48 protein-coding genes and 7 pseudogenes (1 of these 55 running past the window's edge) are annotated in these 57,308 nt (G+C 69.9%); 21 read left to right on the forward strand and 34 right to left on the reverse strand.

The window, feature by feature from the left end:
- A partial coding sequence (locus tag H8R17_RS22315) for a hypothetical protein (protein WP_262505415.1) occupies nt 1–1,563 on the forward strand: 1,563 nt, incomplete at its 5' end.
- Here H8R17_RS22315 and H8R17_RS22320 read toward each other — a convergent pair.
- The 3 genes from H8R17_RS22320 to H8R17_RS22330 form a co-directional block, all read right to left on the reverse strand.
- A complete protein-coding gene (locus tag H8R17_RS22320; protein WP_187824989.1) occupies nt 1,494–3,911 on the reverse strand; it encodes an NB-ARC domain-containing protein in 2,418 nt (805 codons plus the stop codon). The genes H8R17_RS22315 and H8R17_RS22320 overlap by 70 nt on opposite strands.
- Before the next feature lie 268 nt (nt 3,912–4,179).
- The gene (locus tag H8R17_RS22325) at nt 4,180–4,905 is read right to left on the reverse strand and encodes a UPF0158 family protein (RefSeq protein WP_316959490.1); all 726 of its coding nucleotides are present in this window, start codon (nt 4,903–4,905) and stop codon (nt 4,180–4,182) included.
- Between the two features lie 113 nt (nt 4,906–5,018).
- Nucleotides 5,019–5,339, reverse strand: a complete 321-nt coding sequence (locus H8R17_RS22330; RefSeq protein WP_187824990.1) for a hypothetical protein — start codon at nt 5,337–5,339, stop codon at nt 5,019–5,021.
- A gap of 894 nt (nt 5,340–6,233) precedes the next feature.
- Here H8R17_RS22330 and H8R17_RS22335 point away from each other — a divergent pair.
- Nucleotides 6,234–7,451 (forward strand): MFS transporter, encoded by a 1,218-nt coding sequence (locus tag H8R17_RS22335; RefSeq protein WP_262505416.1) that lies wholly within the window; start codon nt 6,234–6,236, stop codon nt 7,449–7,451.
- A gap of 226 nt (nt 7,452–7,677) precedes the next feature.
- Nucleotides 7,678–7,821, forward strand: a pseudogene (locus H8R17_RS49355) (site-specific integrase); the annotation flags it as partial.
- Between the two features lie 80 nt (nt 7,822–7,901).
- Here H8R17_RS49355 and H8R17_RS22340 read toward each other — a convergent pair.
- From H8R17_RS22340 to H8R17_RS22355, 4 genes are all read right to left on the reverse strand, one after another.
- Nucleotides 7,902–9,194 (reverse strand): RNA polymerase sigma factor, encoded by a 1,293-nt coding sequence (locus H8R17_RS22340; protein WP_223125356.1) that lies wholly within the window; start codon nt 9,192–9,194, stop codon nt 7,902–7,904.
- Nucleotides 9,176–9,553 carry a YciI family protein gene (locus H8R17_RS22345; RefSeq protein WP_187824992.1) on the reverse strand — a complete coding sequence of 126 codons (378 nt, stop codon included), beginning with the start codon at nt 9,551–9,553 and terminating at the stop codon, nt 9,176–9,178. Before H8R17_RS22345 ends, H8R17_RS22340 begins: the two co-directional genes overlap by 19 nt.
- Nucleotides 9,554–9,590: 37 nt before the next feature.
- Nucleotides 9,591–10,172, reverse strand: a complete 582-nt coding sequence (locus tag H8R17_RS22350; protein ID WP_187824993.1) for a dihydrofolate reductase family protein — start codon at nt 10,170–10,172, stop codon at nt 9,591–9,593.
- A 239-nt stretch (nt 10,173–10,411) separates the two neighbouring features.
- Nucleotides 10,412–10,723 carry a hypothetical protein gene (locus H8R17_RS22355; protein WP_262505417.1) on the reverse strand — a complete coding sequence of 104 codons (312 nt, stop codon included), beginning with the start codon at nt 10,721–10,723 and terminating at the stop codon, nt 10,412–10,414.
- 185 nt (nt 10,724–10,908) lie between these two features.
- Here H8R17_RS22355 and H8R17_RS22360 point away from each other — a divergent pair.
- Together H8R17_RS22360 and H8R17_RS22365 are read left to right on the forward strand one after the other, a co-directional pair.
- Nucleotides 10,909–11,541, forward strand: a pseudogene (locus H8R17_RS22360) (tyrosine-type recombinase/integrase); the annotation flags it as partial.
- Entirely contained in the window at nt 11,541–11,966 is a 426-nt protein-coding gene (locus H8R17_RS22365) for an MFS transporter (protein ID WP_223125357.1), read from the forward strand. The pseudogene H8R17_RS22360 and the gene H8R17_RS22365, both read left to right, overlap by 1 nt.
- A gap of 283 nt (nt 11,967–12,249) precedes the next feature.
- Here H8R17_RS22365 and H8R17_RS22370 read toward each other — a convergent pair whose 3' ends face one another.
- The gene (locus tag H8R17_RS22370) at nt 12,250–12,588 is read right to left on the reverse strand and encodes a VOC family protein (RefSeq protein WP_187824994.1); all 339 of its coding nucleotides are present in this window, start codon (nt 12,586–12,588) and stop codon (nt 12,250–12,252) included.
- 515 nt (nt 12,589–13,103) lie between these two features.
- Here H8R17_RS22370 and H8R17_RS22375 point away from each other — a divergent pair.
- A complete protein-coding gene (locus H8R17_RS22375) occupies nt 13,104–13,601 on the forward strand; it encodes a MarR family winged helix-turn-helix transcriptional regulator (protein ID WP_187824995.1) in 498 nt (165 codons plus the stop codon).
- Here the strand turns inward: H8R17_RS22375 and H8R17_RS49360 are convergent.
- The 15 genes from H8R17_RS49360 to H8R17_RS22450 form a co-directional block, all read right to left on the reverse strand.
- Nucleotides 13,516–14,010, reverse strand: coding sequence for a cation:proton antiporter (locus tag H8R17_RS49360; protein ID WP_399477096.1), 495 nt, complete (start codon nt 14,008–14,010; stop codon nt 13,516–13,518). The genes H8R17_RS22375 and H8R17_RS49360 overlap by 86 nt on opposite strands.
- A gap of 178 nt (nt 14,011–14,188) precedes the next feature.
- The gene (locus tag H8R17_RS22385; RefSeq protein WP_187824996.1) at nt 14,189–14,848 is read right to left on the reverse strand and encodes a class I SAM-dependent methyltransferase; all 660 of its coding nucleotides are present in this window, start codon (nt 14,846–14,848) and stop codon (nt 14,189–14,191) included.
- A gap of 81 nt (nt 14,849–14,929) precedes the next feature.
- Nucleotides 14,930–16,492, reverse strand: coding sequence for an NAD(P)/FAD-dependent oxidoreductase (locus tag H8R17_RS22390; RefSeq protein ID WP_187824997.1), 1,563 nt, complete (start codon nt 16,490–16,492; stop codon nt 14,930–14,932).
- A 90-nt stretch (nt 16,493–16,582) separates the two neighbouring features.
- Nucleotides 16,583–18,583 carry an adenosylmethionine--8-amino-7-oxononanoate transaminase gene (locus H8R17_RS22395; protein WP_223125358.1) on the reverse strand — a complete coding sequence of 667 codons (2,001 nt, stop codon included), beginning with the start codon at nt 18,581–18,583 and terminating at the stop codon, nt 16,583–16,585.
- 151 nt (nt 18,584–18,734) lie between these two features.
- On the reverse strand, nt 18,735–19,502 hold the full coding sequence (locus H8R17_RS22400; protein ID WP_187824998.1) for a cyclase family protein: 768 nt from the start codon (nt 19,500–19,502) through the stop codon (nt 18,735–18,737).
- Nucleotides 19,502–20,008: an aromatase/cyclase gene (locus H8R17_RS22405; protein WP_187824999.1), complete on the reverse strand. Its 507-nt coding sequence runs from the start codon at nt 20,006–20,008 to the stop codon at nt 19,502–19,504. Before H8R17_RS22405 ends, H8R17_RS22400 begins: the two co-directional genes overlap by 1 nt.
- A 29-nt stretch (nt 20,009–20,037) precedes the next feature.
- On the reverse strand, nt 20,038–20,271 hold the full coding sequence (locus tag H8R17_RS22410) for an acyl carrier protein (RefSeq protein WP_187825000.1): 234 nt from the start codon (nt 20,269–20,271) through the stop codon (nt 20,038–20,040).
- A 24-nt stretch (nt 20,272–20,295) separates the two neighbouring features.
- Nucleotides 20,296–21,492, reverse strand: a complete 1,197-nt coding sequence (locus H8R17_RS22415; RefSeq protein ID WP_187825001.1) for a beta-ketoacyl synthase — start codon at nt 21,490–21,492, stop codon at nt 20,296–20,298.
- Nucleotides 21,489–22,763 carry a beta-ketoacyl-[acyl-carrier-protein] synthase family protein gene (locus tag H8R17_RS22420; protein ID WP_316959491.1) on the reverse strand — a complete coding sequence of 425 codons (1,275 nt, stop codon included), beginning with the start codon at nt 22,761–22,763 and terminating at the stop codon, nt 21,489–21,491. Before H8R17_RS22420 ends, H8R17_RS22415 begins: the two co-directional genes overlap by 4 nt.
- On the reverse strand, nt 22,760–23,773 hold the full coding sequence (locus H8R17_RS22425; RefSeq protein WP_187825003.1) for a class I SAM-dependent methyltransferase: 1,014 nt from the start codon (nt 23,771–23,773) through the stop codon (nt 22,760–22,762). The genes H8R17_RS22420 and H8R17_RS22425 overlap by 4 nt, the downstream gene beginning before the upstream one ends.
- A complete protein-coding gene (locus tag H8R17_RS22430) occupies nt 23,766–24,509 on the reverse strand; it encodes an SDR family NAD(P)-dependent oxidoreductase (protein WP_187825004.1) in 744 nt (247 codons plus the stop codon). The genes H8R17_RS22425 and H8R17_RS22430 overlap by 8 nt, the downstream gene beginning before the upstream one ends.
- Nucleotides 24,506–24,835: a Dabb family protein gene (locus H8R17_RS22435; protein ID WP_187825005.1), complete on the reverse strand. Its 330-nt coding sequence runs from the start codon at nt 24,833–24,835 to the stop codon at nt 24,506–24,508. The genes H8R17_RS22430 and H8R17_RS22435 overlap by 4 nt, the downstream gene beginning before the upstream one ends.
- Nucleotides 24,832–25,908, reverse strand: coding sequence for an amidohydrolase family protein (locus H8R17_RS22440; RefSeq protein WP_187825006.1), 1,077 nt, complete (start codon nt 25,906–25,908; stop codon nt 24,832–24,834). The genes H8R17_RS22435 and H8R17_RS22440 overlap by 4 nt, the downstream gene beginning before the upstream one ends.
- Nucleotides 25,905–27,206 (reverse strand): NAD(P)/FAD-dependent oxidoreductase, encoded by a 1,302-nt coding sequence (locus H8R17_RS22445; RefSeq protein WP_187825007.1) that lies wholly within the window; start codon nt 27,204–27,206, stop codon nt 25,905–25,907. The genes H8R17_RS22440 and H8R17_RS22445 overlap by 4 nt, the downstream gene beginning before the upstream one ends.
- A gap of 42 nt (nt 27,207–27,248) precedes the next feature.
- Entirely contained in the window at nt 27,249–28,202 is a 954-nt protein-coding gene (locus H8R17_RS22450; protein ID WP_187825008.1) for an ACP S-malonyltransferase, read from the reverse strand.
- Between the two features lie 418 nt (nt 28,203–28,620).
- Between H8R17_RS22450 and H8R17_RS22455 the strand changes: the two genes are divergently transcribed.
- The 4 genes and pseudogenes from H8R17_RS22455 (at nt 28,621) to H8R17_RS49370 (ending at nt 32,035) form a co-directional block, all read left to right on the forward strand.
- Nucleotides 28,621–29,865, forward strand: coding sequence for a cytochrome P450 (locus H8R17_RS22455; protein ID WP_187825009.1), 1,245 nt, complete (start codon nt 28,621–28,623; stop codon nt 29,863–29,865).
- Nucleotides 29,866–29,980: 115 nt separating this feature from the next.
- Complete coding sequence (locus H8R17_RS22460) at nt 29,981–31,150, forward strand: MFS transporter (RefSeq protein WP_187825010.1); 1,170 nt, start codon at nt 29,981–29,983, stop codon at nt 31,148–31,150.
- An 89-nt stretch (nt 31,151–31,239) separates the two neighbouring features.
- Nucleotides 31,240–31,431 (forward strand): annotated as a pseudogene (locus H8R17_RS49365) (IS3 family transposase); the annotation flags it as partial.
- 118 nt (nt 31,432–31,549) lie between these two features.
- The gene (locus tag H8R17_RS49370) at nt 31,550–32,035 is read left to right on the forward strand and encodes a DDE-type integrase/transposase/recombinase (RefSeq protein ID WP_187825039.1); all 486 of its coding nucleotides are present in this window, start codon (nt 31,550–31,552) and stop codon (nt 32,033–32,035) included.
- Here H8R17_RS49370 and H8R17_RS48765 read toward each other — a convergent pair.
- The 3 genes and pseudogenes from H8R17_RS48765 to H8R17_RS22475 all read right to left on the reverse strand — a co-directional run bounded on the left by H8R17_RS48765 (nt 31,944) and on the right by H8R17_RS22475 (nt 34,522).
- Nucleotides 31,944–32,347: pseudogene (locus H8R17_RS48765) on the reverse strand (transposase). The gene H8R17_RS49370 and the pseudogene H8R17_RS48765 overlap by 92 nt on opposite strands.
- The gene (locus H8R17_RS48770) at nt 32,274–33,578 is read right to left on the reverse strand and encodes a transposase (RefSeq protein ID WP_316959493.1); all 1,305 of its coding nucleotides are present in this window, start codon (nt 33,576–33,578) and stop codon (nt 32,274–32,276) included. Before H8R17_RS48770 ends, H8R17_RS48765 begins: the two are co-directional and overlap by 74 nt.
- Before the next feature lie 314 nt (nt 33,579–33,892).
- Nucleotides 33,893–34,522 (reverse strand): DedA family protein, encoded by a 630-nt coding sequence (locus H8R17_RS22475; protein ID WP_187825011.1) that lies wholly within the window; start codon nt 34,520–34,522, stop codon nt 33,893–33,895.
- A 581-nt stretch (nt 34,523–35,103) separates the two neighbouring features.
- Between H8R17_RS22475 and H8R17_RS22480 the strand changes: the two genes are divergently transcribed.
- The 4 genes from H8R17_RS22480 to H8R17_RS22495 all read left to right on the forward strand — a co-directional run bounded on the left by H8R17_RS22480 (nt 35,104) and on the right by H8R17_RS22495 (nt 39,014).
- Entirely contained in the window at nt 35,104–35,652 is a 549-nt protein-coding gene (locus H8R17_RS22480; protein WP_316959494.1) for a Chromate resistance protein ChrB, read from the forward strand.
- Between the two features lie 73 nt (nt 35,653–35,725).
- Nucleotides 35,726–36,952, forward strand: coding sequence for an MFS transporter (locus tag H8R17_RS22485; protein WP_399477102.1), 1,227 nt, complete (start codon nt 35,726–35,728; stop codon nt 36,950–36,952).
- Between the two features lie 577 nt (nt 36,953–37,529).
- Nucleotides 37,530–38,276 (forward strand): phosphatase PAP2 family protein, encoded by a 747-nt coding sequence (locus tag H8R17_RS22490; RefSeq protein ID WP_187825012.1) that lies wholly within the window; start codon nt 37,530–37,532, stop codon nt 38,274–38,276.
- Between the two features lie 63 nt (nt 38,277–38,339).
- On the forward strand, nt 38,340–39,014 hold the full coding sequence (locus H8R17_RS22495) for a DedA family protein (protein WP_187825013.1): 675 nt from the start codon (nt 38,340–38,342) through the stop codon (nt 39,012–39,014).
- 15 nt (nt 39,015–39,029) lie between these two features.
- Here H8R17_RS22495 and H8R17_RS22500 read toward each other — a convergent pair whose 3' ends face one another.
- Together H8R17_RS22500 and H8R17_RS22505 are read right to left on the reverse strand one after the other, a co-directional pair.
- Nucleotides 39,030–39,365 (reverse strand): hypothetical protein, encoded by a 336-nt coding sequence (locus H8R17_RS22500; protein ID WP_187825014.1) that lies wholly within the window; start codon nt 39,363–39,365, stop codon nt 39,030–39,032.
- A gap of 134 nt (nt 39,366–39,499) precedes the next feature.
- The gene (locus H8R17_RS22505; protein WP_316959495.1) at nt 39,500–39,880 is read right to left on the reverse strand and encodes a BlaI/MecI/CopY family transcriptional regulator; all 381 of its coding nucleotides are present in this window, start codon (nt 39,878–39,880) and stop codon (nt 39,500–39,502) included.
- A 1,484-nt stretch (nt 39,881–41,364) separates the two neighbouring features.
- Here H8R17_RS22505 and H8R17_RS22510 point away from each other — a divergent pair.
- Both H8R17_RS22510 and H8R17_RS22515 read left to right on the forward strand, forming a co-directional pair.
- Nucleotides 41,365–42,336, forward strand: coding sequence for a GNAT family N-acetyltransferase (locus tag H8R17_RS22510; protein ID WP_187825015.1), 972 nt, complete (start codon nt 41,365–41,367; stop codon nt 42,334–42,336).
- Between the two features lie 196 nt (nt 42,337–42,532).
- Nucleotides 42,533–43,276: pseudogene (locus tag H8R17_RS22515) on the forward strand (IS256 family transposase); the annotation flags it as partial.
- Between the two features lie 524 nt (nt 43,277–43,800).
- Here H8R17_RS22515 and H8R17_RS22520 read toward each other — a convergent pair.
- Nucleotides 43,801–44,115, reverse strand: coding sequence for a hypothetical protein (locus H8R17_RS22520; protein ID WP_262505418.1), 315 nt, complete (start codon nt 44,113–44,115; stop codon nt 43,801–43,803).
- A 121-nt stretch (nt 44,116–44,236) separates the two neighbouring features.
- A complete protein-coding gene (locus tag H8R17_RS22525) occupies nt 44,237–46,321 on the reverse strand; it encodes a hypothetical protein (RefSeq protein WP_187825016.1) in 2,085 nt (694 codons plus the stop codon).
- Between the two features lie 579 nt (nt 46,322–46,900).
- Between H8R17_RS22525 and H8R17_RS22530 the strand changes: the two are divergent.
- Nucleotides 46,901–47,125 (forward strand): annotated as a pseudogene (locus tag H8R17_RS22530) (helix-turn-helix domain-containing protein); the annotation flags it as partial.
- 421 nt (nt 47,126–47,546) lie between these two features.
- Complete coding sequence (locus H8R17_RS22535; protein ID WP_187825017.1) at nt 47,547–48,716, forward strand: hypothetical protein; 1,170 nt, start codon at nt 47,547–47,549, stop codon at nt 48,714–48,716.
- A 6-nt stretch (nt 48,717–48,722) separates the two neighbouring features.
- On the opposite strand, the gene H8R17_RS22540 is transcribed toward H8R17_RS22535, so the two are convergent.
- Both H8R17_RS22540 and H8R17_RS22545 read right to left on the reverse strand, forming a co-directional pair.
- Nucleotides 48,723–50,102: a hypothetical protein gene (locus H8R17_RS22540; protein ID WP_187825018.1), complete on the reverse strand. Its 1,380-nt coding sequence runs from the start codon at nt 50,100–50,102 to the stop codon at nt 48,723–48,725.
- A 369-nt stretch (nt 50,103–50,471) separates the two neighbouring features.
- Complete coding sequence (locus H8R17_RS22545) at nt 50,472–51,293, reverse strand: hypothetical protein (protein WP_187825019.1); 822 nt, start codon at nt 51,291–51,293, stop codon at nt 50,472–50,474.
- Nucleotides 51,294–51,399: 106 nt separating this feature from the next.
- On the opposite strand from H8R17_RS22545, the gene H8R17_RS48775 reads away from it, so the two are divergent.
- Both H8R17_RS48775 and H8R17_RS22555 read left to right on the forward strand, forming a co-directional pair.
- Nucleotides 51,400–52,803, forward strand: a complete 1,404-nt coding sequence (locus tag H8R17_RS48775) for a DUF2786 domain-containing protein (RefSeq protein WP_187825020.1) — start codon at nt 51,400–51,402, stop codon at nt 52,801–52,803.
- A gap of 1,241 nt (nt 52,804–54,044) precedes the next feature.
- Entirely contained in the window at nt 54,045–54,281 is a 237-nt protein-coding gene (locus H8R17_RS22555; RefSeq protein WP_187825021.1) for a hypothetical protein, read from the forward strand.
- Nucleotides 54,282–54,524: 243 nt separating this feature from the next.
- Here the strand turns inward: H8R17_RS22555 and H8R17_RS22560 are convergent.
- Nucleotides 54,525–55,174, reverse strand: a pseudogene (locus H8R17_RS22560) (IS110 family transposase); the annotation flags it as partial.
- Between the two features lie 145 nt (nt 55,175–55,319).
- Between H8R17_RS22560 and H8R17_RS22565 the strand changes: the two are divergent.
- The gene (locus tag H8R17_RS22565) at nt 55,320–55,688 is read left to right on the forward strand and encodes a hypothetical protein (protein ID WP_187825022.1); all 369 of its coding nucleotides are present in this window, start codon (nt 55,320–55,322) and stop codon (nt 55,686–55,688) included.
- A gap of 239 nt (nt 55,689–55,927) precedes the next feature.
- Here H8R17_RS22565 and H8R17_RS22570 read toward each other — a convergent pair whose 3' ends face one another.
- Nucleotides 55,928–57,308 carry the 3' portion of a SpoIIE family protein phosphatase gene (locus H8R17_RS22570; protein ID WP_316959496.1) on the reverse strand. Its footprint extends 764 nt past the window's final position, so 1,381 of the gene's 2,145 nt are visible here — the last part of the coding sequence; its start codon lies off the right edge, out of view — the gene reads right to left on this strand; it ends in the stop codon at nt 55,928–55,930.

The following is a 57,308-nucleotide window of genomic DNA, read 5'->3' on the forward strand; positions in this document are numbered from 1 at the left end:
CCGGACGCCGGACGCCGGACGCCGGACGCCGGACGCCGGACGCCGGACGCCGGACGCCGGACGCCGGACGCCGGACGCCGGACGCCGGTCTTCGGATTGTCGCCGGAGTGGCTCCTGGAGGACGGGCGTCCGCTCGCCGCCGCCACTGTCCTGTCGCACCCCGAACAGCTGGAGAGGCTGCGTGCGTCGTGTCCGGAGGCAGCGCCTACCGCGGTGCTTGCCGGGGATCCGTGTTACGACCGCATCCTCGCCGCTCTCCCCCAGCGCGACCGCTTCCGCCGTGCCCTGGGCGTGGCGCCGGGCCAGCGGCTGATCGTCGTCAGCTCGACCTGGTCGTCACGGTCCCTCTTCGGCGGCAGTGCCCTCCCGGGAGAAGCCGAAGAATCGGACCCGGATGACCTGCTTCCCTGGCTGCTGTCACGGCTGGCCACGGAACTGCCGGCCGACGAGTACCGGACCACCGCAGTCCTGCATCCGAACATCTGGCACGGCCACGGCCCCGGACAGGTTCACGCCTGGCTGGACAACGCCCGGCGAGCCGGCCTGGACGCGATCCCGCCGCTGGAGGGATGGAGGCAGTCCCTGATCGCGGCCGACTGCGTCCTGGGCGACCACTCCAGCGTCACCTACTACGCCGCGTCCATCGGCGTCCCCGTCCTCCTCGGGGCGTTTCCCCAGGAGGACCTCGACCCGCTCTCCCCTGTAGCCGCCCTCGGGCGTACGGCTCCCAGGCTTCTGCGCCGCGGCAGTGTGCGGACACAGATCGACCGGGCCATCGCGTCCCACGAGCCCGGCCGGTACAAGGAACTCGCAGAGCAGACCAGCTCGTCACCGGGAGAGTCGGCCGCCCTCCTGCGCCGCCTGTTCTACGGCCTCCTGGGCCTCACGGAACCCGAAGACCACCCGGCTCTGCTCGACCCGCTGCCCCTGCCGCCGTACCAACCCGCCCGCCGTACCGCACCGATTCGCGTGCTCGCCGAGGAGATCAGCCCTGATTCGCCGGAAGTCATGCTCGCCCGGCACGCGGTGGTCGGCGACGCGCCCGACCCGTCGGAAGGCCCGGCGGGACAGATCGACACCGCCCACACGGTGGTCGACGAGGAGACACGCGAGACCGGCGCGCTACGGATCGCGGATGTCGTCGTACGGCGTGCGGCCGAGGACGACCCACGTGTCGGCCCGCCCGCTGCCTGGACGTCGGAGGCGCTCGCGCGGTACCCGTACTGCGGGCTCGTCGCCTATGTCGACGGGCTCGACCGCTGCGTCGTCCGCATCCGCTCGGGAGACCTCGTACGCCTGTCCGCCGCCCCGGATCCAGACGGACGCCCCGACCTGTGCGATCCGGCCGCCTACGCCTCCGCGCTCTACGCCTGGCTCGCGAGCGGGAGGCCCCTGGACGAGGCCCTGACCGGGATCACCGTACGCACCGGCGCCACGGCACACCACGTCACCGTCGAACCGCTCCCGCAGTTCCCACCACCATCGGCCGGCTCTCACGCCTCCAGTTCGGCGAGCCCGGCCCGGACCCGCTCGGCACCAACCCGGTCACCGTTCTCCTCGTAATGCACCGCGGCGGTGCGAAGATCCGCCACCGCCTGCGCCGGACGGTCCGAGAGACGATGACACCGGGCCTTCGACTCGAAGGCGTCGGCGAGCTGCAGCCCCGCGCCTGCCGTTTCCATGGCCTCGACGGCCTTGTCCAGGCACACCCGCGCGAGGTCCGTGTCCCCCGCGTCCAGGTGCAGCTCGCCCAGGCTCATGTAGACCCGGCCCTCGTTGTAGGCGTCGCCACCGTCGGGCAGCCGACGGAACCGCACCAGCGCGTCGTTGAGCCGGGCGAGGGCGGCCTCGAAGTGCCGCTGCTTCGTCAGGGCACGGCCGATGTGATGCTCCAGCAAGGCCGTGGCACGAGGCAGGTCCTCCCACCCGTCGTCGCCCTCCCGGATACGCCCCAGGATCTCCCGTGCCTCCTCGAAGCACCGCTGGGCCTGCGCATACCGCCACTGCTTGAGGCGGAGCAGCCCCAGAGCCTCGACGGCGCTCGCCTGCCCGCGATGGTGGCCGCAAGCCTCGTCCGCGGCCACGGCCTCCGCGAGGGCCTCCTCTGCGTCGGCCGCCCGCCCGGCTCCCATATAGCCGAAGGCGAGTTGCACCAGCATCCGGCCCACCGCACGCCGGTCACCGAACTCCGCAGCGCAGCGCCGGGCGGCCTCGACTCCGAACAGATGCGTGTCGATCCACTGGGCATGGAAGCCGAGCCGCAGATGCAGACCCCACATGGCCTCGCACAACTGCCATACGAGGTCGTCGAAGCCGTGGTGATCGGCCGCCCGGATGACGGCCGCGAGGTTCTCGCGCTCGCGGCGCAGTTCCGCCAGCGCGTGCTTGCCGTCCGCCGGATCACGGTCCTCCGGAAGAACGAGTGCCCGATAGGCGGGGCCGAGCCGCCAGCGCAACGGCAGGACCCGGAAGTCCGCTTCCGCCGCCCAGCGCAGATGCGCGACCGCCACCCGACGGACCCCGGCGGACATGCGGCCATGGCCGTCCTCGGCCACCGCGAGCTGACGTGCGTGCGCCCGCGCCAGATCGTGGAAGCGGTAGCGCTCCTCCCCGACCTCCTCCAGCAGGTGCCCCCTGGCCAACTGCTCCAGCAGTTCCCGGGCTTGGCCCTCCGCCACGCCGGCGGCATGGGCGGCGCACATGACGGTCACGGTCGGCCACGCCCACACCGCGATCGCACGGTAGAAGGCGGCGCACTCGGGCGTCAGCTCGCTGTACGAAACATCCTGCGCGTGGCGGACAGGATCGACGGGACCACCTGAGCCGTCGGTGCTTCCCGATCGCATGGCGTCGCCTCCCTGGCCTTGGCCGTGGATCCGCTCGGACAGCTGTCGCGCCACTCTTTCCCAGGCCAAGTGCTCCCGCACGGCGAGACCGGCACCCGTGGTGCACAACGCGAGAGGAACACCACCAACCGCCTCTGCCACGGCCTGAACGACCGCGTCCGGAGCCGCCGGTCGCTCGCTTCCCGCGACCCGCCGGAGCAGGAGGACTGAATCCGCGGTCGACAGCGGCCGGAGGGTGAGCGGGCGAGCCCCGTGCTCGGCCACGAGGCGGCCCAGCCGGTGCCGGCTCGTCACCAGGACGAGGCACTCGGGCGAGGCCGGGAGCAACGGGACGACCTGGGCGTCGGCATGGGCATTGTCCAGTACGACCATCATGCGGCGGTCGGCTGTGCAGTCGCGGAACAGATCCCGCTGACGGGCTTCATCGCCCGGCACCATGGCGGGCGGAACCCCAAGCCTCTCCAGGAACCGCGCAAGCACGTCGGACGGCGCGAGAGCCGTACCGGAGGACGCACCGGCCAGGTCCACGAACAGGACCCCGTCGGGGAACCGCTCCCGTAGTGCGTACGCGCACTGAACGGCGACAGCCGTCTTTCCGATACCGCCCGGCCCGGTGAGGGCGGCAATCGTCGGCGCGCCCGGTACCGGGTCCGCATCGTCCAGCAGTGCCGTGATCCACTCGATCACGTCCTCGCGGTCCGTGAACACCGCGGTCGCCGGCGGCAGCATCTGCGGACGTGACGCATCGAGAGCCACGGCAGGCACGGCACGCGGCGCCAGCCAGGAGGCCTCACGGACCCACTCCGCGACTTCGCGCGCGAACTCCGGGGATCTGCGGGCGACTTCCATCAGCCGTAACGCGGCTGCCGTCTGCTCGGGCTCGGTGACGGGCAGGGTGGGTTGCTGCTCACCGCCTCCGGAGCCGGTGCCGACGCCCCCGTCGGCGGTACGTGCTCGACTCAGCAAGCCGTAGAGCCGCTCGGAGGTCCGCCTGCCCATCTCGCCGCCCACTCCGGAAAGAGCGCCCGAAGCGACCGTGCTGACAGTCGAGAGCACCATACTCATCAACGGTTCCACCGAGAATCTCCCAACTCGCCGTTCCCGCAATGGTATCGACAAGATCGGAACACGGGAGGGAAGGGCCGATGCGGCGAGGGCCGCAGTGTGCCGGTCTGCACGGGGCCCCGCATCCCGCCCTTTGTGAGATCTCAACCAGGTACTCGGTATACAACGCCCGGCCGCGACGCGGTAGGCGGGCCATCCGGGGCAGGGAAGCAGGGAAGACGTGGCCCTGCGGCGGCACAAGGGCCAGTTCCTCCCGCCCGTGAGCGGGTCAGGGCTTCCCCGTCCGCCGCAACACGGGCAGGCTCGGGAAGTAGCCCTCCTCGGCCAGCCAGGCGCGGGCTCGGCCACGCTGCCGCTCATCACAGAACCGCAGGTACCGGAACCAAGCGCGCTCGTCACGGGCGAGGACGTCCTTGAAGCGCCGGAAGGCGCCCCGTCCACGGACAGCGTTCAGCAGCCGGTCGGCGAGGGCGACATCGCCGAGCCCGTCGACGAACAGCTCCATGTCCCGGTAGCCGGCCCGGGAACCCAGAGCCGGCACGTACAGCCACCGCGCGGGGTCGTCCGCCTCCTCGGCCTCGAGTCCGGCCCCCAGCTCGTCGGTGAACGCCGGCCGACACTCCCCGGTGGACAGATCGATCCGGCCACCCGACTCAGCCGGGTTGCCCTCCAGCAGCATGGCGAGCATCTCCAGATCAACGGCCAACGGGCGCAGTAGGGGGATCGCAGCGTCTCCCGTGGCCGCGCGCAACCGGTCCGCCAGCTCCCCGTCGCCCCGGTAGCCGCGCTCCTGGAGGGCGCCGAGAAACGAGGCCGCCATCTCCGCAGCGCCCGGCAGGCCACGCACCGCTGCCCCGGCCACGCCATCGCCGGCGAGTTGCAGCACCTCACGCGAGGGGCCGCGAAGCAACGCGGTGCGCAACGCCGCCCAGTCCTGAGCGTGGAGCGCCCCGCGCACGGCTCGCAGCCCGTCCTCGTCCCAGCCATCAGCCACGATTCCGACGGTAGCGCGCCACCGAGGACGTACGACACCCACCGGTGCAGCCACCCGACTGTGCAGGCGTCGGTCTCACCCGGACCCTTCGAGATCCGGGGGTGTTGCCCTGATCAGCGGCGGCGCTTGCGGCCGCCGTTGCCGGCGCCGCGGCGACGATTCCGGGCACGGCCCAGGCGGGCCGCCGGAGTTCGCAGAGCCCTGCCCGCCACCTGCCTGAGTTCTTCGAGCCCGGCCCGGCCCGGGTGCGCGGATTCCAACGCTGCGGCGACCGCGTCCCTGGCCTCGCTGCCCTGGGCACGCAACACCTGCCGGCGCTGCCCGGGCCGCCCGCCAACTCCATGAACTGTCAGGTTCTCCGCGGTGGTGCTCACCAGTGCGTCCAGGCCGAATTCACTCGTTCTCCGCTGGAGGCAGTCGTGGTTGACGCGCATTCGATTCGGTTCTCCTCAATTCCTGAATACGGTTTCGGTTCGTTGCATCTCAGCATTACGACCGCCAACCAAAGCGGTCTTGCACATATGCGACACCCTGCGGCCGATCGGCCATGGAGCCGCGACTTTCCGCCATACCCGGCCGGATTGAATCAGTTGATTCATACTGTTTTATCCGTGCCCAAGGTCGCGGGTTTGGTATACCAAACCCGGGACCGGTGACGTCACAGTCATCCCTGCGCGAAATCTACACATAACCCAAAGGGGGCGGAAAAGTCTCTAACCGGGACAGTGATTGCACTTACCGTTCAACCATCCGCTGGTCATTTCGTACACTGGAAATCCGTGACGGAGAGCCCATTCATGGCACCCCGCACAAAGGAGGTGGCGTGGAGGGCATCCAGAATTTCTCCGCATGGTCATGTACTCGGATACCGGGGTTTTCGAGTGGGAGAAGGGCGGACCGGAAGCCGACTGATGACGCCGGACGGGACGGTCAGGCTCGTGTTCGGCTTCGGCGGCCCCCTGCGCGTCGTCGACGCGGTGAACCCGACGCGGCCGGTGACGGCCGCCTCGCTGGCCACGGAACCCACGCCACCGCGGCCCTGGGCGAGTACACCGGGCCGGTGCACGGGGCGACCGTCCTCCTGACCCCGCTCGCCGCGTACCGCCTGACGGCCGCTCCGATGGAGACGTTCGCCCGCCGCACGGTGGACCTGGCCGACGTACTCGGTGCACGCCTGCGGAAACTCGTCGGCCGGCTCACCGACTGCCCCGACTGGGCTCGCGCTTCGCCGCTCCACAGCCCGACACGGGGAGTCCCCGGCACCCGCCCGGACTCCCCGCCCGACCCCCGTCTCCCTCCCCTCCTCCCGGAGCACGACGTTGGCACCCATGGGTCAGCAACAGACATCACCGTCCACCGGAACGGCACCCCCCGTGCCGCCGCACGCGTCCACCCGAGGATGGCTCGCGGTCGTCGCCGTCGCCTTCGGCGTCTTCACCGTGACCGCGACCGAAACGATGCCCGTCGGGCTGCTCCCCGAAATGGCGGCCGGTCTGCGGGTCTCGGAAGGAACCGTCGGGCTGACGGTCACCCTCTACGGCTTGTTCGCCGGCATCCTCGCCCCGGTCCTCACCGCGGCCACCCGCCGTCTCGACCGCGGACGGCTGCTCCTCGTCATCCTCACGGTGTTCGTCGTGGGCAACGTCCTCACCGCCCTGGCCGTGAACTACGTGTGGCTGATGCTCGTCCGACTGCTGATCGGATTCATCCACGGCGTGCTGTGGGCCATCGTCGCGAGCATCGCCGTACGGCTGGTCCCACCGGACCACTCCGTGCGGGCGACAGCCGTCGTGTTCTCCGGCATCTCCCTGGCCACGGTCCTCGGAGTCCCCCTCGGCACCATCGTCGGCCAGTGGCTGGACTGGCGTGCCGCCTTCTGGGCCCTTGCCGCGTGCAGCGCCGTCGCGCTCACCGCCACCGCGGTGCTGATGCCCCCGATGCCCCCGCGCGGCGGCGTCTACCTCTCCGAACTGCCCCGCCTGCTGAGGACCGGCAACCTGCGCACCGCAGTGGGCGTGACCGCCGTCGTCGTCATCGGCCACTACGCCGCCTACACCTACATCACCCCCTTCCTGCTCCGGAACGTCGGCGTGGCCCCGAACATGATCGGCATACTGCTGCTCTCCTTCGGCGCCGCCGGCGTCGCGGGTAACTTCCTGGCAGGAGCGGTCATCGGCCGCGGCCCGGCGCTGCGCACGGTGGTTCACGGCCTCATCGCCGGCACCGGCGGCTCGATGGCCCTGCTGCTCGCCGCCGGCACCTGGAAGCCGGCGGCGATCGCCTTCCTGCTCAGCTGGGGGCTCGCCTACTCCGCACTGCCAGTCGCCCTGCAGACCCTGGTCTTCCGCAGCGCTCCTCAGGCACGGGAAGCGGCGACCTCCCTATACGTCCTGTCCTTCAACGTCTCCATCGCCCTGGGAGCCCTCTTCGGCTCCCTCTCCCTTGACCGCTCGGGCCCGTCGCTGGTGATGGTCACCGGCATGGCCTTCTGCGCTCTCGCCCTCCTCCTGGCCATGCTCCTGCGCCCCGAACGCACGGTGAAGTGACGCATATGAACGATCGACCACGCAGTAACAGGAGGGCTCTCGGCTGTCGGCGGCCACTGCTCGTGGTGGCTGCCGCCATCGTGCAGGAGGAACGTCTCCTGGTCGTGACCAAGATGCGGCTTCGGCGAGGGCGTGGTCCTCACCCTGTTCCAGGTCGGCGGCTTCGGCATCATGACCATGGCCTCGCTCCTGGGGCTGTTGATCTCCGGCAAGCTGCGGCTGCGGATGGGAGCAGACGGGCGAGAAGCCGTCGCCCGTGATGGTCTGGACGCCCCAGCAGACCGGCGTCTTCCTCGACTTCGTCGCCGAGGACCGGCTCTACGCGATGTGGTGTTCAGCGCATGTCGGCGCCGCTCGGCGCGCCAGGCGCTCAGCACTGGCTCGATCAACGCTCAGCGGGCATCGGACAGATACGGACGACATTCGGCCATGACCTGGACGTACCGCCGGTCAGGGGCGTGCGCCCAGGCGTGCAGTACAGAGAAAACGACCTTTCAGCGCCGCGGCGCGTTGTTCGAGGAAGGCGCGGACGGCCGGGTCGTCGCTGAGTGCCACCGCCTCGGCGAACGCTGCGACGGCCTCCACCCTTCGGCCGAGGCGTGCCAGCAGGTCGCCGCGCGCCGCGTGGTAGGGCTGGAACCGCTGACGTTCAGCCGGCAATTCGTCCAGCAGCGATAGTCCGCGTTCCGGGGAGTCCGTGTGTGCCACGACGGCCGCGTGCGCGACGCGGCTTCCCATACTCGGCGCGACCGCGACCAGGGCCACGTAGAGGGTGCGGAGCGCGGCCCAGTCGGTCTGACCGGTCCGGGCCCGGTTGCAGTGCACGGCCTGGATGCCGGCCTCCAGCTGGAACCGGCCCGGTGCCCGGCCGGGGCGTTCGGCCCGCCGCAGGTACTTCTCCCCGCGTGCGATGAGCGCCCGGTCCCACCCGGCCGTGTCCTGCCGGTCCAGCGGTACGTAGGTCCCGGCGGGCGTCACCCGGGCGGCTGCCAGCGCCAGCAGCGCCGCCAGGGACCACGCCTCGGGCTCATCGCCGAGCAGGGTGGCCGTCGTGACGGCGAGGTGCAGGGCCTCACCGGCGAGCGGTTCCCCCTCGCTCCGCCTCGGCCCGGCCAGCGCGAAGCAGCCGTAGATCGCCTCCAGCACCCCCGGAAGGCGCTCGGGCATGGCCTGCCGTCCGGGGACGACGAACGGAATGCGCGCGTCGCGGATGCGCCGCTTGGCACGCACCAGCCGCTGCGACATGGCACCGGCGGGCACCGCGAAAGCCCGGGCGATCTCGGCGGAGTCGAACCCGAGCACGGTCTGCAACATCAGCGGTGTGCGGGCGTTAGCGGCGATCGCCGGGTGAGCGCAGACGAACAGGAGGGCCAGCCGCCGGTCCGGGATCGCGTCCGGGTCGAGATCCTCCAGGGGCGAGACGGCGTCCGCGCCGGTGTCGGTGGCCGCCTCCAGCGGCTGGTTGCGGCGGTGCGCGGCGGATTTCCAGACGTCCCGCTGCCGGTTCCGCGCGACCGTCAGCAGCCAGCCTTCCGGGTTGCGCGGCACGCCGTCCCGTGGCCAGGCGGTCAGGGCCTGCTCGAACGCCTGCGCCAGGGTGTCCTGGGCGAGTTCGAGATCGCCGGTGGGGGCCGCCAGCAGCGCCACCAGCCGGCCGAACGAGGTCCGCGCGGTGCGCTCGGCGACGGACGCGACCTCCGCGGCCGTCCCGGCCGTCTCGCCGGTCATGAGGACGGAACCCATCTCCCGTCGTCGAGATGCACGGCACCGGGCCGGATCTCGACCGTGCCCCACGAAGCGGGGGGCGCCTGCCGCGCCCACTCCAGGGCGGCGTCGAGATCCGGCACGTCGATGACGATCACACCGCCGAGCTGCTCTTTGGTGTCGGCGAACGGCCCGTCCTGTATGCGCGGCTCTCCCTCGACCAGGGTCAGGGTGGTCGACATGGCCGACGGCTGCAACACCTGACCGCTCACCAGCACGCCGGCCTGCTCCAGCGTCCCGGCGTAGGCCGCGAAGGCCCGCATCCCAGCGGCCATCGCCTCCTCGCCGATCGACTCGTCGGTCTCCTCGCCGTAGTGGAACATCAGCATGTACCGCATATCGCCACCCTCACACAGCCGTGCCGGACCGGCCAGGTCACTTGACCCGGTACCGCGCGACCACGACGCCGGTCGTGGATGTGACCGACTCCTCCAGCTCCAGATCGGCGCGTTCCCCTTCGCCGAACAGCCGGGTGCCCGAACCGAGCACGATCGGGTGGATCAGCAGAACGTACTCGTCTACCAGCCCCGCCGCGTGGAGGGAACGCACCAGCTCACCGCTGCCGAGGACGGTGATCACCCCCTCGACGTCCCGCTTCAGCGCGGCCACGGTCTCGCTCGCCTTCCCGGGCAGGAGGGTGGAATGGGGGAAGGCGGGCTCGGTGCCCGCGTCGCGCGAGACGACGTACTTCCGCTGGCCCACCAGAGCCTCGGTGAACGGATTGGGCTCCGGCACCGAGGTCCAGTAGCCCAGCAGGTCCTCGTACGTCCGCCGCCCGAACAGCATGGCGTCGGTCCTGCCGATACTCGAACCGGCGAACTGCCCGATCACCTCATCGGCGTAACCGTCCCCCCACCCGCCGTGGCGAAAGCCAGCACGCGTGTCCTCGTCCGCCCGTCCCACGCCCTGCATGACTCCGTCCAGGGTCACACTCTCGAACACGCTGATCGTGCCCATGACCGATCGCCTCCTCCTCATCGCCTCCCGGACCACGGCATGTGGCCCGGCACAGTGATGACGAGCCGGGAAGAGCCGGACAGACACCCCGCCGAAAAATTTCTCTCCCCGTCCCCGCCGCCCCCGCAGCCGTCAGGACGGCCCGCTTCGGCGCTGCTCCACCACCCGCACCCGACTTCCCGCTGCAGGATCGTCCCGTGGTGCCCAGACCACGACGACCTCGTGCTCCTGTCGCTCGCTCATGCCGGGCTCCCCAGGGCGCCGGGTGTCTCGGTGGCGCGGGTGAGGAACACAGTGAGGTCGGCGGCGGCGAGACGGGCCGCGAATACCAGCTGGTCGCCGGCGGTGTCCGGGGCGAGGCGCGCGAGCTCGGTGAGCAGCGCAGCGTGAGCGAGCGGCGGTGGCGGCAGGAGGCCGCAGTTGCCTCGCGGGCAGCCGAATCCGCGCAGTGCCGAGGTGTGCGGCCAGGGCCCGAACGAGCCAGGCGTCGAGGTCGGCCCGGACGTCGTACGACCCGGCCCGGCGGGCGAGTTCGTCCCGGACGGCTTCATCGCCCTCGCGGGGCTCGGTCTGCTCCGGCGTGCCCAGTTCGCGCAGCGCCTGGAGCTCACCGGCGGGGACACGGCGCGGAGGCCTGCTCGACCTGGTACTTCAGCGGAACACCCCCGCGTCTGCGGGGACGTTCCCATCACACTGGAACGCCTGTTGAGCGATCCCGCCTGCTCCCCACACCCGCAGGGGACGCAGATTCGAGCCGTGCCCGCCGGACTGCACGACGCACAGGGGCTACAAACGCGGCTGCCCGAAGCCGTGCACCAAGCACGCGAGCGCCTGTCCCGACCGCAAGAACGGCGGCCTTGTCTTCACCCGCCCAAAGACCAAGAAGAGCCGGAACACTGTCCCGATCCCGCCCGTCTTCGTTCCGCTGCTGGTCGACCACAAGGCAGCGCAGGACGAGATGCGAACCGCCGCCGGGGAGCTGTGGCGGCAACATCACGTCGTGTCCTCAAGGCCGGACGGCCGCCCGCTCGACCCTTCCGCCGGCTACGAGGAGTTCAAGGAACTGCTCGCGGAAGCGGGCGTCGAAGACCGTCGCCTGTACGACGGGAGCCGCCATACCGCCGGCACGATCCTGAACGAGCTGGGCGCGGACATGCCCACCATCATGGAGATCCTGCGGCATACCCAGATCAACCAGACCCTGCGGTACGTGAAGGGACGGTCCCACCTGTCGAAGGACGCCATGCGGCGCATGGGCGAGTTCTTCGTACCCGCGCCGACACGCCCCGATCCGGGCCCCACTGAGACCAGAACTGAGCATCCCTTGATGCGGAAACGCGCGGTCACCGCCCTGACCACGGCACCGTGATGTCCGCTGACGCCGCGACGTCGAAGGGCACTCCGGGTGCGGGGCGGGGCTCGCTGACGGTGCTGCTGCTTGCCTCCACGCTGGGGGTGATGGGCGGCGCCACCATCGCCCCGGTCATCGAGGTGATCCGCCAGGCCCTCGATGTGGGCGGCACCGAGGCCGGGTTGGTGCTGACCTCCCACAGTCTGGCCATCGCCCTGGGCAGCCCCCTGGTCGGGCGGGCCACCGACCGCTTCGGCGTCCGACTCCCACTCGCCGCGGGGCTCGTGGTGTACGGGCTGAGCGGCGGCGCAGCCTGGTCATCGACTCCTACAGGGTCCTGTTCGCCTCCCGCTTGGTACTGGGCGTGGGTGCAGCGGCGGTGTTCACCTGCTCCACCGCCGCCCTGCTGGGCCTGTACCGGGGAGAGACGCGCGACAAAGTGATGGGCCGGCGCACCACCGCCACCACAGCGGGCGGCTTTGCCAAGGGCAAGGCGAAACCCGAGGCAGGTCAACGACTATCTGACCTGGGGTTCGGTGGAGCCGCCTTCGGGATTCGAACCCGAGACCAACCCATTGGGGCACCCCCCCACAGCCCGTCCTGCCGGGAGAGCACGGCGCCCCGCGCTGGCCCGAGGGCCTGACGGTGGACCGTCCGCGATGGCCTGGTCGCCCACGCGCTGACGGACCCCACCCCTGATTCCGGTGATTCCGGCCGGGATCAGCCCTACTCGCCGGCCGCCTGGAAGAGGCTGAACTCCACTCCCTGGTCATCGACACAGTTGGCGAACATTCCCGAGGGGATGGTCACCGTCTCGCCCGCTGTGCCGCCGAGTTCACGCACCCGCTCGATGGCCGCGTTCAGGTCGTCGACGCCGAAGTAGACGCGCGGGAACTTCGACGTGTCCCCATGCGGGAAGCCGCCCATCGGGCTCGGGCCGTGAATCATCGAGTAACCCGGGAAGTTCCCCTCCCTGAACTCCCACCCGAACAGCGACTCCCAGAACTTCGCCGTTGCCCCGGCGTCCTTCCCGGGCAGGTCGAAGAAGACGATGTCTCCACTCATGGTGCTCTCCTCGTACGTGTGGATGTGGACTGCTGTAGATCGGAGCGTCGATGAACGGCACATGCCCGCGGTGCGGCAGTGTGACCGGACGGGCGGTCGCCATCACACCCTCCCTCGGAGGCTCCGTGCTCGACCTCCGAACAATATACTCATGGGCACTGATGGTCCTGCACTTCCACTATTCATAGTGGATTTGATCAGTCAGCTTGTCAATCCGAGCCATAGACGATGAACACCACCTGCGCGCCAGGTTCTGCGGCTGCATCACTCCCGCTCCCTCAAGCGGCGGGTAAACGGCGATACTCTTGTACGTCGATCCGGGGTGGCCTCGCACAGGGGTGCGACGTCGCCTCCGACCTCGTTCGAGCGGCTCTTCACAGTTGACTTACGAACAGGTCAGAATAAGTGACATGGGACGCCACTCGCTCGTCAAGTCTGGTAGCGCTACGCTCGTCATGGTGGCTGACCATTTTGGCGGACCACAATCCAATAACTGAGCATAGACAGGTCAGACGATGGATGACATCAACCAAACGGATACCAACCCGAACGGATCGCCAACCCTGCCGCCGAACTTCGCGAGCTCCATCGGGTTCCTGCTGAACAAGGCCGGGCAGCTCCTGACTGCGCAGTTCGAGAGCGAGCTCGCTCCGTACGGACTCAGCGCGCGGCACTGGGGAATCCTCCGGTTCATCGACGTCAACGGCAACCGCTCACAGCAGTACATCGGTGAGCACCTGCGTATCGACCGGTCGACGATGGTGACCCTGGTCGACGAGCTGGAGCGGATGGGCTACGTCGTCAGGCTGCGTGACCGGCACGACCGCCGGCGCTACGCCGTGACGCTGACCGAGTACGGGGAGCGCCAGCTCCGCGGCGGCCTCGACTCGGTCGAGGACAAGGTAACGAAACGGTTCCTCGCGCCCATCAGCGAACAGAGCCGCGAGCGCTTGATCTCGATCCTGATTTCGTTGGTTGTACCCGACGACGTCGCATCGCCGAGCGCCGGCTGACGGAAACGCTCTGGGCGGCCGGGGACGGCAGCCCCGTCAGGAGGGCGGGGGCCGTCACCCCGCCTGCGGCCGCTTCGCACCCACGGGCCGGGCGAGCTTGGTGTACTTCGGCTCCCCGATCCGTCCTGTTCCCGCGCAGGAGCCGGTAGTCGAGTTCGAGACCGACCAGGAACATGAAGAGCGCGACCCCGAGGTTGCCGAGCGTGATGAGCATCGGCCGGATGTCGAGAGGTACGAGCGTTTCCGACAGGGCACCGTGAAACAGGGTCGGACCGAGCAGGATGCCGGCCAGGATCTCGCCGATGACCGCGGGCTGGCCGCACCGCCGCGCGAGGCGCCCGAGCACGTGCGCGAGCACGAGTATCAACGCCAGACCGACCATGATCATGGCTGTTTGGTGGGTGGTCACGAGCACTCCTTCTGCACGGGTGCAGTCCTTCGCGCGGGCAAGAAGAACGAGCGGCTCCGCCAGCCGGGCACCGGGTCCTGGCCATCGGTCGCCCGGCAGTCCGACAGGGGCACGAGGACCCTGTGTGAAGGCGGCACCGGCCCACGCCACCCGCGCGGAGCCGGTGCGGGAAGGCGAGCTACCGCTTGTGTGCGACGAGCAGCAGCGCCGGGACCAGCACACGGCCCTTCTCATCGGTCCCGAGAGCCTTGTCGCCGAGCTCCGGGGCCAGCCGCGCCGCGATGGAGGACGGCTCCAGCCGATCGATCTCCCAGTCCTTCTCCACGAGCGTCGCCAGCTCGTCGGCACTGAACAAGGTCGGCCCCTTCGGCATCACCGACCGCGCGTCCCGGGCGAACGTGAGGATCGAGAGCGTCGCGTCGTCGGTGGTGGAGCGGGCGAGGCACGCCAGGTAGTCCGCGCGCTTGTCGTCCGAGACGGCCGGTATCGTCCCCGAGTCGACGACCGCGCGGAAGCGCCCCTCGTAGCCCTGCAACGTGGTCAGGTCGGCCACGTCGAGCGTGACCGGGAGGTCGTGACCCTCCGTCGCCTGTTGCGCGGCCGCGATGGCGGACGGCGCCGAGTCGAGCCCGACGACCGTGTATCCCAGCCGGGCCAGGAAAAGGCTCGTGACCCCGACTCCGCAGCCGGCGTCCAGGACATCGCTGCGGAACACCCCCTGCGGTTCGAGCTCGGCCAGTTTGGGCTGGGGCTCCCCGATGTTCCACGGCACCCAGGGGACGTTCTGGGCGGACTCCCGGCCCTGGTAGACGGCGTCGAAGTCGGTCTCGTGCTGCATGACGGATTCTCCTGTCGGTGGTCGGTGGTCGGTGGTCGGTGCGAGTCGCCTCGGGCGGGTCGGATGCGGATGGAGCGTCGATCAGCTCGGTCGGAGCACCGGGCCCGGATCGATGCCGAGGTCGGTGAGGATCGCCTGGACCCCGGCGCGTGCTCCGCAGTTCGCCCCACCGCCCGGATGGGTCGACGGGCCGACGAGGAAGAACCCGTCGGACGGCAGCCGGTACCCCATGTTCGGCATCGGCCGGTTCCCCAGGTACTGGTGGATCTGCTGACCGAGGTGGCTGGCGTCGCCGCTGGGCCAGGACGCGTTGAACCGGGCCGCGTCGAGCGGTGACTTGATGCTGCGGGACAGCACCTTCGTCGAGTCCATGTTCGTGGTCAGCTTGCAGAACGTCGCGAAGATCTCGTCGAAGATCTCTTCCTTGTGCTCGTCCCAGCTCTGCCCTTCCAACTCCATCGGGGCGTACCCGAGCAGGTACAGGGTGTGTTGGCCCTCGGGCGCGCGTGTCGGGTCCCAGACGCTCGCGACGACGGCGCTGGGCATGCCGACCGCCGTCGTGCCGTACTTCAGCCCGTCGAAAGCCTGGCGCAGTTCCGGCAGCGGCAGCGCGAACTCCTGGATTCCGGCGCGGGTCACCTCGTCGCCCGCGGCGTACACCGGAGCCTCGCTCAGCGCGAGGTGGCCGACCAGGCAGCTGAAGGCGGTCCGTTTGCCACGCAACGCCTTCGCGTCCCACTCGGGTCCGAACCTGTGGTCGACCATCTCGGGGATCTGGCGGATGTTGAGGTCCGCCACGACGGCCCGTGCCGCGGTGACCTCCTCCCCCGTGCCCAGCCGCACGCCGGTCACCCGCTCGCCCTCGAACAGGAAGCGGTCCACCGACGCGCCGGTCCTGATCGTCCCGCTGAGATCGACGAAAGCACTGGCCAGAGCCGCGGAGAGGGCGCCGGACCCGCCGACCGGAAACCCCACGCCGTAACGGTGCATCGTCGGCACCATCGCCAGCAGGAACGCGCCCGTGCCGCCCTCCTCCGGTGCGCAGATGAGCTCGGACACCCACCGCGCGAGCGCGGCCTTGATCTTCGGGTGCTCGAACCACTCGTCGATGACGTCGAGGTAACTCATCATCAGCAGGCGCGTCATCTCCCGCCCGGCCTCAGTCCGGCCCAGCAGGGCGAAGAAGTCGCCCATCGGCAGCGGCGGCGAGAACATCGCGTCGACGAGCATGTCCAGCATGCTGTCGGCGAACTTGTGGAAGCGCAGGTAGTTCTGCGCGTCGGCGGGCGAGATCGCGGCGATGGTCTCCGCGGTCCGGTCGGGGTCCCGGTAGAACTCGATGTGCTCCCCGTCCGGGAAGGCCACGGCGATGGCCGGGTCCGGGAAGACGTACTCCAGTCCGTACCGTGAGAGCAGGCCCAGCTCGTCGTTCCGGATCAGTGGGTTGAGCTGCACGAACACATGGGCGATGGCGTGCAGGTCGTGCCGGAACCCGGGCAGGGTGACCTCCTGGGTCACCACGCCTCCGCCCACCTCGTCGCTCGCCTCCAACACGACGACGTCGAGCCCGGCCTTGGCCATGTAGGCGCCGGCCGTCAGCCCGTTGTGGCCTCCGCCGACGACGATCACATCATGGTCTGGCATCGATCGCTCCTTTTCGAGTGGGGTCGGTCCGGACGGACCGACCGGGCCCCGGTCGAGCACCAGCGGGGGTTGACACATCTGTGGACATACCTAGTGCTGTGGCGGATTCGGGCCCGCCCCGACGCTTGCGGCGGCGACCATCGCGGCGCAGATCCGGGCGATGTCGTCGTCCGTGCAAAGGTAGGGCGGCAGGCAGTAGATCAGGTTCCCGAAGGGACGCAGCCAGACGCCGTCGTCGACCGCCGCCTCGGCCATCCGCTTGTCGACGGGGTGGTCGAGTTCGATCACCCCGATGGCACCGAGAACCCGGACGTCGACGACACCGTCGACATGCACCGCCTCCTGCAGTCCCCGGCGCAGCGCCCTCTCGATCCGCGCCACGTCGCCCTTCCAGTCGCCGTCGACGAGCAGACCCAGCGAGGCGTTGGCCACGGCCGCCGTCAACGCGTTGGCCATGAAGGTCTGTCCGTGCACCAGCACCGGCAGCTCGCCCTGCCGGATCCCGTCGGCGACGCGTGTCGTGCAGAGAGTCGCAGCCATGGACATGTACCCGCCGGTGAGGGTCTTGCCGAGGCACATCACGTCGGGCGTGACACCGACGTGATCGGCGGCGAACAGGGCACCGGTGTGGCCGAATCCGGTGGCCATCTCGTCGAAGATCAGTAGTACGTCGTGCTCGTCGGCGAGCTCACGCAGCACCCGCAGGTATCCGGGGTCGTGGAAGCGCATTCCCCCGGCGCTCTGCACCACCGGTTCCACGATGATTGCCGCCAACTCGTCGGCGTGTTCCGCGATGGTCCGCGCCATGGTGTCGACGTACGCCGGATCGAGCTGCTCGTCGTCGGTCCGTGCCGGGTCGGTGGCGTTGCGCAGGCTGGTGGCCGACGACGCGGGCGGCGCCGGAAGGAACACCTGCTCGGGCAGGAGTCCCTGCCACGACGCGTGTCCCCCGTCGTCCGGGTCGCACACGCTCATCGCGTGGAGAGTGGCGCCGTGGTACCCACGACGCCAGGTCAGTATCCGGCGTTTCTCGCTCCGGCCCGACGAACGCCAGTACTGGAGGCACATCTTCAACGCGACCTCGACCGACACCGCCCCGGAGTCGCAGAAATACACGTGCTCCAGACCGTCGGGCGTCAGGTCCACCAGCGTGCGCGCGAGCCGAATCGCCGGCTCGTGGGTCAGACCGCCGAACATCACGTGCGTGAACCGACTCGCCTGATCGGCCAGTGCCTTGTCCAGTACCGGGTTGCGGTAGCCGTGGACGGCGGCCCAGAACGACGACATTCCGTCGATGAGTTCCCGGCCGTCGGCGAGGGTCAGCCGGACACCTTCGGCTTCGGTGACCAGCAGCTGTTCGTCCACGCCCGGCATGGGCCGAAAGGGATGCCACACATGGGCCCGGTCCAGGGCGAGCAGTTCGGCGGAGTCCGTCGCGGTGGCCCGGCTCGCGGGAGCCCCGGCGTCGTCCGCGGTCGCCCACCGTTCGACATCCCGGCCGAGCCAGGCCATCATCCGCGTGGTGTCGTCGGCTCCGGGCGCCGACGGCCGCGCCTCACCGATCCGCCCCGGGCCGCGCAACGCCGCCTCCGGTACCTGCGCGCAGGTGTGCACGATGTGGGCGAGCAGGGAATCGGGCAGCCGGAGCGGCCGACCGGTCGCCGCCGCGATGTCCCAGGCGTGCACGATGATGTCCGAGACCGGGAACGCCAGCGCTCTGGCCAGGTTCTGGCGCCCGGCCGGCGTGTCGACCTGCAGTGTGGGGTCGGCCTCGGCGACGGCCGTGCGCGCCGCCGCCGCCGCGTCCCGCCAGGCCTTCACCGGGTCGCCGGCGGCGGCCTCGCCGGGCTGCGAAGGCGCGGACTGCGTGGGCTCGCCCCGCGCGATCAGGGCGACCTTGCCGAGGGTGCCGATGACGTGTCCCACGACGTCCCGGGTGGACCAGTCTGAGCACGGGGACGCGGTGTCCCAGGCGCCGTCCTGAACTCCCGTCAGCGTCGCGTCGAACACGTTCACCGCGTCCGCGAGTGCCGTGACGATGTCCGGTGGCGCACCGGTCCTGACGGGCGCGGAAGTTGTGTCGTTGCTCATGGGTACGACTCCTTCTTGTGGTGCGCAGCCCTTACGTGGCGTCGTTACATGGCGTCCTTGATCGGGCGGGCCGGTCGTATCCCCTGGGGGCTCCCGTGCGGGGAACGTGCCCGCCCGGCCACGGCACGTCGCGCGTGCCGTGGCCGGGCCGTCACCCGTCGGACTCGACGAACCTGCCGGTCACCGCCACGACGCGGGTCCATCCGGCCCCGGCGTTCACCACCGGTACCGGGAAGCACATGACGGTGAATCCGGTCGGACCGGGCAGTTGCCCGAGGTTGGCCAGCTTTTCCAGCTGGAGGTACTCGCGTTCCCGCCCGTACACGTGCGCCGGCCAGAGCGTTTCCCGGTCCCCGGTGCGCCGGTAGTCCTCGATCATGCTCGCCATCGGCCGGTCGAGCCCCCACGCGTCGATGCCGATCACGCGGACCCCCCGTTCCACCAGGAACCGGGTGGCGCCACCGGACAGGCCGGGGTACGTGGTCAGGTACTCGGTGCTTCCCCACAGGCGGTCCGCCCCGGTCCACAGGAGCACGATGTCCCCGTCGCCGAGGGTGTGTTCGGCGGCGCACAGTGCCTCGGTCACGTCGTCCTCGCCGATCTCCTCACCGGGTTTGATGTGACGCACGTCGAGCCGGACTCCCGGCCCGATGCACCAGTCCAGGGGAACCTTGTCGATGCTCCGGGCCGGTTCGCCGCCACTGTGCGGGCCGTAGTGCAGCGGCGCGTCCATGTGGGTCCCGGTGTGCGTCGTCAGCGTGATCGTCTCGCTCGAGATGGCCATGCCGTCCGGGAAGTCGGACGTCTTCAGCCCCAGCACCGCCGGCCCTTGCTCGTGCGTGAGGGTGTCGATCTGCACTGGGGTCGCTTCGCCGGCGTTCGGCCCCGTGGGCACGCTGAGGTCGATCAACGTGGCCATTACGCGGCCCTCTTCGCCCTCGCGGCACGGCGCTCGGCCTCGTCGCGGACCGCGGCCAGATGCGCCGTGCTGTTGCGCTCGACGGCCCCCGCGAGCATCTCGTGGGCCTCGGCATGGGTGAACTGGCCGGCCACCTTGCCGTCCGCACCTTCCTGGCGGGCGGCGAAGTCGTGGGTCAGCACGATCTGGGTCCGGTCCGGTCCGTACGGAAGTGCCCGCCATTCCCCGCTCATGTGTTCCACGAGCGGCGCCGTCTCCAGCTGACGGTAGGCGACGACGCCCAGTTCCGGATCCAGGTCGCGGCGGGTGGTCCAGGCCTGCAACTGCCCGCTGACGTCCACCTCGAGCCGGGCGATCTCGTAGCCGTCCCCCCGCTCCGTGACGACGGCGGACTTGGTGGCGTCGAAGAGGTTCGGGTAGTTCTCGATGTCGGTCAGGACCTCCCAGACGACGCTCTGCGGCGCCTGCGCAGTGACCGTGTGCTCGGTGTGCTGCGTGTTCTCCATGGTGGCTCCTCGTGAGAAGTTCGGCTCGTTCAGGCCAGGTTGTCCAGGAAAACGACCAGGTCGGCGACGGTGACCACGGACTTCAGCACTTTTCCGTCCACCTTGCTGCCCGGTGCGAGCTCGGTCACGATCTCGACGAGTTCGGCCGAGTCCACGCCCAGGTCGGCGCGGAGCGCGGCCCCGCTGGTGATCTCCGACGGCTCCAGGCCGACCTCGACGAGGACGTCGTGCACGTGCCCGTATGTGCTCTTGGTGCTGGTCATGACACCTTCTTTCACTGTGGGGGATCAGATGGCCCGCAGCACGCTCGCGGCGATCGTGCCGTCGGCGCCCCTGGCGAGCAGGGCGACGGTGCGTACGGGCGTCTCGCGCGGCGCGCCGACGACGATGTTCGCGTTCCGCGGGCGCTCGCAGCCCGCCACCGGCGGGACCGTGCCGTGCCGCAGGCTCAGCAGGGCGACCGCCGCGTCCACCGCGGGCGCCGCGCCGAGGAGGTTGCCGGTCACCGGCTTGGCCGTGGTGAGGGGGACAGGACCGAGCACCGAGTGGATGGCGGACAGCTCGGACTCGTCGGCTCCGGCGGTTCCCTGTGCGTCGAGGGCGACACAGTCGACGCGATCGGTGCCCGCCTCGTCGAGCGCTGCCGTGAGAACCGCGGCGAGCGCCTGGGTGCCGGACGGCCCGAACACCTCGTCCTCCGGTACGTGCCGGACGGCGAAGCCCGCCAGCCTGGCCAGCGGGACCGCCTCACGCGCCCGGGCCGTCTCCTCGCGCTCCAGGACGAGCATCACGGCACCCTCACCGACGCAGAACCCGTCCGCCGCCTCGTCCCCGGGCCGGTAGGTCCCGGTGGGGGAAAGCCGTCCCGAGGTGGTGCAGAACGTGTAGGTGTACGGCGTCACGGGCGCCTCCGCGCCGCCCGCGAGCAGTACATCGGCGCGTCCTTCGGCCACCGCCCGGGCACCGTAGCCGATGGCCAGCGCGGCACTCGCACTGTCCGCCACGAGGGTCTTGCTGAAACCGGTCAGCCCGTTTCCGATGGTGATCTGCCCCTGAGGCGCGGTGGGGAACCACGCCGACGCGATGTGTGGGCTGACCCCGGTGTAGCCCTGGTCCAACAGGCCGCGCAGGCTCGGCTCGGTGATCTCCCAGCCACCGAACATGTTGCCCACGTACACACCGGTCCGATCGGCGTCCTCGCTCGGTGCGAGGCCGGCGTCGTGCTGGGCGGACCGGGCGGCCGAGAGCGCCAGTTGGCAGAAGCGGTCCATCCGCTTGCGCACCCGTGGGGTGAACGTGCCGATGGTCTCCCGCTCGGTCTCCTCGGCCAGAAAGCCGGCGTTGAGACACGGGTAGGAGTCGGTGTCGAACCGCTCGATGGGCCGCACGGCGCTTCGGCCTCCGGTCACCGAGCGCCAGAGCTGGTCGGTGTCCGAGGCACCGGGCAGGGCGAGCCCGATTCCGGTGATCACGGTGCCGGTCATCGTCCACCCTCCCCGGAGCCGGTCGTGCGGGGGCTGCCGAGTACGACGGTGGAGTGGATTCCGCCGAAGCCGCTGGACAGGCTGGCGATGACCTTCGTCCGCTCTTCCCGTGCCTCGTTCGGTACGTAGTCGAGGTCGCAGGAGTCGCCGGGGGCGTGGTGGTTGACCGTCGGTGGGATCACGCCCTCTTCCAGAGCCAGTACGCACGCCACGAGCTCCAGCGCGTTCGCCGCGGCCAGCGCGTGGCCGACCATCGACTTGATCGAGCTGACCGGAGTCCGGTAGGCGTGCGCCCCGAGCACCGTCTTGATCGCGTTGGTCTCGCACACGTCGTTCTGCGGTGTCGAGCTGCCGTGCGCGTTGACGTAGTCGACGCTCGTGGCGGAACACCGGGCGTCGTCCAGCGCGAGTTGGAAGGAACGGGCGAGATGCTTCCCCTCGCTGTCCAGGTCGGTCATGTGGAACGCGTTCGACGTGCTCCCGAAGCCCAGGACCTCGGCGAGGATCGGCGCCCCCCGGCGGCGGGCGTGTCCCCACTCCTCCAGCACGGCCACACCGGCGCCCTCGCCGAGTACGAAGCCGTCCCGATCGGCGTCGAACGGCCTGGAGGCGGCCTCCGGATCGTCGTTGCGCGTGGACAGAGCGCCGATCACGTCGAAGCAGGCGACGACGAACGGAGTCAGCGGAGCCTCGGCGGCGCCGGTGACCATCACGTCCGCCTCGCCGCGGCGGATCGTATCGAGCGCGAAACCGACCGCGTCGTTGCCGCCGGTGCAGCCGGTGGCCGGGGTCATCACGGGGCCGCGTATCCCGTGCGCATCGGCGATGGCCACCGCGGGCCGGTTGAACGTGGCCGCGACGTGCAGGCGCGGGTGGGCCGCGGCCACGTCGATCGCGGCCGTGCCACCGCCGGTGATCTGCGGGAAGTGCTCGGTCATGAACTTCGTTCCGCCGATCGCGTTCGCCATGACGACGCCCATCCGTTCCGGGGCGATGTCCTCGTCGAGCAGACCGGCCGAGGTGATGGCCTCCCGGGCGGCCCGCAGCGCGATGCGGACGACCCGGTCGTCCCCGGTGCTGTGCTCGACGGAGAGGCCCGGCAGGTCGCACTCCGGCAGCGTCCCGTAGATCCGGGAGGCCAGCCGGGACGTGTCGAACTCACGGCTGGTGATCACCCCGGAGCGGCCCGCGCAGAGTCCGGCCATGAAGTCCTTCGTCCCGATGCCGTTGGGGGCCAGGACTCCGAGCCCGGTCACCGCGACCCGTTTCACGACTGCCTCCCGCGCGTCGCGACCACGAGCGTGCCCGGCCCGGTCGGCGACCTCAGCTGTCGGCACACCGGCAGGCCCGCGTCGGCGAGCCACCGGCCATAGTCGTCGAGTGCGTGGGCCGAACCCGCGCTGGTCATCAGCATCTGGAGGGAGAAGAACGCGCCCACGGGATCGGTCTCCGTGTCGTCCGGGACGATCTCGTCGAGCAGCAGCACACCGTCGTCCGCCAGCGCCGCCGTGCACAGTTCAAGGATCTTGAGCACCTGTGCGGGCGGGTACCCGTGCAGCAGATTGCCCAGCAGTATCACGTCGTACGGTCCGCCCCAGGGCACGGCGAACAGGTCCCCGGCCCAGTACTCGGCCCGGTCCCCCAATCCCGCCTCGCGGGCGAGCCTGCGGGCCTCGGACACCGAGACCTCCCGGTCGATGCCGACGACCGTGCCGTCCCAGCTCTCGGCCAGGGCGCGTCCGGAACCGCCGTACCCGCACCCCACGTCGAGGATCCGCGGCCGCGGCTTGACCAAGTCACCGGCGACGCCGGCGATCCAGCGGCCGGCGCCCACCGCCAGTGCGTCCAGATAGGGCGTGATCTTGGCCCAGACGTCGTCCGCCCGGTCGGCGAAGATCTCCTTGCACGGAGTGTCGGTGCGCACCGCTTCGGTGAGCTGGGGCCAGATCCGGAAGTTCAGCTCCCGGTGGATGTGCCGCATGTCCCCGAGGTAGGCACGCGAGCCGCGGACCAGGTACAGGGCGGTGTCGTCGGCCAGTCGGTAGCGGTCGCCCTCGCGATGCACGAACTCCGAGGCGTGCAACGCGGTGAGCAGCGCACGCAGGCCGCGCATGCTCGCACCGGTGCGGCGGCCCAGGTCCTCCACCGTGTCGTGGCCCTCGGCTATGGCCGTGAAGACGTCCAGGTCGAGTGCCGTGACCAGGGTGGCCGTACGCCCAAGCCCCCAGGCGAAGTCGAGGATCCGGGCCGGTGTGGTCGTGGTTCCCGGCTGCTCAGACAAGGCTCAGCCCTCCGTCGACGACGAGCGTCGCGCCGGTTATGTAGGAAGATGCGTCGGACACCAGGAAGCGGGCGACGTCGGCGACTTCGTGCGCGGTGCCGAGTCGGCGCAGCGGAATGCGTCCCCGCTCCGCCTCGGCCTGCTCCTCGTGTCCCCGGACCAGCTTTCGGGACATCGGGGTGTCGATGAATCCGGGGATGATCGTGTTGACCCGGATGCCCGCCGGCCCGTAGGCGACGGCGAGATCCCGGGTGTGCGCGACGACCCCGGCCTTGGCCGCGGTGTACGGCGCCCTAAGGGGGCTCGGCTTGAGCCCGCCCGCGATGCTCGAGCAGGTCACGATCGATCCGCCCGGGGACATCGAGGGGAGTACCGCGCGGCACACACCGGTGGTCCCCCGCAGGTTGACGTCGAGCACCCTCGTCCACAGCGCGTCGTCGATCTCGGCTGGTGGTCCCCAGTTGGCGACGACGGCGGCGAACGTCAGGCACGCGTGGATCTCGCCGACCCGTGCGACGAGGTCGGAGACCGCGTCGCGCACCGAGTCGGGGTCGGCCACGTCGAGAGGGCTGACGCTGAGCAGGGTGGTCTCCTCGGCGAGGGACTTCAGACCCACCTCGTCCACGTCGACGGCCAGCACCGATGCGCCCGCTTCCGCGAGCACGCGGGCGGTGGCCCGGCCGATTCCCGATGCGGCGCCGGTGATGAGGCAGACCTTGTCGGTCAACTCGGTCATGTCCGGACCTCCTCTTCGTCTGCGGTGTTGGCGAAGGCGACGCCGATGCCTAGCCGACGGACCCAGGCGTCCACCACGCCGCTCATGGCGGGGTGCACGGAGAAGGCGCGCAGCTGCTCAAGATCGGTGAACTCCCAGCGGGCGGCGACCGAGTACAGTGACTCGGTCGCCGCGTCGTCGGCCGGCAGCGGAACGTGCCGGCCCGCCGTGAACCGTTCGACCACACCCGTGCTCCAGGTGGCCTCGGCAAGCTCCTTGCGGAACCGCTCCCGATCCGTCTCGGACATCGTTTCCGGGTACCGGTAGAGAACGACATGCGCGATCATGCTGCTGCTCCCTCGTCGCTGACGGTCAGTGGCTCGCCCAGCCCGAGGAGCGACCGGGCGTTGCCGGATTCGATGGCGTGGACCGTTGCCGCCGGGAGCGACGCTCCCCGCAGCACCTCCAGCGCGTCGGCGCGCCCGAACTCGCCGGGCGTCACCGGGAAGTCGCTGCCGAAGAGGATCCGTTCCTCGCCGAGCGCCTCGAGGGCGCACCGCAGCCCGGCGGCGTCGGCGGAGTGCGTGTCCGCGTAGATGTTGCCCGCGTAGTCACGCAGGTGGCGCAGCGCGCCGGAGGCCCGCGCCGCGTCGGCGTCCGCACCGCCGACGAGCCGGTGGATCAGGTCGAACCGGCCGAGCGCGAGCGGCAGCACACCGCCGAGCTGGCCGAACACGAGTCGCAGCCCGGAGTGCTGCTCCAGCGTGCCGCGCAGCACCAGGCGCATGACGCAGACGGTCGTCTCGACCAGCATGGACAGCGAGCCGGTCAGCAGGTGCTCCGCGCGGCCGGGCAACGGCGGCTCGGACCCGAGCTGGAACTTCGCCGAGGGATGTACGAACAGGACGACGCCGCGCGCCTCGGCGGCGGCCAGTACCGGGGCGAACTCCGGGTCGTCGAGGAACCGTAACCGGCCGGTCGACGGCTCCAGGTACGCGGTGTTCATCGAGATGGCGGGAATGCCGCCGTCCGTGGCCGCCCGCTCGATCTCGGCCTCGGCCGACTCGACGAACCGGGGGTCCACCCAGCGCGCGGCCCGCAGCCGCCCACCGGTCCGCACGGACCACGCCCGCATCTCGTCGTTGACCGTGGCGATGGTCTCGGCCGGCCCTCGCCGCCGCTTTCCGCGCACCGCGGCCGAGTGCAGCGCGGCCACGGCGTTCGAGCTGTGTGTCAGTACGGTGGTCTCGATCCCGTGCAGGTCGGCGTCGGCCAGCTGCCGCTCCGGGCCGTCGAACGCCGGGGACTGCCAGAGACCCGGGGGCCCCTCGGCCGTCGAGCCCGACTCGGCGAGCCACTCCAGGAACGCCGCCTGAACCCACGGCGGCAGGCCGTGCGCGTGCGCGTCGACAACCGTCATCGGGTCACCGACTCGACGTTCGCCCACTCCACGCCCTTGTTGCGGCTGCTGGCAAGGCGGCCCTCGGCGACGCCCTCCGGCGCGGCGTCGTGGTGCGGCTGCATGACGGCCAGCTCGGCGTTGAGGCCGGAGACCATGATGATGAAGTCGTCCCGGGCGGTCATCCAGCCGATCGGGTCGATCAGATCCTTCGCCTTGGCCCAGTACGCCTCGACGTCCTTGCTCGCGTCGTAGAAGAAGCGCACGAAGGACAGCACGTTGCCGAGGAACTCACGCAGGCCCTCGTCGTAGGCCTGCGCGAACTCCTCCTCGCGGTCGGGCTCCTGGAGCATCGCGGAGACGGTCGCCGCGGCCGAGCTGGCGCCCTTCATCGCGAGCGTGACCCCGGTGGAGAACAGCGGGTCGATGAACGCGGCGGCGTCGCCGACCATCAGGTAGCCGGGCCCGAAGAACCGGGAGCAGGTGTAGGACCAGTCCTTCGCCGTGCGACACCCGGCGACCTGGGTGGCATTCCTGAGCAGCTTCTTGGCCTCGCGCGACGTGGCTATCTTGCTTTCGAGCAGCTCCAGACTCGGCCGGGTGTCCTCCGCTATCCGGTCGTTGGGGCCGACGAATCCCACGCTCTGGGTGCCGTCGGACAGCGGGATGACCCAGAGCCAGCCGTCCGGGTGGTTCTCGACGAGGATGTTGCCCGACAGCTCGTCGGGAAGCCGATCGCCACCCTGGTAGTAGGTCCACACGGCCAGGTTCTTGAGGTCGTCGTGCACTTCGACCAGCCCGAACTCCCGGGCGAGAATCTTGGACTGGCCGGAGGCGTCGACGATGCAGCGGGCCTCCGCCCGGATCGGCTCCGTCCCGCGACCGATCGTGTACGTCACGCCGGTGGCCCTGCCGTCGGTGGTCAGCACCTCGCGCACCGACGCGTGCTCGATGACCATGGCTCCGAGCTTGCGGGCGTGCTCGAGCAGGAGGAGGTCGAACTCGGCGCGCTTGACCTGCCACGTGTAGTCGTAGGGGCCACTCTCCCCGAAGGCGATGCTCCAGAGCTTGTGCTCGGCTCCCCAGAGCAGCGAGATGCCTGCCTTGCGGGTGAAGCCGGCGGCGTCGATGGTTTCCCGGACGCCGAGTTCGTCGACGACGGCGTTGAGGCCCGGGATGAGCGACTCACCGATGTGATAGCGGGGGAACTGTTCCTTCTCCAGGACGAGCACGTTGTGTCCGGCCTTGGCCAGCAGGCCGGCCGTGGTGGCGCCGGAGGGGCCTCCACCGATGACGATGGCGTCGTAGGTTGCGGTCATGTCGGACGTCTCCTTCTGTTCCGTGGAACTTCCGGTCGTGCCTCAGCCGCGCGTGCCGGTGACGGCACGCAGCTCGTTCGTGTTGCCGCAGGGATGGATTTCCTGTCCGCGATCGACCTTGCGGATCAGGCTCCGCAGTGTGGTTCCAGGCCCGACCTCGACGATTCGGTGCGGCCGGTGGTCAAGGATCCGACGGGCCGTCCGCGTCCAGTGCACGGGTGCGGTGATCTGGTGGGCGAGGGCGTCGCGGTAGCGCTCGAGGTCGGTGACCAGCCCGCCGGTGACGCTGCTGACCATCGGCGTGTGCCCACGGCGCAACGGCAGGCCTTCGATCGTGGCCATGAGTGTGTCCTGGGCGGGCCGCATGAGCGGTGAGTGGAAGGCGCCTGCGACGGACAGGGGCTGGGCGACGGCGATCGACTCCGCACGGATCGCCTCCCCTATCTCCTCGACGGTCGCGGCGTCGCCGGAGATGACGGTCTGCCGAGGAGAGTTGTAGTTGGCGATGACGGCGGTGCGCGGGCGCCCGTCGTCGCGTCGTCCGGGGTACCGCGCCAGGAACCGGGCGACCTCTTCCGGGTCGGTGCCCATCACCGCCGCCATCGCACCGGCCCGCTCGTGGCAGCAGCGGGCCATGGCGTCGGCGCGCTGGACCACGGTCGCGGCGGCCTCGTCCAAGTCGAGCCAACCGCCCGCGACGAGGGCGGTGAACTCGCCGAGGCTGTGGCCCGCGACCAGTTGGGGTAAGACGCCCTCCGCGGCGAGCGCCCGCGTCATCGCCGCGCCGAACGTGAACAGGACGAGCTGGGCCGTCCTTGTCTCGCGCAGCCGGTCCTCCGGACCGTGCACCATCGGCTCGATCACCGGACGACCCGTGACGGCCTCGACGTGTTTGAACACCTCTGTCAGTTGAGGCCGATCGTGCATCAGGTCGGCCCCCATCCCGACGAACTGACTGCCCTGGCCGGGATAGACGAATGCTGCCTTGATCGACATCTCTGTACTCCCCCGTAAACTCCTGACGCAGTGGTCATACTCCCGGACTGTCAGTTAATGTGTCAATGGACGCCAAAGATGATCAGCTCTCGATACGATTAAGCAGCTCGCCGCCATCGTCGCGCCATCGCGAAACTGCCGCGCCGACGCCTACGCGTCGACCGAAGACGTCCGACCACAAGCCACCGCAGGCCGGGGCCCCCACGAACAGCTGGGGCTTCACCGGGCCGGGCCGATCGGGGCGGATTCAGTCTTGGGGCCCGCGCGCCACAGCCGTAAGGATGTGGCAGGCAAAGCTAACCTTCCGTCTTATAAATCATCACAATAGAGATTGACAGCTATACCAATCCTCAGCTACACTGAGTAAAATTCCCGCGGTGCACGCCCCGAGATGTTCAGATGACCGAGGAGGGAAATGATGAGTCCCTACACCCAGCAGGCGTCGACGGCCGAAGTCGACCGCATACTCGGCGAGTTGTTCTCGAATCCGGCGTGCGCCGCCGACCCGTACCCGACCTACCACCGACTGCGCGAGGTCGCACCGGTGGCTCGCAGCCAAGCCGGCCACTGGGTCCTGAGCGGGCACGCCCAGGTCGTCGAAGTTCTTCGATCGTCCGAGGTCGGGAAAGACGTACAGAGTTTCATCCGCGCACAGGGCGTCGAGAATTGGGCGGACCACCCGTCCTACACGCGCGTACTGGAACACCTCATGTGGGCAAATCCCCCCAAGCACACGCGGCAACGAAAATTGGTGAGCAAGGGTTTCACGGCTCACTCCATCGCCAAGCTGGAACCCAAGATCGAGCAACTGGTCGACGAGCTTCTGACGCCCCTCTGCGAGAAGCCGGGAGAGGTGGACCTTCTCCGTGAGTTCGCCTTCCCGCTTCCGGCTTCGGTGATAAGCGAGATCATCGGAGTACCCCGTGAGGACTGGCCTCGTTTCCAGCAGCTCTTCCGGGACGTGACGCTCTCGATGGAGCCGCGTCCGAGTCCGGCGCAACTGGCCACCGCGGACGGCGCGGCGGTAGAGATAAACGACTACTTCGAAGAGTTGATCACCAAGCGCCGTAAGCACCCGGCGGACGACCTTGTCTCCACGCTTCTCGCGGCGGAGGACGACGGCGAACAGCTGACCCACCGTGAGCTCATGAGCCTGGTTCAGTTTCTTTTCGGTGCCGGGTTCGAAAGCACGACGAACCTGATCGGCAACGGCCTCCTGGCGCTGCTGCGCAACCCCGATCAGATGCTCGCCCTTCGTCGCGAACCTGGCCTCACGTCAGGGGCGGTGGAGGAGCTCCTGAGGTATGACGCCTCCGTGCAGCTCAGCCCCCGGACCGCACGCAACGATCTCCGGCTCGGTGACGTCACGATCCCGGCCGGCGAATCGATCGTGACGTTGCTCGGTGCGGCGAACCGTGATCCGAGCCGGTACCGCGACCCCGATCGGCTGGACGTGCGCCGGACCGACGTCCAGCCGGTTTCCTTCGGCGGAGGCATACATTTCTGTCTGGGAGCAGCACTTGCTCGGCTCGAAGGCCGGTTTGCCCTCCAGGGGCTGATGCGGAAGTTCTCCCGAATCGAACTCGCCGAGGAACCGGCGTGGAAGACGTCCTTGACCCTGCACGGGCTCCAGGGGCTTCGAGTCGACCTGACGCCTGCCTAGCGTGACGCGCCGGACCCCGGCGCACGAAGTTCAGTCTGTTCGCCACACAGGAACGAGGCCAAGATTGAGTCCCACAGAGGTTAGTGAACCCGGGCAGCAGGGTTCCGGCCCATTTATGAAGCCCCTTCTTCCGCTCGCCCTGGCGACCTTCGCGGTCGGCACCGACGCGTTCGTCATCGCCGGGCTGCTGCCCGCCATTGCCTCCGATTTCGAGGTCAGCATCGCGGCCGCCGGCCAGTTAGTCACGGCATTCGCCCTGACGTTCGCCATTGCCGCACCGATTCTTGGCTGGCTGCTGAGCTCGCTGGACCGTCGCACGGCGCTACAGTTGGCGCTGGTCGTGTTCACCGTGGGCAACGCGGTCACCGCGCTGAGTCCCGACTACACGGTGGCGCTGTTCTCCCGTGTCCTCACGGCTGTCGGAGCGGCCACCATCACGGCCACGGCTTCCAGCGCCGCGGTGGCGGTCACGCCGGAGGAACGGCGCGGGCGTGCGATGGCGTTCGTCATCGGCGGACTCACCGTCTCGACAGCGCTGGGCATGCCGTTGGGCAACATGATCGGCAGCGTCGACTGGCGTCTGACGCTCTGGGCGGTGGCTGCTCTCGGTGTCGTCGCGGCGATCGGCACCACGGTGGGGCTGCCCAGGATCACGCTGCCTCCGACGAGCCTCGGCGCACGCCTGGCGCCGCTCCGCAAGCCCGAGATGATCGTCACTCTGCTGGCGACCCTGCTGGTGATGGGCGGGCACTACACGCTCTACACCTACATCGGAGCGGTCACAGCGGATGCCACTGCTGGGTCGTTCGCCCAGGCACTGACCCTGATCCTGTTGGCGTGGGGCATCGGCGCCGTCATCGGCAATGTGCTCGCCGGTTACCTCGTGGACAGCCTTCCCACGGTCCGCGTAGCGGTCACGGCACTCGCTGCCGCAACGCTCCTGCTCGGCATCAGCCCCCTCGCGGTCAACAACCTGGCCGTCGTCATCGTCTGGGCCGGAATCTGGGGCATCACGGACGGAGCCCCCTCGGTAATCCAGCAATACCGGCTGGTCAGCTTTGCTCCCGCCTCGGCTCCGGTCCTGTTCGGCCTCAACTCCTCCGCGGTCTTCCTGGGCGTAGCACTGGGCGGCGGGCTCGGCGGCATCGCGCAGGACTGGCTGCCGGTGACCTCGCTCGGCCTTCCCGCGGCCTTCCTCGCTCTGGTCGCCACCGTGCTCACCGTCGTCCACACGAAGACAGCCAAGACGGAAGCCTCGCTGGTAGCCGTCCAGGTCGGCCGATGACGCAACGCAGGGGAGGCCGGTTGCGGGGCATCGGTTTTCGGCCTTCCCCGTCATGAACAAACTCGTTTGTGCATGGCCGTGCCGGGGGAATGTGCGGCAAGCAGGGGCCTGTTCCGGCCGACGACGACCTGCTCGCGCACGAGATCACGGTGCTGCACATCGCCTCCCGAAAGACCTACGGCGTCCCGCGTATCCACGCTGAACTGCGACGTCGGGGACGGCGGGTGATCCGTAAGCGCGTCGCCAGGCTGATGCGCGAGCGTAGGATCCGCGGCGCCAGCCGTCGCAAGCACCGCTCGCTGACCGGGCCGGAGAAGAAGGCGAAGCCGGCCCCGGACCTGGTCGGCCGCGACTTCCACGCCGAGCGCCCCGGAATCAAGCTGGTCGGCGACATCACCTATCTGCCCACCGGCCGAGGGCTGGCTCTACCTCGCCTGCTGGCTGGACCTGGCCACTCGCGAGGTCGTCGGCTACGCCATGGCCGACCACCATCGCGCCGAACTCGTCGTGGACGCCCTCGACATGGCCCACGGCCGGGCCGGGCTGGAGCCGGGTTGCGTCATACACAGTGATCGCGGCAGCGAGTACACCTCGACTCAATTCCGTGACCGACTACGGGAGTCGGCGCTGCGGCAGAGCTGCGGACGCACCGGATCATGCTTCGACAATGCCGCCGCGGAGAGTTTCTGGGCCCTGCTCAAAGAGGAGATCGGCGCCCGAATCTGGCCCGACCGGGCCACCGCCCGGACGGAGGTCTTCGTCTTCATCGAGAGACCCTGTTGCCCAATTGATCTCATGCTGCGAGGTCGAGGGCGGCCAGTCGCGAAGTACGGGTGCAAGCGAGTGGGATTTCGTTCCACCAGGCATCGAGGCGGATCAGGTTGACAGCAGTAGCTGTGAGCACGTGCGCGAGGTGAGTCTTGGCCAAGCCCACGTAGCGGGTGCGGCGGACTCCGGCAGTCGCGACGGCCTGGTGGATGGTGCCTTCCGCCCCTGCTCGGGCTGCGTAGCGTTGCTTCCACTCGTCCGTGACTGCTCGGCGCGAACGCGTTCGAGCACCGCGTCCTGGTTCTGTGGGCGGACGGTCAACTGCCGTCCGTACTGGGTGGAGCGGGTGCACTGATCACGTACGGGGCAGGGTGCGCAGGTGACGGTCGCGAAGCGGATGCGGATCGCGTCCCGGCCGTTGTTGTCCACGCCTTCTGTCCAGTACCTGCTCGTGGCACCGGTCGGGCAGACGGCTTGCTTGGCCTGCCAGTTGATGGCGAAGGCGGTCTTGCCGAAGCCGCCGCCCCGGGCCGCCTGCCGGGTATTGTTCGACCGCACCGGCCCAGTAACGGTGACACCACGGGAGACCGGTGCGGTCAGCAGCAGCTCGGCGGAGGCGTACCCGGCATCCAGCAGGTGCTCCGCCCGGCAGGAGACCTCTACTGGTGAGACGGTCGTGGACTTCATCGACGACCATCGCGTCGTTGACCGTGGCGTCGGTCGTGACGACGTGGGTGATCAGGTGCGGGCGCTGTGACTGTTTGGGGTCGTCACAGCTCTCGCTGACGTGGATCTTGTAGCCGACCCAGGCGGATCCGCGTTTCTTCGCGTACCGGGCATCGGGGTCATAGGGCGAGGCGATCAGCACTCTGCTCGGCGGGAGATCGTCCTTCCCCCGCCAGGCCACCTCCTCTTCACCGTCGGCGACAGTGCGGGTGAACTGCTGCACCCACACGGTGCGCAGGACTGTCACGGCGGGCACCTGACGCAGCCATGTCGGCGCCTTCGGCGTGAAGACGGCTTCGAGCAGGCGGTAACCGTCGGCGGCGATCTGCCGGGCGGGTTCGCGCCGCTCCTGCTCCTCCGTCGGCAACCGGTAGGCATCGACCCTGGCTCCGTACCGTTCCTGCCAGGCGGGGTCCATCGACGTGCGCATCCAGTCCGGCGCCGCGGCGGCGAGTGCTTCCAGCGCGGCCCGCAGTGTCTCCCCGACGAACTCCAGGCGGTTGAGGGACCGAACTGCGGCCAGGACGTGTGTCGAGTCGGTGCGCTGCCGTCCGCCGGAGGCGACCAGTCCCATCCCGGTGAGCCGCTCCAGCAGCAGGTCCAGGATCTTCTCCTCAAGACCGTGCGCGAGTAGCCGGTCCCGGAATCCGGTCAGCACGGTGTGGTCGAAGCCGGGATCGGTCAACTCCAGGCCCAGCAGGTACTTCACGTCGATCCTGGCCCGTACCGCGTGTGCTGCCTGGCGATCGGTCAGGTTCTCGGCGAACTGCAGGATGCTGACCAGCGCCAGCTGGCCAGGCGAGACGCCAGGGCGCCCTCGGACCCCGAAAGCCTCCTTGAACTCCTCGTCCGCGAACAGCGGGCCGAGGCGTTCACGGATCCTCATCGCCAGACAGCCCTTGGGGAAGGCAGCACGCGCCACGTCCCGCGTCACCGCGGGCACCTCCGCCCTTGAGTCCGGCCGCATAGACACCGCACCACCCCCAGTCCTCGCGGCCGGGCGCCCCGGTTTCACACCCTCGAACCGCTCTGCACCACACAATTCAGGAGGGGCATGTCACGCGACCGATGATTACGTCAGAGTCACCCAATTGGGCAACAGGGTCATCGAGACCTTCTACAACCGCCGCCGCCTGCGCAAGCACAAGGTCTTCGGCTACCTCACCCCGGCCGAGACCAGGCAGCGGCATCAACACGCCCTCGTGGCATAGCCATCGAGTGTCCAAGATCACGGGGAAACTTCACAGGTTACCGGCGTCCGGCCTTGCGCCGTCGCAGCACGGTGCGGGCGATCAGCGCGACGAGAAGCAGGCCCAGGGCTGCGAGCAGGTACGTCGAGTAGCGGTTGACCTGGGTGTAGATGGTGGTGATGTGGTTGCCCGCGGTGTATCCGAGGCCGGCCCACAGGCCGACCCACAAGGCGGCGCCGAGGGTGTTGAAGGCCAGGAAGCGGCGCCAGGGCATCTCGGCGGTGCCGGCGATGATCCCGTTGGCCTGCCGCAGTCCCTCGACGAAGCGGGCGATGGTGACGACCTTGCCGCCATGCCGGGTGAAGAACATCTCGGCCTTCTCGTACCGCTCCGGCGTGAGCAGGATGTACTTGCCGTAGCGCGCGATCAGGGCGTGTCCGCCGGTCCTGCCGATGAGGTAGCCGACGTTGTCGCCCAGGATCGCGGCGATGATGCCGATGGCGATGACAGCGAGAATGTTGAGCTGTCCGGCTCCGGCGTAGAGGGCCGCGGCGATCAGGATGGTCTCCCCCGGGGCGGGGACGCCGAAGTCCTCGACGAAGATGAGTCCCCCGACGGCCCAGTAGCCCCAGTGGTCCAGGACCGGCGCGAGGTCGCCCAGCACTCCGGGAAGCGGTGGTGCGCTCATCGGGACATCGCCCCTTCCGTGACCTGTGCGCGTGCGGTTGCCGGTCTCGGCGGCGGATGCATGACCGGGCCGCGGGCCGGCCGTGAGCCGGTGTGCGATGTCTGGGCGGCGGCTTGCCGGGGCCTTCCGCGACCGGCTCCGCGGACATACGCGCTCGTCTGCTCCACCGCCACCGCGCTCCTCGTATCTGCCGCCCGACCGGGGTATCCGAATGCGCCGGCGTGGAGGGCGCTCCGCACCGGGGGCGGCGGACACCCCAAGCTACTACATGAGGTAGAAGTTCATGGTGTCACTCTGTGCACTCGCGTCTCCGGCACCATCACAGGGACATGCTTCAGCCGAGCAGCGCCGTGAGCCGGAAGCCCACGTATGAGGCGGCCGGCCCTAAGGTCGCCAGGAGGGCGGCTGCGAGATCCGCGAGGGTGGCCGCGCCGAAGGCGACGGCATGCGGAACGAAGAGCTCATCGGGTGCACTCCGGTCGGACTGAGGCAGGCGGGGCAATACCGCAAACTACTACATGTTGTAGAAGCGTAAGCCACTTGCCTCTGCGCCCCATGTAACTGCTGCTACATTCATTCTCGTGACGAATGATTCGCGTGCGCGCTGGGTGCTGATGCTGGTAAAGATCCCAGCGGAGCCGTCCCGGTATCGGGTGGCGGTGTGGCGCGAGCTGCGCAAGGTGGGCGCCCTGTCGCTGGGACAGGGGCTGTGGGCGATGCCGGACGTACCGGTGTTCGCCGCTGGACTCTCCCGCGCCATGGAGCTCGCCGAGCGCGCCGACGGCGAAGCCGTGGTGCTGGAAGCGGCCGGCCGCGACGAGGCGGACGCGGAGCGCCTGAAGGCGATGTTCACCGCGGCCCGACAGGCGGACTGGGCCGAGTTCCTCGCCGACTGCGCCAAGTACCAGGCGGAGTTGGACAAGGAGATCCGCAACGCCAAGTTCACCCTGGCCGAACTGGAAGAGGAAGAGCAGAGCCTGGAGCGGCTGCGGCGCTGGTACCGCGACATCCAGGCCCGCGACGTCTTCGGCGCACCGGACGCCGGACAGGCCGCACAGCGGCTGAAGGAGTGCACCGCCCGCTACGAGGACTACACCGAGCGGGTCTTCGCCGCCCTGCACCAGACCTGAGACCCGAAACCAGCCGGATCTGTGACACACCCGGCCGCCACCGATCGCTCGTGAACGAGAAGGACACCCGGCCATGCCCGAACCCGCCACCGGCGCCACGCCCACCACACCGCGCAGCCACATGTGGCCTCTGTACGCGGCCGGATTCACCACCGCGTTCGGCGCGCACGGCATCGCCGCCAACCTCGGCTCCTTCACCGCCGGCCGGCACGAGTCCCTGCTGGTGCTCGGCGGGCTGCTGGCGCTGTACGACGGCGCGGAAGTGCTGCTCAAGCCGGTCTTCGGCACCCTGTCCGACCGCGTCGGCGCACGCCCCGTCCTGCTCGGCGGCCTGGCCCTGTTCGCCGCCTCCTCGGCCAGCTTCGTCCTGATCCATGACATCGGGCTGCTGTGGCTCGCCCGCATCGGCCAGGGAGCCGGGGCCTCGGCGTTCTCCCCCGCCGCCTCCGCCCTCGTCGTCCGGCTCAACCCCCAGTCCAAACACGGCCGCGCGTTCGGAAGTTACGGCTTCTACAAGAGCATCGGTTACACAACGGGACCGCTACTCGGCGGCACGATCACGGCGCTGGGCAGCCTGCCTTGGCTGTTCGGCGTGATGGCGGTCCTCGCGACCGCGGTCGCCGTCTGGGCGCTGATGGCCGTCCCCGCGGTGGCGCCGCTGCCCAGGTCCCGTCAGACCGTACTCGACCTGGCCCGCCGACTCGCTGACGGCGCGTTCCTCCGGCCGACGACGGCGCTCGCCTTCGCGACCGCCGCACTCTCCGCCGGAGTCGGCTTCCTGCCGGTCCTGGGCCACGCGGCGGGCCTGGGCACCGTGGCCACCGGAGCGGCGGTCTCCGTACTGGCCCTGTGCGCGGCCGTGGTCCAGCCGAAGGCCGGACGAGCACTCGACGAGGGGCGGATCGCCACGGCCCCGAGCCTTGCCGTCGGCCTGCTGATCACCAGCGCCGGTCTCACCCTCGCGGCACTCCCCGGCGCGGTCGGTCTGCTGCCCGCCGCCGTCGCCATCGGCGCCGGAACCGGACTGATCACCCCGATCGGCTTCGCCGCACTGGCCGCCTCCACCCCGGCCGACCGCCTCGGCCAGACCATGGGAGCTGCCGAACTCGGGCGCGAACTCGGCGACGCAGGAGGCCCGTTGGTCGTCGCAGGCACCGCAGTGGTCACGACACTCAGCGGCGGGTTCGTCGCACTCGCGGCCCTCACCGCACTCGCAGCCCCGGCGGTCGCCCGCCGCCGGGCGGGCACGACGGCCGAGGCACCGACCAGCGACCAAACCTCACCGGGCCTCCGCCAGTAGATCCCGGCAGTAAACGGTGGGGCAGCCGACGGGCCGGCGATGCCGCGCGGACGTCTCCGCGACCGCTAGGGCGGCGTCGGCCCATGTACACCTTCGTCTCCTGCAACGCCGGTGGGCAAGGTGGCACGCTGCGCCATCTGCCCGGCGTCCCCGGCCTGACGTTCGGCGCCAGCGCCGCACTCACCGTCGACATGCGGGTGATGCCGCGGAGGTCTGCTCCCGTCGGCCGCCACGGCCGATGCCGCCTGTCCCGGCCCCATTGGTGGGACGGCATCGCACGAGACCGGGGCATGGCGACTGTGTAGATCGCACAGCGGACAAGAGCCGGACAGCCCTGCGAGACGTTCGATGACCACGTCGACCTCTGAGCCCCGCGCCCGGACCCGGCACCGCCTCGTGAGCCGCACGTCACAACAAGCCGCGACAGGCCCGTTGTTTCTACAACATGTAGTAACGTTGCCTGGCGGTCACCTCGCCATCATCGGTGTGCCACCGACAGGAAGCCTTCTGCCCCTGCACCGTCGAGACGCCTGGCCACACCGCGCCCATCGTGCTCTCGCGTAAGGACGTCTCTTCTATGGCAGTTCACCCGGCTATGTCGCTCGCCTTCGACGGCGCGGGCATCGACGGCTCGTGGTTCACCACCGTCACCGACTTCGCCCGCGACACCAAGTGGCTCAACACCCCGATGGAGCTGTGGACCAACCTCGGCCTGGGGGTCTTCGCGGTGCTCATGGTGATGGGCTGGTGGAAGGCCCGCCACCGGGATACCGCCGCCATGACCGTTGCGCTGGCCGCGCCGGTGTGCGTCATCACCGCCTTCGCCGTCGCCGAGGTGATCAAGAAGGTGGTCGCGGAGGCCCGCCCGTGCCGCTCCCTGCCCCACGACTACTTCGTCGCTGCCTGTCCGGCGCCGAGTGACTACGCCTTCCCCAGCGGACACACCACCGTCGCCGCCGCCACGGTCGCGGCCCTCTTCCTTCTCGACCGCCGCCTGAGCGTGATCGCCGCCCTGTTCGCGGTCGTGGAGGGATTCACCCGCGTCTACGTCGGCGACCACTACCCGCACGACGTCCTCGGTTCCTTCGTCATCGCCCTGCCCGTCGCCTTCGCCACCAGCCTGGCGCTGCGCCGCCTGGCGCCTCCGCTGGTCGCCGCCTTGAGCAGCGGGCCGCTGCGGCCCCTGCTCGTCGCCCCGGCCGACAGGCACGTAACGAAGGCTGCGGCCGGTTCCGACACCGCCCCCGTCTACCAGTCAAGCCTCGCCCCCGCCTTCGGCAACGCCGACGAGAGCGACCTGCCCGGACGTCACAGCCGTTACTGAGGCCCGCACGCCCGTGTCGGACCGGCCCACGCCTGTGCGTCCGCGTTTGAGGGAATGGAGAGCATGCAGCATTTCATCGCCACGTTCGGATTCCTGGCTGTCTTCGTCCTGATGGCGGCAGAGTCGGCCTGCATCCCGGTCCCGTCCGAGCTGATCATGCTGTTCGGCGGGGCCCTGGCAGCGGGGGCAGTTCCCGGCAGCCACCCCAGCCTCGCGCTGGTGATCGCCGCTGGCGTCCTCGGCAACCTGGCGGGCAGCTACTTCGCCTGGGCCGTCGGGCGCTCCGGCGGACAGGCTGCCCTGCGCCGGTGGGGGCGCTACATCTGGCTGAAGGACGAGGACATCGACCGCGCCACCGACTGGTTCGAACGCTACGGGACCAAGGCCGTGTTGGTCGGCCGCATGCTGCCGGTCGTACGCACCTTCATCTCCCTGCCCGCCGGTATCGCCGCCATGGCCCCGGTCCGCTTCGGCCTCTACACCGTGGCCGGGTGCATTCCGTGGACGGCCGCCCTGGGCGTGGCCGGCTACGCCGTCGGCGGCAACTGGCACAGCATCGCCGACGACTTCCACGGCCCCACCTACGCCATCGCCGCGATCATCGCGCTGCTCGGCACCGGTGGTCTGATCGCCCTCGCGCGCAAACGCCGGGCCGAGCAGGCGGCAGCCACCCTGCTCCACGACGGGAGCGAGCCGCAGCCAGCCGGACGCCCCCGCGGCCAGCACGCCCGTCGGTGACGGCCGGACCACTTCTTACGAGGCTCTACGAGGGCGGGCGGGTATGTGCGTCAGCGGATGTGCGTATACCCGCCCGCGCTGCTGGCTCATGAGCGGGCTCATCTGCGCAACCTCCTGGCACTCCCGCCAGGCATCCACGAGCACCCGGCCGTGCCGCCAGGACGCCACCATCACACTGACCGCCACCACCAGCACGACCGCGGCGCACACGGCCGCCACCTCCCGGCTGACCGGGTCGTCCGCCGCCAGCACACGTACGGACCACTGGCCCTGGGCCGCGACCAGCGGAACCTGCCCCACAGCGGTGAACGCCAGGATCGCCAGCGCCGTCACCCACGTGCCCGCAGCCACCACCGCCGCACAAACCATCGCCCACGCACCGGTACGCGGCGGCATCCTGCGCCCCGCCGATGGTGCCGCCACCGCCAGCACCACGCCACGCTCACCAAAGGTGGCAGGTAAAAACTGAGACTGACCAGCACCGCTCACCCCCGGCCGTGGTCGGGCCCGTGCAGCAACTGCTCCAGCAGCTGCTCGTCTTCCGACGACAGGTCCGAGACGAACCGCGCGAGCACCGCCGCCCGGTCCCCGCCCTCCTCCAGCAAAGTGTGCATACCCGCCGCCGCGAGCCCCGCCTCATCGTGCACCGGCGCATACAGGTGACTGCGCCCCGCACGCTCGCGGGTGACCAGGCCCTTGTCGCACAACCGCGTCAGGCTCGTCAGCACCGTGGTGTAAGCGGTCTCACCACCCACGTGCTCGTGCACCACCGCCGCCGTCACCGGCCCATCGGCCGCCCACAAAGCCGCCATCACCTCCCCTTCCAGCTCGCCCCGCGCACGCCGACCCGCGCTGCCGCCTCTCACCCGAAACCTCCTTCAGTCACACAGTCACAGCCCCCTATCCGCCTACCCCACGGCACGACCGCCCGACGGACCGGCCGCATGCCGCTCACGCCGGCACCTCACGAGATCAGCACACCCACAAGGCACCGTTCGACCAACCAAACTACTACGAGAAGTAGAATCCGGGCCGCTGGTAGGACACAGGCCAGTCCGTTCCCTGCCCACTGTCCACCCAAGTCCGTGGGAAAGATCATTCACGGGTGAGCGGTTCCTACCTTCCCGGACTCGGCGTGGCATTGGTGCACGGCCCCTGGTTCGCCGGCGACCTGTCGCTATCCATCGCTCCGGGCGGCCTGTGGACTCTGGCACTGGTCCTGGAGCACCGCCGACCTGGTGTGCGGAGTGGCTTCCTCGCGGTCGCACTAGGCGATCCGTTGCTGGCCGTGGCCATCGCCCTCGGAGTGCAGCGGATGCACGGGGCACCGCCGACCGGTATGGCAGCCCCGGGGTTCGGGCTGGCCTCCCTCATCGGATGGTCCGATCACCGGCCACGTCAAAACCGCACAGATCGGCCCATGCTCAGGCGCGAAATCCACTGCCTCCTTCACACGATCCTCAGGCTCGAAGCCGCATGCGTGCAGATCGGCGCAGCCCCTCGGGGAGCGAGAACGAGAGCCAACCCACTGCCCAAGCCCCTCCGATACCACGCGAATCCAACTACTACCGACGCCTTGACCTGCACAACACCAACAGGCAAGTGTCGATCTCGCCCGAACCCTCCGGGCGGTCCAGCGCAGCTCTGTACGGCGGCGGCACCCTCGTCTACCTCACCGCCCGCCCGGCGAGGACGCCAACGAGCTCGGCCGCATCGCGCACGGCCCGGAGAGCGGCAAACTCCTCGGCCATGTCAACGACCTCCTGCGCCGCTGGAGCCAGGAGAGGCCCGCACAGCCCGTCGTCAACGCCTACCCGCCACCGCCCCCGACGACCAACTCGCCCCCGTAGTCAGCGTCACCCGGCCGGAGACCGTCTGGCCATCAGCTGGTGACAACTCGGACGGTCGTAGGCGCCAACGCCACCACACCGACGGGATAGGAACGTTCGGATGACCCCGGTGGTTTTGTTCACGGATCACGACAGCGGTTGTTCAGCACTCTGGGAGGCGCCCGCCCGGGGGGTGAGGTCGATGTTCACGAGAACGGACAGCACTCGTCGGCTGACTCCCCATCCAGGGCAGGGGTGGCCTTCCTGAGCCTCGGCACCTGTAGTAGCCGACCCGGGTCGCTTATAGGTCATCACGTGTGTGATGACTACATCGTGTGGAGTAGGAGAGGACGATCCAGGCGGCCATGGTGGTCGCTGGCGCCGGCTACCCGCTGCGCTTCCCGCGGAAAGGCAAGGTAGACCGGCTTGGTCCTCGATCCTCGGGGGTGTCGCCGGACCGTTCACCTCGCCTGCGGCGCACCTCCGTGGTGCGATGGAACGGGGGTAGGAAGGAGAGAGTGATGGTCCCACCAGCAGCGGAGCGCAAGAGTGGCGCGGCCCCGGTATCAGTCCGCCCGCTGGATGAGGCGGACCTGGATCGGGCCGATGAGATCTGCAGGGTCGCCTTCGGGACCTTCCTGGGGGCACCTGATCCGTTCGGGACCGTCGACTACGTCCGCACCCGCTGGGCGGCCGATCCACAGGCGGCGTTCGCGGCGACGGTCGAGGGCGAAGTGGTTGGATCGAACTTCGCCGCCAACTGGGGCAGCGTCGGGTTTTTCGGACCGCTGACCGTACGTCCGGATCTGTGGGACCAGGGCATCGGCAGGCGTCTGATGGAGCCGGTCATCGACTGCTTCGACGCCTGGGGGAATCGCCACCTCGGCCTGTTCACCTTCGCGCACAGTCCCAAGCATCTTGAGCTCTACCGCCGGTACGGCTTCTGGCCTCGATTCCTCACAGCCATCATGAAGAAGCAGGTCACAGACGGTGCCGCAGTCCCCGGCCGGGTGCTCTATGGCGAACTGCCCGCCGCCGAGCGGCCCGACGCGCTGAGCCTCTGTCGCGCACTGACCGGAGCCGTGTACGAGGGCCTGAGCCTGGAACGCGAGATCGTGGCCGCGCACGCGCAGGGACTCGGTGACACCATCCTGCTCCATGGCGCTGGCTCCGAGCTCGACGGCCTGGCCGTCTGCCACTGCGGAGCCGGGTCGGAGGCTGGCGTGGACGTGTGCTTCGTCAAATTCGGCGCCGTACGTCCTGGTCCGGAGGCCGCCGACCGGTTCGAGCGACTGCTCGACGCGTGCGAGCGGCTGGCCGCCGAGCGCGGGCTGAGGCAACTGGACGCTGGCATGAACCTGGGTCGCCCGGATGCCTACCGGAGCATGATCGACCGCGGATTCCGCACCTGGTTGCAGGGCGTGACCATGCACAGGCCCAACGAACCCGGGTACAGCTACCCCGACGCGTATGTGATCGACGACTGGCGTTGACCAACCACCGCGCTCGGCCCGCTAGGAAGGCCCGGTGCTGTCAGAACCCGTGAATATTCGGTTGCGTCCTGAGAAGTGGTGTACGGGCTCCCACCTGATCCGGGCGTTTACCCCGGCGTCGGAGTGAGTGTCCGGATACAAGAACGGCCACCGGCTGATCTTCGAGATGTCGAAGCCTCGGAAGGAGATCAGCACGATGACCGCACCTGACAGTCTGCCCTTGCACGCCCTCGCGGAGGAGAACCTCGCCGCGGCGAGTCCCGATCTGCTGCGCGCGATGGTCAGGACGTTCGCCGACGCGCTCATGACCGCGGAGGCCGACGCCCTCTGCAATGCCGAATACGGGCAGGTCAGCGAGGAGAGAGTCAACCATCGCAACGGCTACCGGCCGCGCGAGTGGTACACCCGCGCCGGCACGGTGGAACTGGCCATCCCCAAGCTGCGGCAGAGACGTTACTTCCCGCACTGGCTCCTCGAACGCCGCCGCCGGGCCGAGCAGGCCCTCATCTCGGTGGTGGCCACCGCCTACCTGCTGGGCGTCTCCACTCGCCGGGTCGAGAAGCTCGCCGAGTCCCTCGGCGTCACGCAGCTGTCGAAGTCCCAGGTCTCGGCAATGGCCCGGCACCTGGACGAGCAGGTCACCGCGTTCCGCAACCGGCCGCTGGACGCCGGGCCGTATGCGTTCGTCTGGGTCGACGCGCTGACCCAGAAGGTCCGCGAAGGCGGCCACATCATCAACGTCCACGCCCTGATCGCGGTCGGCGTCAACGCCGACGTGCACCGCGAGATCCTGGGCCTGGACGTCGCCACCGCCGAGGACGGCGCCGGCTGGCTCGCCTTCCTGCGCTCGCTGATCGCCCGCGGCCTGTCCGGTGTCCAGCTGGTCATCTCGGACGCCCACGCCGGCCTCGTGGATGCCATCGGTGCGGGGAGCGGGTGGCCCACTGGGAGGCGACAGGTGAGCGCCCCTCCCCGATAAGTGTCCGGTGTCACTCTGGGCGATCGCTCGGGGTGTGGCAGCCGGCCTCCGTCAGCGCGCCGGTCGCCCTGTACAGCCTGGCTCTGCGCGGATCCCTGCGGGGCCTGGACCGGGCTCCGGGTGAGCCTCGTCGAACCGGCCCTCGCCGTCTTCTGATCGCGAGCGCTCCCTCGGCCTGGTGTACCTGCTCGGGACGGCCACGGGGCTGTCGCCCGGCCTGACGCTCCGTACCCGGCGGATGTACCCGACGGTGCTGGAGGACCGGGCCGCCCGCCTGGAGACAGAACGCGCCCAGCGCGTCCGGCTCACCGCGGCGATGGGGCGCTCACGGGGCGCGCGCGAGATGCGCAACATCGTTGGCCTCAACCTCTCGGTCATGGTCGGTCTCGCCGACGGCGCCGCGGCCCTCGCTGCGCACCGCGACGAGCGGTCCGCCGGGGCCCTGCGCGTCATGGGCGATTCCGGCCTCCAGGCCATGGGCGAAACTACGCCGCGTCCTCAGCGGACTGCGCGGGGAGCAGGAGGGAGATCGCCGCATCTCCCATGGCCGTTCGCAACTGGTGCGCCAGTTCCTCGTCGCCCCGGAAGCCGCGCTTTTGGAGTTCGCCGATAAACGAGGCCGCCATCTCCGCAGCCCCCGGCAGGCCCCGCGCCGCGGCCCCGGCCACACAATCGCCGGCCAGCTGCAGCACCTCACGCACGGTTCCACGCTGCAACGCGGCAAGCAGCGCCACCCAGTCCTGAATGTGGAGCGCGCCTCGCACGGCTCGCAGCCCGTCCTCGTCCCATCCCTCGGCCACGGCTCCGACCGTAGCGCGCGCCACCGGGGACGTACGACGCCGGTCCGGTTTCCCGCCGCCCGACGCCGTGGCCGGTTCCGGTCTCACCTGGCGCCTTCATGAGCAGGCGGTCATGCCCTGGTCAGCGGTGCCGCTTGCGGCCACTCTTGCCGGCGGTGCGCCGACGCTTCCGGGCGCGGCCGACGCGGGCGGCGGGAGTACGCAGTGCCCGGGCCGCGAGCTGCCCGAGCTCTTCGAGTCCGGCCCGGTCCGGGTGCGCGGAGTCCAATGCGGCGGCAACCGCGTCCCTGGTATCGCGGCGCTGGGCACGCAGCACCTCCTCGGCGCCGTCCCCGCCGCCCGCCAATTCCACGAGCTGGAGCAGGTTCTCTGCGATCAGCAGCAGATGCTCGGCATCGGTCATGTCCTCGGGGGACAGCAGCTCATGGTGCGCCAGCGCGGTCAGCACGAGCGGCGCCAGCGCTGCGTCGCCGCGCAGCCCGCGCAGCAGCCGCTCGCCCTCGCCGTCCGGCAACGCCGTCAGCAGTACAGCGAGCATCGCCTGCCCACGCACCCGGAAGGGCATGGACCGTACCGCTTCGACGAGTTGCCGCAGCGCGGCATCCCGCTCGCTCAGGGCCGCGATCCAGTCGGCCAGCTCCACGCGGGCGGCATCCGGGTCGTAGTCGTCGGCGAGCACACCCAGCAGGCCGGCCGCCGACGCCTGGGCCAGCTCGCCGACCAGCGGTGCGTCCCGGCCGACCGCCAGCAGCCGCTGCCGTACCGCCCGGGTACCCAGCTCGGTGAGACGGAGGAGCTCCACCGGTCCGGCAGTCAGCTCCTCACGCAGACGGCGGTCACGCTCCTGTGCCGCCGGGTCCGGCGCCACCCCTGCGGCGCCCAGCAGCTCCGCGAGCTCCGGCGGCATGCCCTCGGGCAACTCCGGGTCAGCGGAAAGGTCGACCTCGAGGAACACCGGATCTGCCATCCCCCACTCACGCTCGATCGCGCCCAGGTCCACCAGCGTGTCAAGCACCGTGCGCAGGTCCCGGTCGGCGTGCTCGAACCACATCCGGTGCTGGACGTCCGACCCGCCGTCCAACTGGAAGCGGACCCGGTAGGCCAGGTGAACGGAGTCACGCAGCCGCGGCCAGGGCATCGGGTACGGCAAGCTGTAGAGCGTGTTCAGCACGTCCCCCAGCACGTCCTCGTACGCATCGAAGAGCATCGACTCGACGTGCCAGCCACTGCGCGCCCCGATCAGGGCCTGCCGCAACTCGAAACACGCCTCGACAGCACGCAGCCACAGCTGAAGCGGATCGGCCAGCACCGGCCGGGCCCTGGCCACCGCATACAACCGCCCCTTGGCCACCCGGACCAGCCGCGCCTTCTTCGCCCACTCCACCAGCAGCCCCAGCCGCGGCAGATCGGCCGAGGAGCGCACCCCCTCGGCCTTGTCGCCGGTACCCAGCACGTCCACCAGCTCGCGGGCATCGGCCATCCGCAGCCGCCCCGCCGCCGTCACCGCGCGGCCGTCGCGCCCCGCCCACTCGGCGAGCCCGCGCAACTGCCCCACGATCGTCGAGGCCTCGGCCCGTCGGCGCAGCTCGTCGTCCGGGGGCAGCACCACGGGCAGTTGCGGCTCGGCCCGAGCCACACTGGACAGAGCACGGCCGGTCAACCGCCGTTCCATGACCGTGTCCAGGGCCTGCTGGTCGTAGGCGACCTCTCCGCGCTGAGCACGCTCCGCGAACCGCTGCAACGCCGCCCCGTCCAGGACATCCACGCCCTGCTCGGCGGCTGTCATCGCCCAGAACTTCGCCAAACCCCAGCGGGTACGGTCCGCCATCGCCCCCGGATACAGCTCCGCAACCGCGTCGACCGCGGCGAGGGAGTCCTCAAGTGCGGGGCCCCGCGGATCCGCCAACTGCACGGCGTGAAGAAAGCGCAGCAGCGTACGCAATGTGCCGGGGGCATCGCCGCGTTCCTCCCCGGGAAGCTCGGTGACCTTCTGGGGGAGCCAGGAGAGCAGCAGCTCCTCCACATGCCGCGGCTCCCACAGCCCCAGCCGACCATCCGCAGTCGCCCGGTGGCGGTAGTCCAGCGCCGACTCGGCCATGAACCCGTCCACCGGCAGCCCCTGCTCCCCGGCCCACCGGACCAGCCGGTCGACCAGCAGCCCGCACGCCGCCTCGAACTCCTCCTCGGCACCGGCTTCGAACCGCATCCGCATGAAAACCCGCCAAACTTGTCCTCAGCACTCCCTGCCGCGCCACGCTACCGCCGAACCGCGACGCACAACACGTCCGAGGACGAGCGGCCAGCTACCGCCAGGAGTACGGTCACGTATTGTCGCGGCATGACTACGTCTCGCTAATCCAATCAGTGAGCCGAGGGGGCGACGTCGGCACGCTTCAAGGCAACGGGGCGCGATGGAGGACCGGGTGCGGAGGTATGCGAGGACCCTTTCCCCCGACTGGCGAGAGATCCACCGTCGGATGCCCGACCGCCGAGACTGACCCAAGGGGCCGACAAGTCCTCGCTGATACGACGCCTCACCAGCGTCGGCCTGACAACCCGCTGAGGCACGGGCGGCGGGGCGGAACTCGTCGCCTACGTGGCCCCGGCGGTGCAGAACGAGAACACCGACGGCGAGCGTGCCCACGTCGACCGCTGGCGGGACGTGTGGGAGGGCGCGTACGTCTCGGCGTCGCTCGAATCCTGACCCTCTGACGGCGGATCAAAAGTGACCCACTTGGTGATCTTCGCCTGAACCTGATCTTGATCTGAGGTCAGGAGGGAGAGGGTGATCCGCGTGGAGGACTGGGCAGAGATTCGCAGGCTGCACCGGGCCGAGCAGATGCCGATCCGGGCGATCGCGAGGCATCTGGGCATCTCGAAGAACACAGTCAAGCGGGCGCTGGCGAGTGACCGGCCGCCGAAGTACGAGCGTCTGGCCAAGGGCTCGGTGGTCGACGCCGTTGAGGTGCAGATCCGTGAGCTGCTGCGGGAGACGCCGACGATGCCGGCCAACTCGTGGATCTGCAGCGGATCTGGCGCGGAGAGTGACGCATCTCCTGCGTGCCACCCCGCGCAGGATGCTGCAGCCGCGCCAGCCGTGCCACCGAGATCAGCCGCTTCACCTGGGGCTCCCGCAGCGGAAGGCGCACCGGCCCGTCCCCGGCCACCTCAAGGCCCAGGCCGGCCACCGGCGCCTCCAGCTGGGCGCTGAAAGCCCCCGCCGTCTCCGCCCCGCCGAGCAGCCCAGCCAGCCGTTCCCTCGGTGTCACTGCCACGCGCCTGCCCTCCGACCCCTGCGAACCCGGTTCTCGGCCCGGGCCTACGAACCCGACGGCGCCGCCGGGGCCGTAACCGTGGACGGGCCCCGAAGGAGGGATCACATCCAGGTCCCGTGAGACGAGCCGCAGCGCTTGGCGGTAGTCTGCCCGGACGTGAGCGAGTACCAGTACTACGAGTTCCAGGTCATCGACCGGCCGTTGACCGACGACGAGTTCGAGCAAGTGCGGGCCCTGTCGAGCCGGGCCCGGGTCAGCACGACGCACTTCGTCAACGAGTACCACTACGGCAACTTCCGCGGCGATGAGCGCAAACTGATGGAGCAGGTGTACGACGCCCACCTGTACTTCGCCAACTGGGGCTCGCGGCGCCTTATGCTGCGCCTGCCCACCACAGTGCTGCCCGCCGGCAGTGCCGAACCGTACTGCGCGGAAGACGCCTTGACCTGCTGGACCAGGAAAGGGCACCTGCTGCTCGACTTCTCCTACGAGGCCGAGGACGGCGGCGAGTGGGACTTCGAGACCTCCTTCACCCTCGCGTCCTTCACCGCCCTGCGTACCGAACTCGCCGCGGGCGACCTGCGCCCCCTCTACCTGGCCTGGCTTTCCGCGCTCACCCGCTGGGAGCTGGAGGAGGACGTCGACGAGGACGAGTACACCTCCACCCTCGAGCCGCCCGTACCCGCCGGCCTTGCCCAACTCACCGGCCCACAGCAGGCCTTGGCGGACTTCCTGTGCATCGATCCGCATCTGCTCACCGCGGCTGCCCGCGTCAGCGGTGCCGCCCCGTCCCAGGCGATCGACAAGGACGCACTCGCCGCTTGGATCCGCGCCCTGCCCCTACGCGAGAAGGACACCCTGCTGCTGGACGCAGCCCTGGGCACCGCCCCGCAACCGGGCCCCACTCTGCTGGCCCGCCACCGCGCCGCGTCCCGCGGCATGGCCGAACCGTCCACCGCTGCCCGGCGCCGCTCAGCCGCGGAGCTCCTCGACGCCGCCTACGAGGTGCGCAGCGAGCACACACAGCAGCAAGAACAGGCCCGCGCCCAGGCCCGCCGAGCCGAACAGCGGGCTCGCGAGAGCCACCTGGAACGCCTGGCCGAGAACGCCGAGCAAGCCTGGCAGGACGTCGCCCACCTGATCGGGCAGAAGCAGCCCGGCCCCTACGACGCCGCCGTCACCCTTCTGAAAGATCTCCGCGAGATCCACGACCGGGCGGGCACCCCCGAGGAGTTCACCCGACGCCTGCACGACCTGCGAGAGCAGCACCGCGGCAAGCCCTCGCTGATGCGGCGCTTCACCGACGCCGGGCTGACGGCCCGCTGAGGGCGCTCAGATGTGGTCGCGTGGACCCTCGGCCAGGAGACGGAGGGCGGCGAGGGCAGCCGGGCGGCCGGTGGCGGACAGGGAGATCGGGGCGTCGATGGACCGTTCCCGCTCGAGGTAGCCGAGTTCGCGCCCGGTGTGCCAGAACCTCCACAGCAGTCGCTCGGTGTCCTTCCCCTCCATCGCGGTGCCGTCGCTGTGGGTGCAGCCCGCAGCAAGCACCGGATGGATAGCATCGCGCAGGTCCGCGCGGGGCCGGGGCTCCGCCCACAGCGCGCACAGGGCGGACTCGGCCACCTGCCGCTCAGCCGCGGTGGTGCCGAGCCAGGCCAGCGCGGCCGTGTGCTGGCGCAGCTGGTGGTCCCTCAGCTGGGCGCGGCCGGCAGCCGAGAGCTTGAGCGTACGATGGCGCTTGGTCACCAGTAGGTGGGTGCGGGCGAGTTCGTGCAGGTCGGCCAGCTGGAACAGGTCCGCCTCCGAGCGCGGCCCCTTGCCGATCGGGTACCAGTGCGGGTAGCGGGCGAACGCGGCTGCCACCAGTTCCCGTGGCAGGTAGCCGGCCTGGGTCAGGGTGACGCCGTCACCGATCTGCTCCAGCAGCCACCGCAGCGGCTCAGCCGTGTCCACGGGTGCCGCATCCGACTCCTCCAGGGCAGGCAGGACGGCGGCGAGCAGGGCGCGGCGCTCGGCCGGGGGCGCCGCGGCCCACAACTCGCGCCGTTCGTGGCGGACGGCCTCCAGCGGGGCGCGGCCCTCGAACACGGGCTGCGCGGTGGTGAGCCAGTGCTGGACGAGCCGTCGGCGCGCGGCCGGGAACGTACGCGCGTCCGGGTCGAACTCGCCCTCGTCCAGGGCCTGCTCCAGTCGATGTTCGAGGTTGGCTCGGGCCAGCGCTTCCTGGATGCCCATGACCTGCCCCCAGCTCAGCTCGGGTACGTCCGGCGGGGTCGTGGGCGAGGCGGCCGCGGCCTTGTGGTAGGCCGCGAAGCCCGCCTCCTCGGAGCGCTGCCAGGCCGCCAGCACCTGAGCGGTGGTCGCGCTCGTGCACACCGCGGCGGCCCGAACGCGGCCGGCTCCAGCCAGCAGGGCGGCCAGGACGGCGACGGCCCGCTGCTGCTCAGGTGTGTCCCCGTGCCACTTGCGGGGCAGCTCGTACCAGCAGAAGCGTTCGACCTCGGCCGCCGAGAGCGCGACGAGCGGATCGCCGTCGGGCACCAGCCAGCCCAGCAGGCGCTGTGCCATCGCCTTGTCCGCCGCCAACGCCGACACCTCCGCCGCGCTCTGGTCTACCTGCCGATCGTCCCACGGCCGGGGGTTCCCGTCCCGGCGCGACGCTGCGGCGAGCATGCTGGCGTGGTGCACCAGGATGATGAACTGCTGGAACACGTACGGCCTTCCGGGCGGGCGGCAGCGGCCCCAAGCAGATCGCGCGGGCGCTGGTGCTGCGTCCCGCGCAGGCCACCGCGCTGCTGCGGGGGTCGCGCAGGCCGAGCAGGCCCAGGCCGAGCCGGGGCAGCGGGCGCTGGTCGGCGCCTGGATGGACGCGGGTTGGAGCACCGGGCTCGACCTGACGGCCGCACCGCCGTACCTGTGTCTGTCGTCTGGGGACGTGCGAGCAGTGCGGAGGCCGACGTGCGCATCGAGGAGGCCCAGCGTGCTTTCGACATCCAGTCGTCCTTCAGCAGATAGGCCGGCACGGGCGGTGCCAACTGTATGGTCGCCGAGCATGACGTCGTGCCAGAACCGGGCCCCGGGCTACTCCACAGCCCGTCCTGCGGTGCGCATCAGCTCGCGGATGGTGTACCCGAAGGCCTCGGCGAGGTCCTCCCCCGCATAGCACAGCACCTCGTCGCCGTCGTAGTCGTCTTCGCAGGCGTCCAAGCCGTCGAGTACGCCGAGGGCCACGGCCTCGGCGGCATCCGTCATGCCCAGTTCCAGACGGCGGCGGACGTCGGCCTCGTACTGCTCGATGACCGGCTTGATCAAGCGGCTCGCCGCCTCGTACACGTCGGTGTAGCCGAAGCCGGGGCGGTGACCGGTGCTCAGGTGGTCGATGTCCAGGGTGCGCAGCGCCTGCTCGACCTCGGCCGCCGTCCGCTGCTGAAGGGCGGCCTGTTCGGCACGGGCGCGCGGGGCAAGCAGCCGTGCGGCCAGCCGGTCGGCGTCCGTGCGCAGTTCGGGCCGGGCGGCCAGCATTTGTTCCAGTACGGCGGCCTTCTCCTGGGCGGTGAGTGCGTGCAGGGCTTCACCGAGGACGCGGCGCGTGTCGTCGGCGGGCGCGGCGTGCCACGGCAGGCGCCGTTCGACAGCGTGCAGCGCGAGGGCGACGGCATGCCGGCACAAGCGTCCTGGCCCCGGGGCGCACGGGCCGTCGCACTCGGCCGTCAGGTCCCGCCCCACCACCTGTACCCATACGTCGCAGGCGGTGCCCGAGCCGTCCCGCACCAGGCCGCTGATGCCGCGCGGCTCGCTCTCCGCCTCGACCACCGCACCGTCGGCGAGCAGGATCCGCCCCTCGGTGATCTCGGCTTCGTCGGCGAACGCGTGCACTGTCTCCTCGTCCATAACCACAGCCATGCGGTCATTCAAGCGCACCCGCAGGACAGTGGGTGCCGGCGGGCGACCGGGGCCACTACGCTCGGTGCGGAGACAGCGACGTTGGCAAGAGCACGAGGTACGGCCGGTGGGCAAGCGCAACCAGGAACGGCGGCGCGCCAAGAAGAAGCAGCGCGACGCGCGGCAGCGGGTACGGGCGGAGCAGGAACGGGCCTTCGGGGCCTCGTTCGGGTTCGGTGCCGACGGCTGCGACTGCGGCGATCCGTTCTGCACGGTGGGTGGCGGGGCGTCCGTACCGCGCCCGCGCGGGCCGCGGACCGTCGCCGACCTGCTCGACGAGGCGATGGGCAGGGTGTGCGCCATCCCGCTGGAGGACTCCGCGCGCCGCGAGGCCGCGCTGGGGCGGGCCGCCGCCTTGTTCACCAAGGCGGGCATGGGCAACGCGGTGCTTGCGGCGGGCGGTGCGGTGCTGCACGAGGTGTGGCACCGCGGCTGGCAGCCCGCCGATGTGGTGCGCGCCGCAAGGCGCGAGCTCAAGGCGCGGCACGGGCGGCTCGCGGCCGATCTGGTCGCCGCCGAGCATCGCGCATACCCGGCCGCGGCCCTGGACGAGCGTTGGGCCGGTCAACTCACCTCCGTTTCGGCCGAGTTGTGGTGGGGCGACGACGACGCGTATCTGACCGGTGCCGCCGCCCGCGAGAAGTGCGAGCCGACCGTACTGGGGCGGGCCATGGTGGAATTGCTGGACCTGCTGAGCGGGCTCCCGGAGATTTCGCAGCTGATGCCGCCCCCCTGCAAGACCGGCCCCGGCAATGCCGCTGGTAGCAGCGGTACGGAGGCACCGGTGCTCGCCAAGGTCCGCGGACTGCTAGCGAAGGCCGAGTCCACCGAGTTCCCCGAGGAGGCGGAGGCACTCACCGCCAAAGCGCAGCAGCTGATGGCCCGGCACAGCATCGACGCGGCACTGCTGGACACCGAGCGGGGCACCCGGCAAGTGCCGGGGGGCGTGCGGGTCGGGGTGGACGCCCCGTACGAGGAACCGAAGGTGCACCTGCTGCAGGCTGTGGCGCAGGCCAACCGCTGCCGCGCGGTGTGGTCGCGGAACCTGGGCTTCTCCACCGTGGTCGGCTTCGCCGCCGACGTGCGGGCAGTGGAGCTGCTGTACACCTCCCTGCTGGTGCAGGCGCAGTCCGCGCTCCAGGCGGCCGGGACCCGGACCTACCGTGACGGGGCCTCGCGCACCCGCTCTTATCGGCAGTCCTTCCTGACGGCCTACGCGACCCGGATCTCCCAACGGCTGAGCCGGGCGACCGAACAGGCCATCAAAGCGGCCGGCGAAGACCACGGGCCCGGGCTGCTGCCGGTACTGGCCTCCCGCGCCCAGGCGGTGGACGACCAGGTGGACGAATTGTTCACGGAACTGTCCTACAACCACAGCCAGACGCACGCCCGGGACCGGGAGGGCTGGGCACACGGCACGGCCGCCGCGAACCGCGCGCAGTTGCACGGCCACGCCGACGCACTTGGCTGACGCGCGGCGCGCGCCGTGAGGGCGACCTGGACACGTCCGCACTTCCGGAGACTGGGCCTTGATCGTTCGAAACGGCCCACGCGAGCGCTCCAAATCGGCCCGGAGACCCGAGTCCTCACGCGGGTGGACGGTGTTCGAGTACATCGAGCCCCTCCAAGCCTCGCTTCACGGATATCGGAGGCGAGCGGACTGCATTGCTTGGCACTTCCCGACAACGTGCGATGGCCCTCGCCGTCGACGTCCAGGCCTAGCGTCGGTACGCACTTCCCCCTCCCAGCGCTTCCCCGAATCGCATCTTCGGATGATCCACTTCCGTCTCGACTGCACCGCGCCTGCACTGATGGCCACCCCTTGGCCACCCCTCACATCCGGCCAGTCGACTACCGCACCCCTCCCTTGCCGCAAACATGCAGGTCAGCGGCGCGCGAGCCAGCAACGTAACCAACAGTGGAGAAGTCGCGACCTACGCATTCCAATACGGGTCAGAAGCGGCCTCTGCGAACCATTTCCATGGTCAAGAAAAATAAAAAACCGCAGGTCAGAGGCCTGACCTGCGGTTCACCTTGGAGCCGCCTTCGGGATTCGAACCCGAGACCTACGCATTACGAGACCGTGAGCGTTCGTGCTGCGTGGTGCCTGGTCGTGCTGCTGAGTGACGTTTTACCTGATCAGAGCACGTGCGGGTGGTTGAACTGTGCTACCTCGTGTTATGTCGAAGGCGTCCGGCCACCGGCTGGCCACCGGCTGGCCACCGGGAAGGACACCGCTGGCGGCAAGGAGCGGGTTCACCCAGGTTGTCAGCCTCCCACAGATGTCCTGCGATAACCCTGCGTTCCCAACGGATCGCTCCAGGGGAAGCTGCTCCAGCGTAGCCGGAAGGCTGTTCCCGCGACCGCTGGGTCAACGAACCGGGCGGCTCCGCTCAGATCATCAAGCGACCGTCGCGCCGGCCGATGTTCACGGGACGGCTCGCCGGACCGGCGGCCTGGCTTCCACTCCGCCGGGTCGTGGGAACGCTTACCTCGGGCATCGGACTCCGCCCTCAGCTCTAGCGAGCGGCACAGGCAGCCTCTCGTTGGTCCCTTTCCGCCGGGCATCTCAGCACCATCGCTCCGACGCCTGTCGGCGTACACGTGAACGTGGCCCTGGCAAGATTTCCGTGAAGCTGGGGTGTGCCACCGTGCGCCGGTGACGCTCCGTCACGGATAGCGGCGTCGGAGGCAGGGCCAGAGGATGACGCGGTGGCGGAGCAGCGGGACCCCCGCGCGTCCGGCCATGATCCGTTTCTGGAGTTTCAGATCGGTGATGCGGCCTCGTTGACGCCTGAACGGGGTGGTGATGCCCTGCACGACTGCGGGCCGATCCTCGCGGATGGCTTTGGCCAGGCCGGCCAAGGCCGGGAGGCGGGCGGTCGTGAGTTGCTCGAGCAGTCCGGCAGCGGGGCGGCGTCGCGGGCGTCGAGCATGGCGGCGAACTGACGCACCAGATCGTGGGTGCGGTCCAGTTCCGGGCAGTGCTCGAGCAGCCGCCTGAGTCCTTCGGCGGCGTGCAGACCGTGCCGGGATGGCGCGGTGGTGATCCAGCGGGCGACTTCCCGGGGCGAGGGCGGCCGCTCGCGCGGCGTGTTGATCGGCAGGCCGCGACGCAGCGGCGCGACGGCCATCTTGATCCGCTGGTAGTGGCCGCGGTAGCCCTTAGCAACGAGTTCCTGGTGCAGGCGGGGCGAGTTCGTGCTCGCGATACCGGCCCTCGATGAGCTTGTCCGCCTCGGAGATCTGCTCGTTGAGGGCCATCACCTCCTCGGCCAGGGTGTGGACCAGCTTCGCGATGGGCTTCTCACCGGGGACGGCGGTGTGCTGGCGCTCGGCGGCCTCAACCGCCGCTTCGGCCAGCGTTTCGGACCTTGCGGTTCGCCAGCCACTTGGTCAGCCGGGTGACTCCGGCGCGGCGGATTCGCGGCCGGGGTCTGGTAGCCCGTCAGCAGCTTGAGCGGGCCGGTGTTGGTCACGTCCAGGGCTCGCTCCAGGGCCGGGAACATGCTCAGCAGGGTGCCGCGCAGCCGGTTCACCACGCGGGTGCGGTCCTCGACCAGGTCGGCGCGGCGTCCGGTCAGCAGCTTGATGATGGCGGCTTCGTCTCCGCGGCGGACGGGCCGCAGGTCGCGGCGCATCCTGGCCTGGTCGGCGATGACGAAAGCGTCGCGGGCATCGGTCTTGCCCTCGCCGCGGTAGCCGTCGGATGCTCGGTTCACCACGCGGCCGAGGATGTAGAGGACCTCCTGGCCATGGTTGACCAGCAGGGCCAGCAGCAGCGCGGGCTCCCCGCCGGTCATGTCGATGGCCCAGGTGACCTGTCGGCCGTCGGCCAGGTCCTGCTCTGTTGATCGCCGCTCTCGCTGCCGAGGGCGCCTCTACGATCCGAGGGATGTACCACCTCCGACGCGGCTACGGCCACCTCCTGGACAGCCTCGCCACGCTGGGAGCCGACATCACCACAACCTTCCCCGGAGGACCTTGATGTCTTCACCCACCCTCGGGACTCTTCGGGCCTCCACCCGACTCGACCATTACCGCGGCGCCGACCTTCCGCTGCACGAACTCCTGGCCCGCGAACCGCTGGACGACGCCCCCGGAACCCACCGGTACATCAACCGCGGCCACATCCTCCTCGAGCTGGCCTTCGCCCAGACGCTGACCCTCACAGCCCGCGACGGTGCCACCGCGACTGCCTTCACAACCGCAACCCTAAAGCGGGTGTCGCAGGTTCGAATCCTGCCTGGGCACAGCATCAGACAGGCTCTGAACAGCATGTTTCTTGATCGGTTACCTGATCAGGCGGCCTCGGACTCCTCGTCCGGGGCCCTTTGCGTGAGCGGTGCCGCTTGAGGGGACGGGACATGACCCATCGGTTCGTGAGCGGATCGCAGACTGCCCAGCAGCGCCGGCCTGACATCTTTCGCACCGTGTCGGCCCGGGTATCCGGCACATCGGGCTACGCAGCCACTCGCCCCCAGGGGCGTCAACGTCCCAGCGGCCCCAGCCGACAGTCCAGGCGGCGCCGAGGGCCGTGCCTCGCATCCCAGCGGTGAAGCGTGCCCGCCGAGCCTGTCGGACTACGGGGTCCGTCAGCATTCGTGCGGGAGGCCTTGCTCCGTCCAGATGCATTTGCCGTCGTGGTGGTAGCGGGCGCCCCAGCGTCGGGAGAGGGCGGCCACCAACTGCAGCCCCCGGCCGCCTTCGTCGGTGTATGCGGCGCGGCGAATGCGGGGGGTGGTCAGGCTGCCGTCGTAGACCTCGCAGATCAATGACCGACTGTGCAGCAGGCGCAGGCTCAGGGGGCCCTTGGCGTGCCGGATGGCGTTGCCGACGAGTTCGCTGGCCAGGAGTTCGGTGGTGATGATCAGGTCGTCCAGTCCCCAGGCGGCAAGTTGTTTGCGGACATATTCGCGGGCCTGCCAGGCCGCCTGGGGATCGTGGGGGAAGCTGCACGTGGCAACGTCCTCGGTGGCGGTGCTTCGGGTGTGGGCGATGAGCAGGGCCGCGTCATCGTCGGTCTGTTCACGATCTGGCAGTAGCACCGAGGTGACCGTGTCGCACAGTTCTTCGAGACGCCCGGCGTCATCGTCCCGGTCTTTCTGGAAGTACGGTGTCCGGGCAGCGGCCTGGGCCAAGGTATGGAGGAGCTGGGCCAGTCCTTGGTCGGCGTCCCGAGTGGCGGATTCGATGAGCCCGTCGGTGCACAGGACGACAAGGCTTTCCGCGGGCAGGCGCAGCTCGTGCGTTTCGAACGGTGGTGTGACGGCGCCCAGGGGCGGGTCGGGGGCCACGTCGGGGATGTGCACGGTGCCGTCAGGGTGGACGAAGACGGGCGGGGGATGACCGGCCAGGGAGAACCTGCATATCCGGGTGACGGGGTCGAAGATGGCGTACAGGCAGGTGGCATAGTAGTCGTCACCGAGGTCGCTGACCAGGTCGTTGAGGTGGCTGAGCAGTTCGTCGGGGGGCATTTCCAGGTCGGCCAGGGTGCGTACGGCCGTGCGTAGCCGGCCCATGGTGGCCGCCTCGGTGATGCCGTGCCCCATGACGTCGCCGATCACCATGGCGACCCGGTCGGCGGACAGCGGAATCAGGTCGTACCAGTCGCCGCCCACCGCCTCGCCTCGGCCCGCAGGCAGGTAGCGGGCGGCGGCGCGGACGGCAGGCAGGCCGGGCAGCGTCCTGGGCAGCAGGCCACGCTGCAGTTCCTGCGCACGGACGTGTTCCGCGTCGTACAGGCGGGCCCGCTCGAGTGCCTGAGCGACCAGACCGCTGAGCGCTGTCAGCAAGGTGCGCTCCTCCTCGCTGAAGGAGCGCGGTCGGCTGAAGGAGACAACACAGCAGCCGATCGCACGCCCGGAGGCGATGAGAGGCAGGAACGCCCATGCGTTCTTCGGTGATGTGGCCGTCAAGCCGACCATCTCTGGATAGCGCCGCAGGAGCGCGGCCTTTGTTTCGACGAAGAGAGGA

Source organism: Streptomyces sp. TRM68367 (genome assembly GCF_014495685.1).
GTDB lineage: Bacteria > Actinomycetota > Actinomycetes > Streptomycetales > Streptomycetaceae > Streptomyces.

Coding starts and splice junctions, on each gene's coding strand:
- H8R17_RS22320 (WP_187824989.1), bottom strand. CDS start 3,911: ATGAGTATGGTGCTCTCGACTGTCAGCACGGTCGCTTCGGGCGCTCTT.
- H8R17_RS22330 (WP_187824990.1), bottom strand. CDS start 5,339: ATGCGCGTCAACCACGACTGCCTCCAGCGGAGAACGAGTGAATTCGGC.
- H8R17_RS22335 (WP_262505416.1), top strand. CDS start 6,234: ATGGGTCAGCAACAGACATCACCGTCCACCGGAACGGCACCCCCCGTG.
- H8R17_RS22340 (WP_223125356.1), bottom strand. CDS start 9,194: ATGGGTTCCGTCCTCATGACCGGCGAGACGGCCGGGACGGCCGCGGAG.
- H8R17_RS22345 (WP_187824992.1), bottom strand. CDS start 9,553: ATGCGGTACATGCTGATGTTCCACTACGGCGAGGAGACCGACGAGTCG.
- H8R17_RS22350 (WP_187824993.1), bottom strand. CDS start 10,172: ATGGGCACGATCAGCGTGTTCGAGAGTGTGACCCTGGACGGAGTCATG.
- H8R17_RS22355 (WP_262505417.1), bottom strand. CDS start 10,723: ATGAAGCCGTCCGGGACGAACTCGCCCGCCGGGCCGGGTCGTACGACG.
- H8R17_RS22365 (WP_223125357.1), top strand. CDS start 11,541: ATGTCCGCTGACGCCGCGACGTCGAAGGGCACTCCGGGTGCGGGGCGG.
- H8R17_RS22370 (WP_187824994.1), bottom strand. CDS start 12,588: ATGAGTGGAGACATCGTCTTCTTCGACCTGCCCGGGAAGGACGCCGGG.
- H8R17_RS22375 (WP_187824995.1), top strand. CDS start 13,104: ATGGATGACATCAACCAAACGGATACCAACCCGAACGGATCGCCAACC.
- H8R17_RS22385 (WP_187824996.1), bottom strand. CDS start 14,848: ATGCAGCACGAGACCGACTTCGACGCCGTCTACCAGGGCCGGGAGTCC.
- H8R17_RS22390 (WP_187824997.1), bottom strand. CDS start 16,492: ATGCCAGACCATGATGTGATCGTCGTCGGCGGAGGCCACAACGGGCTG.
- H8R17_RS22395 (WP_223125358.1), bottom strand. CDS start 18,583: ATGAGCAACGACACAACTTCCGCGCCCGTCAGGACCGGTGCGCCACCG.
- H8R17_RS22400 (WP_187824998.1), bottom strand. CDS start 19,502: ATGGCCACGTTGATCGACCTCAGCGTGCCCACGGGGCCGAACGCCGGC.
- H8R17_RS22405 (WP_187824999.1), bottom strand. CDS start 20,008: ATGGAGAACACGCAGCACACCGAGCACACGGTCACTGCGCAGGCGCCG.
- H8R17_RS22410 (WP_187825000.1), bottom strand. CDS start 20,271: ATGACCAGCACCAAGAGCACATACGGGCACGTGCACGACGTCCTCGTC.
- H8R17_RS22415 (WP_187825001.1), bottom strand. CDS start 21,492: ATGACCGGCACCGTGATCACCGGAATCGGGCTCGCCCTGCCCGGTGCC.
- H8R17_RS22430 (WP_187825004.1), bottom strand. CDS start 24,509: ATGACCGAGTTGACCGACAAGGTCTGCCTCATCACCGGCGCCGCATCG.
- H8R17_RS22435 (WP_187825005.1), bottom strand. CDS start 24,835: ATGATCGCGCATGTCGTTCTCTACCGGTACCCGGAAACGATGTCCGAG.
- H8R17_RS22440 (WP_187825006.1), bottom strand. CDS start 25,908: ATGACGGTTGTCGACGCGCACGCGCACGGCCTGCCGCCGTGGGTTCAG.
- H8R17_RS22445 (WP_187825007.1), bottom strand. CDS start 27,206: ATGACCGCAACCTACGACGCCATCGTCATCGGTGGAGGCCCCTCCGGC.
- H8R17_RS22450 (WP_187825008.1), bottom strand. CDS start 28,202: ATGTCGATCAAGGCAGCATTCGTCTATCCCGGCCAGGGCAGTCAGTTC.
- H8R17_RS22455 (WP_187825009.1), top strand. CDS start 28,621: ATGAGTCCCTACACCCAGCAGGCGTCGACGGCCGAAGTCGACCGCATA.
- H8R17_RS22460 (WP_187825010.1), top strand. CDS start 29,981: ATGAAGCCCCTTCTTCCGCTCGCCCTGGCGACCTTCGCGGTCGGCACC.
- H8R17_RS22475 (WP_187825011.1), bottom strand. CDS start 34,522: ATGAGCGCACCACCGCTTCCCGGAGTGCTGGGCGACCTCGCGCCGGTC.
- H8R17_RS22485 (WP_399477102.1), top strand. CDS start 35,726: ATGCCCGAACCCGCCACCGGCGCCACGCCCACCACACCGCGCAGCCAC.
- H8R17_RS22490 (WP_187825012.1), top strand. CDS start 37,530: ATGGCAGTTCACCCGGCTATGTCGCTCGCCTTCGACGGCGCGGGCATC.
- H8R17_RS22495 (WP_187825013.1), top strand. CDS start 38,340: ATGCAGCATTTCATCGCCACGTTCGGATTCCTGGCTGTCTTCGTCCTG.
- H8R17_RS22510 (WP_187825015.1), top strand. CDS start 41,365: ATGGTCCCACCAGCAGCGGAGCGCAAGAGTGGCGCGGCCCCGGTATCA.
- H8R17_RS22525 (WP_187825016.1), bottom strand. CDS start 46,321: ATGCGGTTCGAAGCCGGTGCCGAGGAGGAGTTCGAGGCGGCGTGCGGG.
- H8R17_RS22545 (WP_187825019.1), bottom strand. CDS start 51,293: ATGGCTGTGGTTATGGACGAGGAGACAGTGCACGCGTTCGCCGACGAA.
- H8R17_RS22565 (WP_187825022.1), top strand. CDS start 55,320: ATGTCTTCACCCACCCTCGGGACTCTTCGGGCCTCCACCCGACTCGAC.